Raw genomic sequence first — 57,671 nt, forward strand, 5'->3', positions numbered from 1 at the left:
CACGGTGGTCATCGGATTGCCGCTGGGCGTCTGGCTGTTCCTGACCGCGCGCGGCCAGTTGCACGCGAAGCCGAAGCAGTACGGTGTCCTCTCCTTCGCGGTGAACGTGCTCCGCTCCATCCCGTTCATCATCCTGATGATCCTGCTGATTCCCGTGACGCAGGCCATCACCGGCGTGAGCATCGGCATCCGCGGCGCCATCGTGCCGCTGGTGATCGGCGCGGCGCCCTTCTTCGCTCGCCTGGTGGAAACCGCGCTGCGCGAGGTCGACCGCGGTGTGATCGAGGCCAGCCAGGCCATGGGGGCCACCACGATGCAGATCGTCTCGCGGGTGCTGCTGCCCGAAGCACGCGCGGGGCTCATCGCCAGCACGACCGTCACCGCCGTGGCGCTGGTCGGTTATACCGCCATGGGCGGCATCGTCGGCGCCGGCGGACTCGGCGCCCTGGCCTATCAATACGGTTACAACGGCTATAAACCGGACTACATGCTGGTGACCGTGGCCTTGCTCGTGGTACTGGTGCAGGTGCTGCAATCGGTGGGCGACCGGCTGGTGACGCGCTATAGCAGACGCTGAACGAGCGTCCGCACGCCTTTGCATGCGGCGGTATGGACGTCTATGCTGTCGCACCGCAACATAGCAATGGACGCCCCATGAAGAAGTACCTGCTGCCCCTCGTCTCCGCCCTCGCCGTGCTCGCGGCGGGCTGTTCCGGCAGCCAGGACAGTGGCAAGCAGTCGAGCGCGGACGCGCCGCTCACGGTGGCGGCCACGCCCGTGCCGCACACGGAAATCCTCAAAGAGATCAAGCCCCTGCTGGCCAGGCAGGGAGTCAGGCTCGAGATCCGCGTGTTCACCGACTACGTGCAGCCCAACATGCAGGTCGCGCAGAAGCAGCTGGACGTGAACTTCTTCCAGACCGGCCCCTACCTCGACGCTTTCAACAAGGAGCGTGGCACCGCCCTGGTCAAGGTGGTGGGCGTCCACATCGAGCCGTTCGGGGCGTACTCGCGCAAGTACGCCACCATCGACCAGCTTCCGGACGGCGCCAGCGTCGCCGTTCCAAACGACCCGAGCAACGAAAGCCGCGCCCTGCTGCTGCTGGCGGAGCACGGCCTGATCACGCTCCGGAACCCGGACGACCGCCTGTCCACGTTGAAGGACATCACGGCGAACCCGAAGCACCTGAAGTTCCGCGAGCTGGAAGCCGCCATGCTGCCGCGCGTGCTAGGCGAGGTGGACCTCGCCCTCATCAACACCAACTACGCGCTGGCCGCGAAGCTGAACCCAGTGAAGGATGCGCTGCTGATCGAGAGCAAGGATTCGCCCTATGTGAATTTCCTGGTCGCGCGTCCGGACAACCAGAATGACCCGCGCGTGCAGAAGCTCGCCGCCGCGCTGACCTCGCCCGAGGTGAAGGCATTCATCGAAAAGACCTACGGCGGCGCGGTGCAGCCGGCGTTCTAAGCCCGGACTGGCAGGAGAAGCTGCGGGAGATCCTATGCTCTCCCACAAGTAGCCGGGCTTTGTGTGAGAGCCGCTTCCGCGGCTGTTGCATCAGCGAGTTCGTATGCGCTGGACCACGGCGTCGTAGAACGACTCCGGCACTACCGCCCGCACCGGCACCCGCCACCAGTTTGGCCGCGCGAAAGCGCGGCATTTCACCGCGTCCTTGTCGGTCATCAGCACCGGACAACCATCCGCGAAGACGAAGTCGTCGCGGGTAAAGGCATGATGGTCGGCGAAGGGGTGGCCATCCACGGCGATGCCCTGCGCTGCCAGGCTTTCGAAGAAGCGCGCCGGATTGCCGATGCCGGCGACCGCATGCGCGGGGCGCCCTGCGAAGTCGGACAACGGAGCGGTGAGCGACGGCTCATGCATGTTGACCGCCATCCCCCCTTCCAGCGTCATCGGCACTTCGCCGCTGGCGGGAGAGCCACCGTTGACGACGACGAAGTCGACCTCGGCCAGCCGGCTGGCCGGCTCGCGCAGTGGTCCCGCGGGAAGCAGGTGGCCGTTGCCCAGCCGCCGTTCGCCGTCGACGACGCAGATCTCCACGTCGCGCCCGAGCCGGTAATGCTGAAGGCCGTCGTCGGCCAGGATCAGGTCGCACCCCGCCTCGATGAGCAGCCGTGCCGCCTCCGGCCGCTCACGGCCGATGGCCACCCGGACACCGCTCTGGCGGATGAGGCTCGGCTCGTCGCCCACCCTGGCCGGATCGTCGTCACCGCTCAGCAGGTAGGGATCGCGTTCGCTCCCGCCGTAACCGCGGCTGACGACGCCGGGAACGAAACCCCGTTCGGCCATGGCCTTGGCCAGGGCGACGATCAGCGGCGTCTTGCCGGTACCGCCGACCGTGATGTTGCCGACGACCACCACCGGCACCGGCAGGCGCACCACGGTGGAGGGGTCGTCGCGAAAACGCCGCGCGCGGCGCGCCGCCACGTGGCCATAGAGCGACTCGAGGGGGCGCGTCCACCACGGCGGCGTGCCGCCGCCGTACCAACGCCGCTGCAACGAGGCGCCCAGGGCCATGGGGTTCAGTCCACCAGGTCCTGCTCGTGGAACTGCATGCGGTGCAGCGCCGCGTACTGCCCGCCCTTGTCCAGCAGTTCGCGGTGCGTGCCCAGCTCGATGATCCGGCCCTGCTCCATCACGGCGATCTGGTCGGCGTGTTCGATGGTGGACAGGCGGTGCGCGATCACCAGCGTGGTGCGGTCGCGCATCAACCGTGTCAGGGCATCCTGGATCAAGCGCTCCGACTCGGTGTCGAGGGCGCTGGTCGCCTCGTCCAGCACGAGGATGGGCGCGTTCTTCAGGATGGCGCGCGCGATGGCGAGACGCTGTCGCTGGCCACCGGACAACGAGTTGCCCCCCTGGCCGATCCGCGTGGCGAGGCCTTCGGGAAGCCGCTCGATGAATTCCATCGCATTCGCGGCCTGTGCCGCGGCCACGATGTCGGCTTCGGACGCACCGGACATTTCGCCATAGGCGATGTTCGCGGCGACGGTGTCGTCGAACAGCACCACGTTCTGTCCGACCCACGCGATCTGCTTGCGCAGCGATGCGAGCGTGTACTGCGAGTAATCGCGGCCGTCGATGAGGATGCGGCCTTCGGTCGGTTCGTAAAAACGCGGCAGCAGACTTACCAGGCTGGACTTGCCGCTGCCCGAACGCCCGACCAGGGCGGTGACCGTGCCGGGAGCGCAGACGAGGTCCACGCCGCGCAGCGCCGCATGGTTATTGCGCTCGTAAACCAGGCGGACGTTCTCGAAACGGATATCGCCCTTCGTCCGGACGAGGTCTTCCGTGCCGTGATCGACTTCCGGCGGCTCGTCGATGATCGCGAACAGGTCTTCCGCCGCGCTCACGCCCTTCTGCAGGTTCGACTGGATGCCCGCGAGGCGCTTGAGCGACGGCAGCATGCCGCCCATCGCGGTCAGCACCGCGGTGAACACGCCGGGCGTGATGGTCTCGATGACGCCGGGCCGCGTCCCCAGGAAGACCAGCACGGCGAGCGCGACCGCACCCACCGTCTGGATCGTGGCGCTGGACGCGGCGCTGGTCGCCGACACCTTGAGGTTCAACCGGCGCTGCCGATCGGCGATCTCGTGGAAGCGGTCGCCTTCGCGCCCCTGGCCGCCATAGATGCGCACCTCGCGATTGGCCGCGACGGCCTCCTCCACCGCGCTGGTGACGGTACCCATGTTGCCCTGGATGCGCTTGCTGATCTTGCGGTAGCGGCGGCTGATCACCGTGACGATCACCACGACGCAGGGCACCAGTACGAGCAGCGCCATCGCCAGGTAGGCGCTCTGGTAGAGCATGACTCCTAGCAACCCGACGACGGTCAGGCCCTCGGTCACGGCTACCTTGAGCGAATCCGACGAGGCGGCGGCGACCTGTTCGCTGGTGTAGGTGATACGCGAGATCTGCTGGCCCGAGGGTTCCTTCGCGAAGAAGGTGGACGGCAGCCGCAGGTACGCCGCGAACACGTCGGTACGGATGGCCTGCACGACGTTGCGGCCGACATAGGCGATGCCGTAATCGGTGCAATACGACGCGACACCGCGAACCGCGAAGATGCAGATGATCCAGATCGGCATCCAGAAGATCGTGTGCGGATCGCGCGCGATGAACAGGTTGTCGATCAGCGGCTGCAGCAGGTTGGTGAACAGCGACAGGCAGGCCGGATCGACGATCATGCCGACGATCGCGATGATGCCCGCCGTGCGGTACCGCTTCGTGTAACCGAGGAGCCGCTTATAGGTGCGCCAGGTGCGGACGTCCCAGACCTTTACTTTCTGTGTGCTCACTTGCCTGCCGCCGCCTCGGCCGGCGTCGTGGCGATCGAGAGCCGGGTGAACCCGAGCTGGCCCAGCGCATCCATGGCGCGCACCACGTTCTGGTGCGGCGTCATCGCGTCGGCGCGGATCACGACGATGCGGCCGCGGTCCGGACCGGCGACGCGTTCGATGGTGGACTTCAACGGTTCGATGCCCTCGCCGGGCACCTCATCGCTGCCGACCGCGTAGTGGCCGTCGCGGTCGACGACCAGGGTGAGCGCGTTGTCCGTGGCCTCGCGGGCCTCGCTGTCCGCCTTCGGCAGGTTCACCTTGAGGCGCGAGTGCTCGATGAAGGTCGTGCTGAGCACGAAGAACATCAGCAGGGTAAGCAGGACGTCGATCAGCGAGATCACGTTGATCTCGAAGTCGTCCTCACGACGGGAACCGATGCGCATGGGATCAACCGGCCTGGGTGGCGGCCGCTTCCGGGGCGGCAGTCCGGCGGCGCGCTACCGGACGCGGTGCCGACAGCTCGTCGAGCAGCGCCGTCGCTTCCTTTTCCATCTGCACCACGTAGCCGCCGACCTTGGAGCGGAAATAACGGTGCAGCACGTAGGCCGGAATGGAAACGACCAGGCCGAAGGCCGTGCAGATCAGGGCCTCGCCGATGCCGCCGGCCATCTTCGTCGGATCGCCGATGCCGCCGGCCATCACGTTGAGGAACATGCGGATCAGGCCGATCACCGTGCCGAGCAGGCCGAGCAGCGGGCCGATGAGGGCGATGGTGCCGAGGGTGTTGAGGTAACGCTCCATGCGGTGGACCACATGGCGGCCGGTGTCCTCGATGCGTTCCTTGATGATCTCGCGCGGACGGTCGCGCACGGCGAGCGCGCCGGCGAACAACTCGCCCAGCGGCGAGCCTTTCTCTAGGGCGGCGAGGTGGGCGGCGTCGAGTTTCGACGAGCGCGCCCATTCACGCACCTCGGCCCCCAGCCCCGGCGGCAGCACCGCCGCACGGCGCAAGGCCCAGAAGCGTTCCAGCACGATCGCCAGCGCCGCCAGCGAACAAATGAGGATCGGCAGCAACGCCCAGCCGCCAGCCAGAAGGATCTCGAGCACGTGAACCCCGAAGCTACGAAAAAGTCAGGCGGGCATCATAGCAGGGCCGGCCGCGGGGACTGAGGCCTCCTTGGCAATCCCGCCGGCGCGCTGTAGGAGCGCGCCTTGCGCGCGCTGAGCTTTTGAGGCCGTGAGCAACAGGGCCTGTTGCTCCCTCGCGAAAAGCTATCGCGCGCAGGGCGCGCTCCTACCTATCGAGCCAGGAGCTCCAGTTCCGCCACCGCCCCGGGGACGTCGGACTGGAGCACCAGCCGGTACTGCTTGTACGGCCCCGGCTGCTTAACCACGAAGGCGCGCGTCTGGCGGTGCCAGGGGAAGCGCTCGTCGCGCCGTTCGTCCAGCGTGGTCCAGTGCTTGCCGTCGGCGGAACCCAGCAAGGACCAACGCGACGGCGCCGGGCTGGTCGCACCGGAGGTGATGGTGTAGACCGCCACGCTGGCCGGCTGGTCCAGGCGATAGTCGACCTCGGTCTGCCCCTTGGGCAGGGCGAACTCGGTCGAGGAATCGTTGTCCGCCACGGCCGCAAGCTTCGCGTCGCGATGGCCGCCCAGGGTCGTGCCCTCGATACGGGTCACGTCGCGGAGGGGAGCCGGCTTCTGCCCTTCGGCCGTGATCGACGCCGGCAAGGCGTCCGCACCCGTACCCCACTTCGAGGGCTTGGCGCCCATGACGAAATCGAGCGTCGCTCCCTTCGCCAGCAGTTCGTGCGGCAGGGTCAACTTGTTCCACGGCTGGCCGTTCACCTTCAACGACTGCACATAGCGGTTCGTGTCGCTGACACCCGCTGCGCGGATGTCGATCTTCGCGCCGTTCTCCAGCGCGATGGTCATGTGCGGGAAGTGCGGCGCACCGATGACGTATTCCGGCGTGCCCATGCGCAGCGGATAGAAGCCCGCCGCGCCGAACAGCCACCACGCGGACATCTCGCCGTTGTCCTCGTCGCCCGGGTAGCCCTGGCCGATCTCGCTGCCCACGTAGAGGCGCGATACCGCGTCGCGCAGCTTGTCCTGCGTCTTCCACGGCTGGCCGGCTTCGTCATACATCCAGATGATATGGTGCGCAGGCTGGTTCGAATGGGCGTACTGGCCCATGCGCACGTCGCGCGCCTCGAGCATCTCGTGGATCACGTCGCCGTAGTCGCCGACTTCGAACTTGCCCGGTGCGGCGAACAAGGCGTCGAGCTTCGCCGCCAGCGCATCGCGGCCGCCGTACAACCCGGCCAGTCCGGCACCGTCCTGCGGCGCGTGGAACGCCATGCCCCAGGCATTCGTTTCGGTGTAATCGCCACCCCAGCGAATCGGGCTGAAGTCCTTCGCGGTCCAGCGCCACTTGCCGGCGGGGTCGCGGGCCACGAAGAAGCCCACCTCGGGTTCGAAGAGATTGGTGTAACCCAGGGCCCGGGAGCGATACCACACCGCGTCGTCGGCGTAGTTGCGATAACCGTCGCCGGCCACCGGCGCCTTCGCCAGCGCCGCGGCGAGGTTGCCGATGGCGAAATCGTTGATATAGCCGTCCATCGACCAGGACAGGCCCTCCGCCACCGTGTCGTCCGTATAGCCGTTGAACAGCGAGCGCTCGATACCCTTGCGACCGGCGCCCTTAACGTCGCTCACGCTGGAGGCGTTGCGGATCGCCGACTGGTAGAACGAGGCCACGTCGAAGTTCCGGACGCCCTTCAGCCACGCGTCGGAGAAGGCGACGTCGGAGCTCGTGCCCACCATCAGGTCGGCGTAGCCCGGGGAGGTCCAGCGGGCGATCCAGCCACCGTCGCGGTACTGCTGCACGAAGCCGTCGATCATCTGCCCCGCTTCCGTCGGCGTGAGGAGCACATAGGCCGGCCATGCCGTCCGGTACGTGTCCCAGAAGCCGTTGTTGACGTAGGGCTTGCCGTCCACGATGCGCGCCCCCGTATGTGTCGGCGTCGTCTCGCCCACGGCGGCGGAGAACGGGCTGGCATAGCGCCACACTGGCCGGTCCTTGCTGCCCGTGTTCTCGTACGCCTTGTTCGGATACAGGAACAGGCGGTAGAGATTGGAATAGAGGATGGTGCGTTCGTCGCGCGTGGCGCCTTCCACGGTGATGATGCCGAGGCGCTCGTCCCAGGCCTTGCGGGCCCGGTCGCGCACGCTGTCGAACGTGTCCGTCGCGGCGATTTCCTGGGCGAGGTTGGCCTTCGCCTGGTCCGTGCCGATGAGCGAGGTGGCGATGCGCATCGTTACCGTGCGGCTGCCCTTCTTCGACGTATCGAAGCCGAACCAGGCCGATGCGGCATCCCGCTTTTCGCCAGTGAGCCGGCCGCTTTCGGCGACCGGTTTGTCGAACTCGGCGTAGAAGTACAGGCGCGTGGCGCCCGTGGACAAGCGGCTCTTCACGTCCGACCAGCCCTGGATGGCGCGATGGGACGGGTCCAACGTGACCGATGCCTGATCGTTGAGGTTGTCGAATACCAGCTGCGAGCGCTTGTCCGTGAAGGTGAAGCGGAACATCGCCGCGTGGTCGGTGGGCGTGATTTCGGTGGTGATGCCGTTGTCGAAGCGGACGCTGTAGTAGTCCGGATGGGCCACCTCGGCATCATGGCCGAAGGCCAGCGCGCGCGTTTCGCGTTTCAGCGGCGGCGCACCCGACGCCACCTGGGCAGGCATCACCTGGAAGGTCTGCCGTTCGCCCATCCACGGGCTGGGCTCGTGCGACAGGCCGAATGCCTCGATGCGCGGCCGATTGTCGTCGCCGTTGCGCTCCTGGTACTGGTAGATCCAGTTCGAGCCCGCGTTCGTGGTCGGCGTCCAGAAATTGAAGCCGTGCGGCATCGCGACCGCGGGAAAATTGTTGCCGCGCGAGAAATTGGGGTTCGCGTTGGAACCGCGGCGCGTGTCGACGTAATCGGTGGGATGCGTGCTCGCGATGTCCTTCACCACGCCGATGCGCACGTCGTCCAGGTAGCCTTCGAAAGACTTGCCAGCCGGTGCGTCTGCGAGCAGTTCGATGGCGCGCACGCGGCGTCCCTTGGCGACGGCACCGAGGTCCACGCTCACGTAGTTCCACTGGTCCGGGTACAGCACCCGGCCTTCGCCCTGCCCCTTGGCCGTGGCAGGCACGCGGTGCTGGTCGCGCGCGCCGGTGGCGGACAGGCGCGAGCCGTCGTCGAACACGATGTCGACGCTCACATAGTTCGCGGGGTTGGTCAGGTCGTCCTTGTTCGACCGCGGGAAGACCAGCCAGGAAAGCGTCGTGCCGTCCGTCACGCTCAGGTCGGTCTCGAACAGTTTCGCGCTCGTCGCGCTGCCGGTGGCGGTACCCGCGTAGCGCAGCGAATGCGTACCGGTGAAACCGACGTTCGCCTTCGCCGTAAGCACGGCTTCCGGCGGCGGGCCGCCGACCACGCGCACGTCCAGGCCGCCGGCGGCACTGCCCGCGAGCAGCGGCGGGTCGCCTTGTTCGAACGAGCTATCGAAGCGCTGGGTGGCCGCGAAGGCCGCGCCAGTGACCAGGATGGACGACATCGCCAGAGCGAGTCCCGACCTTTTCCAAAGCAGCATCGATCCCACGCTCATCCCCCTCTTTGCGGAACAGGCATTTAAATCGTTCTAAATTGAAGATGTCAAATGTGCTGTAGGAGCGCGCCTGCGCGCGACATGTTTTCGCGGCAATCCGGAAGCTTGCGCGCCAGCTTGAGGGTTTGGTCTCAAAACATGTCGCGCGCAGGCGCGCTCCTACCAGGCAGGTTTGGCGCTTGACATGCAACCAAATGCTTGCGCATTATAAAGGCAAGTATTCACTTGCGTGTTAGCAATCATGCCCGATCGCCCGGACGACACCGACCTTCTCTTCAAGGCGCTGGCCGATCCCACCCGGCGCCGGCTGCTCGACCTGCTGCACGCCCACGACGGCCGCACGCTCAACGAGTTGTGCGAACACGTGGAGATGAGCCGGCAGGGCGTGACGCAGCACCTGGACCTGCTGGTCGCGGCGAACCTCGTCGCCACCATGCGGCGTGGCCGCGAAAAACTGCACTTCCTCAATCCCGTGCCCTTGCAGCAGATCTACGAGCGCTGGATAGCGAAGTTCGAAACGCCGCGCCTCAAGGCGCTGGACGAGCTCAAACGACGACTGGAGAACGACGATGGCTAGATCCACCTTTTTTTACGTGACCTATATCCGTAGCACCCCGGAGAAATTGTGGGCGGCGCTGACCGACGTGGAATTCATGCAGCAGTACTGGTTCGGCATGCGCTGCGAAAGCGAGTGGACACCGGGCTCGCCGTGGCGAATGGTGTCGCCGGAAGGCGTGGTGTACGACGCCGGCAGCATCGTCGAGTCCGAACCGCCGCGCCGCCTCGTCATTCGCTGGCAGCATCAGAACTCCGCGGAACTCAAGGCCGAGGGCGATTCCCTCTGTACCATGGAACTGGAACCGGTCGGAGGTTCGGTCAAACTCTCCATTACCCATACCATCGAGCGCGAACCGTCGAAACTCATCGAGGCCGTGTCAGGCGGTTGGCCCAAGATCATTTCCAACCTGAAGTCCCTCCTCGAGACCGGCGATATCGTGCTCGGCCAGCCCTACCCTGCGAAATCGTCCTGAGCTATTCGCGCCAATAGCGATCCGCCGGCCATCGCCACTGACGCGTGACGACGGGCGGCGCGTCGGCGGGGAAGTCGATGCGAATCGCGCCGCTGCGCCCGGTCAGGTAGACGTCCGCACCAAGTGCGGCATGCCGGTCGACGATGGATGGATGGGGATGGCCAAAGCGGTTCCGCCAGCCGGCCGACGCGACCGCAAGCGTCGGCCGCACGACAGCCAGCCATGCGGGGTCGGAGGAATAACGGCTGCCGTGATGGGCCATCGTGGTGACCGTAGGCAGGGGCGATGCCAGGTTGCCGGCTTCCATGCGCCGCTCCGCCCGGTTGCCGATGTCGCCGGTGAGCAGTAGCCGCCCACCGGCGCCTTCGATGGCCAGCACGCAGGAGCGGTCGTTGGATTTCGTTTTTCCGCCGCGCTCTTCCGGCACTTCGACGAAACGGAACGTCACGCCATCCCACGACCAGGACGTGCCGGGAACACATCGCGGCGCCGCGAAGGCCATGCGGCGGGGCTCGCCAGACAGCCGCAAGGCCTCCGGATAGCGCTTCGCCACAGGAGCGGCGCCGCCGGCATGGTCGTTGTCGCCGTGACTGATCACGAGCCGGTGGACGGGGCCGATGCCCAGCGCCGTGATCGCGGGCAGGACGATACCGGTGCCTGCATCGCTTCCGCCCGCATAGGCGGGACCCGTGTCGTACACCAGCGTATGCGAACGTGTGCGCACGAGCACGGCCAGCCCCTGCCCCACGTCGAGTACCCACGCGCGAAATGCTCCCGGCGGCGGTTCGTCGCGTGGTGGCAAAGCCATCGGCAGGAACAGCAGCACGCCATAGCCGCGCAAGGGGACGCCGCGCGGCGCGAAGAGCCACGCCGCGCCGGCGGTTGCAAGCAGCGTCGCCGCCAAGGTGCTTTCCATCGCGGCCAGACTCGCGAATGGCCATGTCGCCATGCCTTCCAGCAGGCGCCACAGGCGATCGAGTACCCACGCGGAAGGAACCAGGAACAGGTCCGCCAGGGCCGGCATGCGCAGCGTCGCGCAACCGAGCAGCGTCAGCGGTACCACCACGAAGCTCACCAGCGGCGCGGCAAGCAGGTTCGCGAAGAATCCCGCCAGCGATGCACCGCCGAAGAACCACAGGCACAGGGGCAGCAGCGCGATGCTCATCGCCGCCTGCGCACGCAGCAGTTCGCCCAGCCAGCCGCGCCAGCCGGCGGAACGTGGGGCAACGCACAGCATCAGGAAGCCGACACCGGCAAACGAGAGCCAGAAACCGGGAGACAGTACCGCCAGCGGATCGGCCACAAGGACCGCGAGCACCGCCATGGACAGCAGCGGTGCGCCGCTCGCCGTGCGCCTGCCGAGCGCAGCGAGCACCACCACGGCGATCATCAGCAGGCTGCGCACGGTCGGCAGGCCCATGCCGGCCAGCAGGCCGTACGTTCCCGCCACGCCGAGTCCCAGCACCGCTTGCGCGATCTGCCGTGGCAAAGTCAATGCCAGCCACGGAAGCAAGGCGTAGAGCAGCCGTGCGAGCGCGACACCGCCGCCAGCGGCGACACCGACGTGGAAGCCGGAGATCGCCATGAGATGGGAGACGCCCGTGGCCCGCGCCGTGTCCCAGTCGGCCGCGTCGAGGCCACGTGTGTCGCCCACGGCGAGTGCCTTGAGAATGCGTGCGTCGCGCTCGCCTAGGCGAGCTTCCAGTGCCTTTGCGATGCCGGCCCGCCATCCGTCGATACAGGCGGACGAGGACAGCTTCTCGTTGAGCGGCGCGTCGCGCACGTAACCCGTCGCCACGATGCCCCGCTGCAACGCACTGCGCTCGGCGTCCGCGGGTCCGGGATTGACCGCGCCGCGTGGCCGGCGCACGCGCACCGTAAGCCGCCAGCGCTCGCAAGGGCGCGGCGCCACGGCACTGCGATACCAGGTAAGCCGCATGCGCCCGCGCGGAACGCCATCGTCGCCGCGCCGTGCATCCGGCTCGAACATGAAAGACGTATCGGCGCCACTTCGCCGCGGCAGATCCACGATGCGCCCCGTGACGACGACCTCCGCCCCATGACGCGAGGCGGGCCACCGCGCCTCCATCGCGAGGGCGCCATGAACAGCCGCCAGGGCAGCGAACATCGCGGCGACGGCGAGCAGGCGGATACCCCCGCTTCGCACACGCCAGAGAACGGCCGCCGCGCCAACGCCTGCCGATGCGGACACGGTCCACGCAGGCAGCGATGCGAAACCTTGTACCGCCGTGCAACCGGCGACGGCGGCAATGGCGACGGAGACGAGCGAGAAGGTAACGCGCAAGAAGAACGCCGCACGCTTGACGATGGACTTCGCAGCCTAGCCGTTGACGCCCTTCATGCGGCCCGCGAGAGGGTGTGGGCACAGCGGCTGATATGCGCGGGTTCTTTACCGACGCCGCCCCGTAGGGAAGCCGGTTACGCGGGCGGCCAAACTGCGGCAAAAACTCTCCGAAAAATCTGATCAATTTTTCAGAATTCTTCCGTATTTTTTTGATGGCGTGGACCTCTACCCTTGCGCGCTCACTATTGTTAGCAGGGGAAATCATGCCGCCTCATCGCCTGTCGCGCTCGCGACACAGGACGCTTACGCTCGCCCTCAGCCTTGCAGTGGTCTCAGGCGCGGCTCGCGCGCAAACATCCGCTCCGGCTCCGTTCCCGGCGTTCGTCGACGGCCATCTCGTTCCCTCCCCCGCGGGCCCGGAGCATCACGACGCAGTCCAACTCGCCGCCGATGCCATAACGGCAGCCCATCGTTGGTGTGCCGAACACACGTCGCTTCTGGGCTGTACTTACGTTACCCACGCGATACGCGACATCCCTGGGCAAAGCGGCAAGCGAAGTGCGTATTCGGTGCTCGATATCACTCTTGAGGTTGAGAGTGCGTCGGGGTTGGACGAACGCATCATCAAGGGCGACATCGATATTGTCCGCAGTTGCCCGGTCGACGCCTTGCTGGTCACGGACGGCAGACTTCTTTTGAAGAATCGCGATCCGACGTCCAGCCAGCGCGCAGTCGCCTGTGTTTCGCCGGATGAGTTGCCCAAGCCCGATATGCTGGGCGTTCCGGACGAAAGCGGCGCGAACCAGTGCCCCATCGGCAACAGCCTGCTGGTGGGCAACCCGATCAATCCCCTGACCTTCAGCAAGATTGAGCGGGTGATCGATTATGCCGGGCCGGCCTCGTCGGGACTGATATTCGCGCGCACCTATCACAGCGGCGCGTTCCCGCTCGATGCATGGAAGGCGACCGTCGCCGCACGCTACCCCGCCGGCGCGCGCATCGGGGCCCGCTGGAGGCACAGCTACGACCGCGCTTTCGTTCGCCGCCCGCACTACGACGCCCACGGCAACGCGTATACCACCGCGCTGTACCTGGTCCATGAGGATGGCCGCGAAACCCGCTTCGTCAAGCGGGGAAGCTCCTTCGTTCCCGTCGAAGGCGAACGCGGCAGCTTGCGCGAGCATCCCGAGGGTGGATGGCTGTATACCTGGCCCGACCTCACCGAGGAACGTTACGACGACCGGGGCCGGCTGCGCTCGCGCACAGACGCCAACGGCAACAGGCTGACCCTGCACTACGATGAGATCACAGTGGGCGTCGGTTTCAAGGCAACGGTCCTGGTTCGTGTCAGCGACCGCCAGGGCCGCACGTTGCGCCTCAGCTACGACCGCCTCGGCCGTATCGAAACCGTAGACACGCCCGATGGGCGCCTCAATTACCGCTACAGCGGCGACGTGCTGGTGGGCCTGGACGCCGATCTGGTGAAGGTCGGTTATCCCGACGGGCACCACGTGCAATATCGCTACGACGAGCCGGGCATGGGCGGGACGCCGAACCATAAGCTCACGGGCATCATCGGGAAGGATGGGCAGCGCTTCGCCACCTTCCAGTACGACAGCAGTAACCGTGCCATCGGCTCGTCGCACGGTGCGGATACCGAGCGCACCAGCGTCGGCTCCTCTGGCTCGACCATCACGGTATCGCGCCCCGGCACCCATACCGAATATTGGACGACAACCTATGTAAACGGCGTTATCCGGCTAGGACAGCGTAAACAAGACGTCCGCCGGGAAGATGTCGCGCGTGACTTCGCCTACCTCGGCGGCGGTCTGGTCGCTCGCCAGACCGACTACCTGGGCGTGCCGACCACATACCGTTACGACCGCTCGCGCCAGTTGGAAATCGAGCGCACGGAGGCGGAAGGCACGCCCGTGGCCCGCACCGTCAAGACCACCTGGCATGCCACGTTCGACAAGCCTACGCGCATCGATCGCAGCACCGCATGGACCACCTTCGACTACGACGCCAAGGGCAATCTCATCGAACAGCGCGAGGGCGGTCTGGCCGACGCCAGCGGCACTTCGAACGATCCGTGGCCGGAGGAGCGCGTCACCCGCTATAGCTACGATGATGCCGGACGCCTGCTGACCGTCGACGGCCCCTTGAGCGGCACGGACGACACTATCCGTTACACCTATCGCGCGGCCGACGATGCCGGCTGCGCCACCGGCGGCCCCTGCGCCTGGCGCCAGGGTGACCTGCATACAGTGAACTATCCGTTTGGTCAGGTCCACACCGTGCTCTCCCACGATGCCGCTGGCCGCGTGTTGAGCAGTACCGATGCCAATGGCGTGCGCACCGAGCGCAGCTATGACGCCATGGGCCGTCTGCTGACCGTCACCCTGCGCGCCCGACGCGACGGCACGCCCTCCGCCGCGGACAGCGTGACCCGTGCCACCTACACGGCCAATGGCGAGCTTGACACCGTGACCGATCCCGACGGCGTCACCCTCGTCCACCGCTACAACGCCGCGCACCGCCTGATCGAACAGGTCGACGCGCTCGGCCGCGCATACCGGATCGAACGGAACGCCCAGGGGCTGATCGGCAGCGACCGCTTTCTTCGCGCCGACGGCACGGAGGATCTGGCGCGGGAAGTCACCTACGACAGCCGCGGGGTACCTGAGCGTGTCAAATACTCAGAGCCCGGCGTCGGCTACGAGCTCGTCTATTACGACGTCGACGCCAACGGGCGCCTGCTCCACCAGTACGGTGCACTCAAGAGTCCCATCCTGCGCCGCGATCCCCTCGGCCGGATCGACCACGTCACTGAGGGTTCCGGCAACGAAACCGCTGAAATCCGGCTCGCCTACGACGGCATCGATCGAGTGAAAACCGTGGTCGATCCGAAAGGCTTGTCCACCGCGTATCTGCGCAACGGCCTGGGCGACCTGCTCTGGCGGCGCAGCCCCGATACCGGCGACACGGCGTTCGAGCATGACCCCAACGGCCAACCCGTGCGCGAAACCCCGGCCGATGCCCGCACGGTCGAACGAGCCTACGACGCGGCCGGCCGTCTCGCGACGGTGACGTACAGCGACGACGCGAGAACCACCTTCGCGTATGACCAGCCCGACCCGGCCTGCACCGCCGGGGCAGACTTCGCCGTCGGCCGCTTGAGCACCGTCACCGACCGCGATGGCCGGACAAGCTTTTGCTACGACTTCGCCGGACGCGTCGTGCAGAAGATCCAGGTCACCCGGGGCGTCCTCCTGGAACTGCGCTATGCCTACACTCCGGCCGGCCGCCTGGCCGCGGTCACCTATCCCGACGGGCGTACGGTGACCTATACCCGCGATGCCGCGGGCCAGGTCACCGGGGTGAACACGCAAGCTCCGCTGTCCGCGGCACAACCGGTGATCGCCGCGGTACGCCACGACGCCCTTGGACGTGTCCTCGGCTGGACCGCCGGCACGCGGAACCTGACGCGGCGCTACAGCCCCCTCGGCAAGGTCAGCGGCGTCCAGGACCTTCTTCCCGGCGGCCTGAACCTGGCCATTGGCTACCTTTTGGGTGAGGTCGACACGATCACCAGCGGCCTGACCTACGGCGTGCTCGGCAACGACAAGGCCTCACGCATCGTCATGGCCAACTGGCTCGGTTTGCCTGCCGTGCTACATCAGTACAGTTATGACCGCACCGGCAATCGACTGACCTGGGACACCGGGGTGTTTCAGAAGCGGCACTTCGTCTATGCCGAAGACAGCCACCGGCTGCTCGTCGGCCACAACGTGCCACGCGACTACGACGCCAACGGCAACACCATCCGCATTGGCGAGCGCGAATTCGTCTACGACGCCAGCGGCCGGATGAGCCAGGCCAAGGTCAACGGCGTGGTCGAGATGAATTACGCGTACAACCCGTTCGGACAGCAGGTGGCAAAGTACATCGCGGGCCAGACGACGGTATCGCTACACGACGAGGCCGGCCACTGGCTCGGCGACTACGACGGCGCGGGACAACCGATCCGCCAGGTCGCCTGGCTCGACGACCTGCCCATCGCCGTCATCGATGGGGACGTGATCCGCGACATCCAGATCGATCACCTGGGTACGCCCCGCGTGATCATCGATCGCGCCTCGAACAAGCCGATCTGGACCTGGTCGATCGTCAGCGATCCGTTCGGCAGCGACGCGCCGAACGAAGACCCGGATGGAAACGGCAGCAAGTACCGCTTCGACATGCGCTTTCCGGGGCAGCGTTTCGATGCGGTGACCGGGCTCTACCAGAACGGCTGGCGCGATTACGATCCACGGAGCGGACGGTATGTGCAGAGTGATCCGATCGGGTTGGCCGGCGGCATCTCGACTTATGCGTATGTGAAGAACAATCCGTATGGGCGGATCGACCCGCGCGGACTGGATGGGATGATCGTCACCTTTCCCAACTATATGGTCGACACGGGATTTGGTTTCAAAGCGCCTTTGGGCCATTCCGGTGTCGTTGCTATCAATGACATGACTGGGGATGCACAGTATTTCGATATAGGCCGTTACGGTGGCGAGTACGGGGACGTGCGAGGCCCCTCTCCGGTCGGAAAAATCGCATTCGATGCAATGGGGAATCCGACACACGCGTCACTTGTAGCAGTGTTAGAAAAAGTATCGGGCGAATTTGGTCGAGGATACACGCCCGTGATGGCTGCATACAGTAAAAACGCAGACGCTCTCTCGATGTGGGCTTATGCCATGGAAAGGAAGGAAAACAGAGAACAGTATCCGTATACCGTCAACCCCTTCAGTAAGTACCCGATGAACTTCTGTCACAGCTTCGCCAAGGAAGTGTTTTCAGCAGGAATGAATGAATGAGGTACATTTTAACTGCAATTACCTATACGCTAATGGCATTATCAGCTGTCATGTTCGTGAAGAGTCTCGATCGCGCGCAGGAGGTAGACGATCTGAAGTCTCATATAGAACAGCAAAATCGCGCAATTGCATTCCTTCTATCGCTAAACAATGAAGCCATCTCCGCATGCGCCCTTAAAATAAACGCACTTGATCGATCAGCAAGCGCAAGCGGATACTCGTCGACCACATGGAAGGATGACTACGTATTCATTGGACCATTTCAAATCGAACGGCAGGGCGATTGCATCTCGACGATGAGGCTCATCGGGCTTCCCGGACACGCAGAAAATACTCAAATATGATTTTCATGAGGCGATGTAATCCATCGGCGGCGTTCCGATCCACGAGATACGATGCTTCCATCGCGGTCAGCACCCAATGAAGATCCCGCGGCAGCGGCAGCAAGTACGCCTCCACCGGCTCACCACTGTGACGTGGCGACCGTGTTCTGGGAGAACGGCTTGCGCGATTACGACCGCTAATCCGTAGTGCTACGAAACCGGCTGCGATCGCGACCTGTACCTGCCGGGCGCACTGCCGGCGCTGAGCGCGGCGTCACCGACGGCGCCGGGCGGTGGTCGCCGCCGCGGTTGCCGTCACCGCGCCAGCCACCAGGCGGGCGATTGCCGCCGCCCTGCCAGCCGCCCGGACGGTGGTCGCCGCGGTCCGGCCGGTTGCCGCCCGGCGAGCCGCCGGGGCGGTTGTCGCCTCGCCAGTTGCCGCCTCCGCGATGATCGTTGTCGCGGCCGTCATGCCAGCTGCCCCGCGGCGGCGGATGGCCGTGCCAGTCGCCGCCTCCGCGGCGGTAATAACGCCGGCCGTCGTAACCGTCGTACCAGACCGTGCCGACGCTCAGGCTCGAATAGCAGCAGGCCGGCCCATAGTCGTAATAGCGATACCCCGGCGAATACACCCCCGGCGATACCACCGTCTCTTCGCCGTAATAGGCGTCCGCACCCGTGCCGTTACGGACATAGCCGTAATCCGGGTCGTAATAGCATCCGGCGAGCGGCAGGCACACGGCCACCGCCAGGAGAAGCGAGTGCGCTCGACGCATGGGAGGATCTCCGTGGGGACGATTCAGACACTGCGCTCGCCCCATTGAACGGCCGCTAAAAAGAAAAGGCCGCGCGAGGCGGCCCTTTCCTTTCATTCAGCTTTCACGCTTAGCCCTTGCCCTTCTGCTGGTCGCCGCGCTCGTGCGCCATGTTCGGTTGGATGGCTTCGGGCGATGGGGCCTTCGGCGCGGGGTTGGTCCCGCTGCCTACCGCGTCAGGGGTGCCGGCGGCATGCTGCTCACCAGTCGGCCAGCTCGGTGGCTGACGGTCGCGTTCGCGCTTCGCATCCAGCAATGCCTGGATGTGCGCCACGGCTTCTTCCTGGGTGATGTGCTGGACCGGTGCGTCGTTGCCACCAGCGGTCGCTGCCGGCGCCGGCTTGGCCCTGGGTGCAGTCTTCTTCGCCGCCGGGCCCGGCTTCGGCTTTGCGGCGACGGGCGTGGCCGCCGGCTTCTTCGCCGGGGCGGCGCGTTTCATCGGCGCTGCCTTGGCGACCGGCTGCTTGCGCGCGGGCGTCTTCCGAGTGGCGACCTTTGCCGCAGGTGACTTCCGGGTGGCGGCCTCGGCGGCGGTCTTGCCTGGTGCGGTCTTGCGTGCGGGAGCCTTCTTCACGGCGGCGTTGCGAGCCGACGTCTTGCGCGCAGGGGCTTTCCGGGTCGCGCTTTTCCGCGTCGACGCCTTCTTGGCGACGCCGCGCTTCACGGTGGCCTTGCGCGCCGAGGCGCGCTTCGCGGTCGCCTTCTTCGCGCTCGCCTTGCGCACCGGCATCCGCGCCGTGGCCTTCTTCGCCGCGCCCTTCCGTGCGCCGCCCTTCTTTGCCGCGGCCTTCTTCGCGGCCGGACGGGTGGCGCTCTTGCGCGCTGTCTTCTTGGCGGGGGCTTTCTTCGCCGCCACCTTCTTCGTCGAAGCTTTCTTCGCGGCGGTCTTCTTCGCTGCCGTCTTGCGTGCCGCGGACTTCTTCGCGGCGGACTTTCGGGTCGTAGCCATGCGCTCATTCCTCCTGCGGTAGTAGCCGACGCGAACCGCCCCCCCAGGGGAAACTCGCGTGCATGCCGGACGACATCTAAGGTCGGTTTACGTTCCGGACGGATGCATGATGTAACAGCTGTCGTCCGAAGTCACATGAATCTCTCGGAACAGTCAGGTTGGCATCAGAAAAGTCGGGGTTGCGACAGCGACGCGATGAAGTTGAGCAGCACGCCGGGACGCAGTGCGATGGTAAAAAGCACGCCGTAGAGCGCGCCCCACAGGTGCGCGCTGTGGTTGACGTTGTCGCCGCCGCGCTTGTCCATGTAGATCGAATAGACGACGAAGAGGACGGCGTACAGGATCGCCGGCATCGGCACCACGATCAGGTAGATCTTCGCCCAGGGCGCCAGCAGGATGAAGGCGAAAAGGATCGCCGAGACCGCGCCCGACGCGCCCAGGCTGCGGTAACCCGCGTTGCGCCGGTTGGCGAGGTACGAGGGCAGGATCGAGAACACCAGCGCGCCGATGTAGAAGGTGAGGAAGCCCAGCGGGCCCATGGCGGCGGTGAAGAACTGTTCCATGATCCGGCCGGCGAAATACAGCGAGATCATGTTGAAGAACAGGTGTCCGCCATCGGCATGCACCAGCCCGTAGGTGACCAGCCGGTAGTACTCGCGGCTGCGACTGAGGGCCGGCGGCCAGAGGATCAGGTCGTCCAGCAGGCGGTGGTTGCGGAATGCGACGATCGAGACCACACAGGTGGCGAGGATGATGAGCAGCGTGATCATGCCTGGAAACAACGTCCTTAACGCGTCGAGCCAGCGCGCATCTTGGCGGTATCCCGGGGCATTGTCGAATGCCACCGGTCCACCGCGCGGCTATCATGTCGCCTCCCCCGTTCCCGGTTCCATCGATGTCCCCCATCCGTTTCAAGCAGCTCGACGTCTTCGCCGCCCGTCACGGCGGTGGCAATCCCCTGGGCGTCGTGGTCGACGCCGCCGGCTGGTCGGATGCGCGCATGCAGCGTTTCGCCCATTGGACCAACCTGGTCGAAACCACGTTCCTGATGCCGCCCCGGGCCGAAGGCGCGGGCTATCTGGCCCGCATCTTCACGCCCACCAAGGAAATCCCCTTCGCCGGACACCCGACCATCGGCAGCGCCCATGCCGCCCTCGACGCCGGCATCGTCGAGCCCGACGACTCAGGCATCGTGTGGCAGGAATGCGGCGCAGGCGTGCTGCCGATCCGCGTGGAAGGCAGCGGCCAGGCGCGCGAGCTGTTCGTGCAGGCACCGAAGGCGCGCATCGTCGGCGACGCCTCGTGCGGCGGCGAGACCCTGTCCGCGGTCCTGTATGGCGTGAAGCGCGGCGTACTCCCGCCGGCGTGCGTGGAGGGCGGGCGCCGCTGGTGGATCGCTGAGTTCGCCGACGAGGCCGAACTGCGCGGCTGGCGTCCCGACCATGCCGCCATCCGCGCGCTCGCGCTGGCCACCGACACGCTTGGCCTGTGCGTGTTCGCGCGCTCTGCCGAAGGGCTGGCCGTGCGTGCCTTTCCCGCCGGCGTCGGCATTGTCGAAGACCCGGCTTCCGGAGCGGCCAACGGCCTGATCGCCGCCTACGTGGCGGAGCGCGACGGCGGCGGCGCCCTGGCCAAGGGCTACGTCGTCAGCCAGGGCCGCGAAGTGGGCCACGACGCGCGCATCATCATCCGCATCGACGGTGCCGCCGTATGGGTCGGCGGGCGCACGAACACCATCATCGACGGATCGGTGGACTGGCAGGATCTCTGAACATGCGGATCTGGGTCGATGCCGATGCCTGCCCCAATGTCATCAAGGACATCCTGTTCCGCGCCGCGGAGCGCGAGCAGGTCGAGGTGACCCTGGTGGCGAACCAGTGGATCCGTACGCCCGCCTCGCGCTTCGTCCGCTCCATCCAGGTGCCCGGCGGTTTCGACGTGGCAGACGACGAGATCGTCCGCCGTGTGGAAGCGGGCGACCTGGTGGTGACCCAGGACATCCCGCTCGCTTCGTTCGCCATCGAAAAAGGCGCCCTCGCCCTGCATCCGCGCGGCGAGATGTTCACCAAAGACACCATCGCGGCGCGCCTGTCCATGCGCAACTTCATGGAAGAACTGCGCGGCGCCGGCGTCGATACCGGCGGCCCCGCGGCGATGCACCCGCGCGACCGCCAGGCTTTCGCGAACAAGCTTGACAAATGGCTCGCCCGGCGCCGGGCATCTCATCCAGGCCCTGGGTAAGAGACCTCACCGCAGCTCGTCCAGGCGCTGGCTAAAGGAACTGGCCGCCAATACGCCCGGTTTTTTCGTCAATGCAGGCCGTCGCAGATCTGGTGCACGGTCTCCGCCGAAAAATGCAGTTCCTTCAAGGCTTCCTTGAGCGACTCGCGCGAGTTCACCTCGCTCTCCACCTGCTCCCCGACGCTGCTCGGGGATACGTGCACGAAGGTTTTCCCATCCTGGTAGGCAATCCCTTCGTCATGGACATTCTGCTTCGTGAGCACCTTGAACGTCCCGTCGCCCGATTCCCTCACCGTGATCGAGCGCCCTTCATGCTGCCCTTCGTACACCGTTTTCCAGCTTGCCGTCATAGCGTCCACCCTCGTGTCGCACACAGCGTGCAGGCCCGATTCTGACGAATTCCGGGGGTAGCGATTGTGAAGGCAAGGGGTGTGTAGGAGCGCGCCCTGCGCGCGACAGCCTTTCGCGAGGAGCAACAGGACCTGTTGCCAAGACGCCAAAAGCTGTCGCGCGCAAGGCGCGCTCCTACCCCAGCCTTGCCCGTCGGGCTGCCACCTTCGCCAGTGCCGACCAGTCCAGGTCGCCTTCGTCCGCCGCCAGGGCCTCCAGGAGGGTGTCGTGCAGCACGCTGGCGAAGGGCATCGGCACCCGCTCCGCTTCCGCGGCGGACCGGGCGAGACCGATGTCCTTGAAGCCCAGGCTCATCTTGAAACCGGCGGGCGAATAGTTCTCCTCCGCAATGAGGCCGCCGTAGGTCTTGAACACCGGCGAGGCGAACAGCGAGCCCGACATCACCTCGAGGAAATCCTTCGCCGGAACGCCGTGCGCGCGGGTGAGCGCCGAGGCTTCCGCCATGCTCTCGATCGCTGCGCCGATCAGGAAGTTGCCGCCGATCTTGACGATGTTGGCCCGTACCGGGTCCTCGCCCATGGGCCAGACCTTCGCCGCCAGCGGTTCTAGCAAGGGCAGCACCCTGGCCACCGCCGCGGCCTTCCCCGCAACCACGATGTTGAGATCGCCTGAAGCCGCCACGGCAGGGCGGCCGAAGACGGGAGCGGCCACATAGCCCACGCCGCGCTGCTCGTGCGCCTCGGCCAGTTCGCGCGCGAGAGCCACCGAAATCGTCGCGTGGTTCACGTGCACGGCGCCCTTCGGCAAGGCGTCGAGCACGCCGCTTTCGAGGATAACGTCGCGCACGGCCGCGTCGTTCGCCAGCATGCTGTGCAGCACCTCGGCGTTCGCAGCGGCCGCAATGGCGCTCCCGGCGACCTGCGTGCCCTGCTCCGCCAGCGGCCGAGCCGCCTCCGGCGAACGGTTCCACACCGTCACCGCATGCCCGGCCCTGGCCAGGTTGGCGGCCATGCCGGCACCCATGGCACCGAGGCCGATGAAACCGATCCGTACGCTACCCATCGCTCACTCCGTATCAGACGGCCAGGCCGGCGGCGTGGCCGGAGGCCCAGGCCCATTGGAAGTTGTAGCCACCGAGGTGGCCGGTCACGTCGAGCACTTCGCCCACGAAATAGAGACCGTGCTGGCGGCGCGACATCATCGTGGACGACGACACCTCGTCGGTGTCGACGCCGCCGAGGGTGACCTCGGCGGTGCGATAGCCTTCGGTGCCGCTCGCCACCACCGGCCAGTCGGATAACTGTGCACCGATCGCGTTCAACTCCGCGTCACGGAACTGGCGCATCGGCTTGTTCGGCAGCCAGACCTCACACAGACGTTCCGCGAGACGGCGCGGCAAGAGGCCGGAAAGCACGGTCTTCAGTTCCGCGGCCGGGCGCTCGCTGCGGCCTTCGCGCAGCGCCTCGCCGGCGTCGCGGCCGGGCAGCAGGTCGATACGCAGGTCGGCCCCCGGCTCCCAGTAAGACGAAATCTGCAGGATGGCAGGCCCACTGAGTCCGCGATGAGTGAAAAGCATGGCGTCGCGGAAGGCGCTGCCATCGACCCTCGCTTCCACCGGCAGGGCCACGCCCGCGAGGCCTTCGAAGCGCTCCTGGTGCTTCCCGCTGAGGGTCAGGGGCACGAGGCCCGCACGCACCGGCAGCACGGCATGTCCGAACTGCTCGGCCACGGTGTAACCGAAGCCGGTGGCGCCCAGGCTGGGAATCGAGAGACCGCCGGTAGCCACCACCAGCGAGGCCGCGCGAACATGCCCCAGCGGCGTGTCGCAGGAAAAGCCACCGGCCGCGGCACGCAGGTGCGAAACCGCGCAGCCGGTTTCCACGCGAACCCCCACGGCCGCGCATTCGTCCAGCAGCATGCGCACGATCTGCTTCGACGATTCGTCGCAGAACAGCTGGCCGGGAGCCTTTTCGTGCCATGCGATGCGGTGGCGGTCGACCATGGCGATGAAGTCCCAGGGCGTATAGCGCGCCAGCGCGGATTTGCAGAAGTGCGGGTTGGCGGAGAGGAAGTTCGCCGGCGTGGTGCCGGTGTTGGTGAAATTGCAGCGCCCACCGCCGGACATCAGTATCTTCTTGCCGGCCCGGTTGGCGTGGTCGAGGACGAGTACGCGGCGCCCGCGGCCGCCCGCGACGATGGCCGTCATCAGCCCCGCCGCGCCGGCCCCGATCACGAGGACGTCGTATTCCATGGTCCTTTCCACCCGCAAACCCACATGATACCTGCGCACGACAAGTTCCGGCCGGTCGATGCCCGCGCCGACCTCTCCGGACGGGTGTAGGAGCGCGCCTGCGCGCGACATGTTTTCGCGCCTGTCCCCAAGGCTGGCGCGCCAGCTCCAGGGCACGGCCTCAAAACATGTCGCGCGCAGGGCGCGCTCCTACACTCGCTGTCGCGTAAACTTGTCGGCGCTCCCCTTCGAAAGGACCCCGACCATGCCCTCCTTCGACATCGTCTCGGAAGTCGACACGCACGAACTCACCAACGCCGTGGACCAGGCCAACCGCGAGGTCAGCACGCGCTTCGACCTGCGCGGTACCTCGGCGAAGTACGAACTCGAGGAAAACGTCATCACCCAGAAGGCGGACAACGAGTTCCAGCTGAAGCAGATGCTCGACATCCTTCGCGGCCGTCTCTCCGCCCGCGGCATCGACGTGCGCGCCATGGACGAGGGCAAGGTCGAGACGAACCTCGCCGAAGCGCGGCAGAAGATCACCATCAAGCAGGGCATCGAGCAGCCGGTGGCGAAGAAGATCGTCGCGAAGATCAAGGAGGCCAAGCTGAAGGTGGAGGCCCAGATCAACGGCGAGAAGGTCCGCGTCACCGGGAAGAAGCGCGACGACCTGCAGACGGCGATGGCGATGCTGCGCAAGGCGGACATCGAGGTACCGCTGCAGTTCGAAAACTTCCGCGATTGACGCTGGAAAATTTCCGTGCCAATCCTCGAAATTGCACGCTGAATGTAGGAGCGCGCCTTGCGCGCGACAGGTTTTGAGGCCGTGAGCCACTGGCCCTGTTGCTCCTCGCGAAAACCTGTCGCGCGCAAGGCGCGCTCCTACAATGACGCGATACGGCTGCGGTTGCGGCCTTCGTTCTTCGCTTCGTACAGCGCGTCGTCCGCCCGGCCCAGCAGGGAGTTGAGCGATTCCGGCGCGCGCCACATGGCCACGCCGGCGCTCACCGTGATGCGGATCCGGTAGTCGCCGTGCACGATGACCATTGCGCCGAGGGCGTGGCGCACGCGCTCGGTGATATCCAGGGCATGCTCGGCGAGCGCACCGGGCAGGCAGAGGATGAATTCCTCGCCGCCGAAGCGGCCGGCCAGGTCGTCCGCGCGGCACATGGAGGAGATCACCCGCATCGTCTCGCGGATCACGGTGTCGCCCGCTAGGTGGCCGTAGGTGTCGTTCACCGACTTGAAGTCGTCGATGTCGATGAGCACGACGCTGAAGGGGATGCCGTCGGCCGCGGCACCCTGGCGGACCCGCTCGGCCTGCTCGAGGAAACGGCGGCGGTTGAGCGAGCCGGTGAGCTCGTCCGTTCCGGCTAGGTGGTCCAGGCGCTCGTTGGCCGCCTTGAGGTCGCGCGTGCGCGCGTCCACCTGGGCCTGCAGCAGCTGGGCGCGGCGGCGCAGGTATAGCGTGCGCAGGTACACGAGGCCGAAGAATGCCGCCACACCGAGGGCGATGCCGAGCAGCAGCGTCCAGGGGCTCTCGTACCAGCGCGGCGTCACGACCACGCGCACCGAAGTCTCCACGGTATGCGCGTCCAGGCCGCGCATGGTGGCGCGCAGGCGAAGCGTGTAGGTGCCGCTGGGGAGGTTGGTGTAGATCGCGCTGGGCGGGATGCCGCGAGGTACCTCGTTCCACGCGGCATCCGTGCCGTCCATTCGGTACGCGTAATGGGTTTCCATCGGCGCGCGGAAGTCGAGCAGTGCGAAATCGAGGCGCAGGTTGCGGCCATTGCCGGAAAGCGCCACTTCGCCGTCATCGCCTGGAATTGCTCGCAGCGGCAGCGGCCGATCGTTAACGGACACCTGGGTGACGGCGAGGCGTGCAGGACCGGCTGCCGGAGCCACCCAATATGGGCGTACCACGGTCAGGCCGCCCAGGCCGCCGAACATCAGTTCGCCACCGGGTGCCTCCGCGGCCGCGCGGTGGATGTAGCTGGGAATCCGCAGCCCGTCGCGGATGCCGAGGTCGGCCACGCGGTGGGTTGCCGTGTCTACCATGGCCACGCCGTTGGCCATCGACGCCCAGACGCGATCGTTGCGGTCGATCAGCAAGGCGTTGATCTTCGTGTTGGACAGACCCTCGCGCGCGCCGACCAGGCCGAAGCGGAACGGACCGCGCGGCTTGAAGTCGTCGATGTACGCGATGCCGCCAAAGGTGCCGAGCCAGAGGCGGCCATGCGAGTCGAAGGCCATCGAGCCGGTGTAATCCTGCGGCAGGCTGTCCGGATTGGCCGGGTCGTGGAACAGGTTCACGAACCCGGGCTCGCCGTCATAGGAGATGCTGATGCCGCTGATCGTGGCGTACCACCAGGCGCCCGGCATGCGCACGATGTAGCGCACCTGGTCGCCCGCGAGGCTTTTCGGATCGTCCTCGTCGTGGCGCATCTGGGTAAGCTCGCCATGGACGGTGTCGTAGCGGAACAGGCCGTCGTAGCCCCCGATGAGAATGTCGTCGCCCTCCCGGCGCATCGACAGGATCAGCCGCCCGTCCAGGCTCGGGATCATCGAACTCTTCAGTTCGAAGGTGTCCGGATCGATGCGCGAGATGCCCTGGGCACCGGCCCATATGGAACCGTCGGGTGCGACCACGAAGGCCTGCACGTCGCGGTCGGCCTGTTCGCCGCCGAGCTGCAGGTGGCGCATCGTGCCTTTGCCAAGGTCGAGTACGTCGATACGGCCCATGCCCAGGCCAAGCCAGATGCGTCCCCGCGGGTCGACGAAGATCGAATGCACGTTGGCGTTCGAGAGCGTGTGGGTCTCCAGCGGCGACGGCAGCACCGAGAACGCCTTGCGGCCATGCGGGTCGTAATGCCCGGCGCCGACTTCGGTGGCGACCCAGATGTTGCCGGCCGTGTCCTGGTAGAGGTCGCGTGTGATGTCGCCGGGCAGCGAGGACGGCATCGCCGCGTCATGCGACAGCGTGCGTACGCGGCCCGTGCCGAAGTCGTAGGCGACCACGCCCGCGCCATCCGTCGCTGCCCACAGCTCGCCCTGCGGCGTCTCGAGGAAGGCGCGCATCGTGCGGCGGCGGGCCATGCTGTTCTTACCGGAAAAGCCAGCCACGCCGTGGCCCTGCCCCTTGGCGTCGATGTACACGGCACCGGATTGGCCCGTGCCCACCCAGAGCCGGCCCTTGCTGTCCTCCAGGAGGGCCCAGACCTGATCGCGGAGGATTTCGTCCACGGCGGGGTCGCTCGAACGCACCCGCTGGAAATGGCCGCCGGGCTTGCGCACGAAGAGGCCGTTGTCCACCCCCGCCCAGACGTTGCCGGCCTTGTCCTCGGCCACCACGAAAGTGCGCGGCAGCATTTCCCTGGCATCGAGAGGCCCCTGCGATTCGTGCGTGATCTTTCCGCTGGCCAGGTCGAGCCTGTCTACGCCACGCTCGGTGGCGATCCAGAAGACCCCCCGTTCGTGGGAACGGGTAATGGCGAAGATCTTGCCGTCGGAGGTGCCGCCCGGTCCCGTCGGGTAGACGTGGAAGCGCATGGTCTCCGGATCGAAGCGGACCAGCCCGCCTGCGTTGGTGCCGATCAGGAGCCCGCCGTCATCGAGGGGCACCAGCGCGCGCACGTAGGAGTCGGGTAGTACGGCGCCGGCGTAGGAGTCCGGCTCCTGCCCGAACACCTGCATGCGGTAGCCGTCATAGCGGACGAGGCCACCGAAGGTGCCGATCCAGATGAGGCCGCGCGTGTCTTGCACGATGGCCGTGGTGGTCGAATGCGGCAGACCGTCGGCCACGCCGACGGTGTCGAACCACGTCGACTCGTAGACGGCCCACGGGTCCACCGGGGCGGCGGGGGCCGTCTGGGCGGCGGCCAGCGGCGTGAACACGCAGCACAACCATCCCGCGAGGGCGAACAAACGTGCTCGGAGGCGCGGGAAACGAGCGGGCCGCGGCTGGCGGTCAGCCTGCATGTGCCGGTGTCGGGGTGAGGTACCGAACGAACGCGTCGGCGCTCATCGGGCGGGCAAAGAAATACCCCTGGCCGATGTCGCAGCCAAGGTCGCGCAGCCAGTCGGCCTGCGCTTCCGTCTCGACGCCCTCGGCGATCGTGCGCATGTTGAGCTTCTTCGCCAGCCCGACGATGGCTTCCGTGATCTCGCGATCGGCGAGGTTCGAGCTGCTGCCGCGGACGAAGGACTGGTCGATCTTGATAGTGCCCACCGGCAGCTCGCGCAGGTGGCTGAGGTTCCAGTAACCCGCGCCGAAGTCGTCGATGAGCAGGTCGAACCCGTGCGAGCGCAGCTTCACCAGCTGGCGCATGGTTTCTTCGGGCTGGCGCATCGCGGTGGACTCGGTGAGCTCGAAGCGGATCCGCATCGGATCGACGCCGTAGGAGCGCACCGCGCGGTGCAGCGTATCGACGAAGGCCGGGCGGCTGAGCTCGTGCATGGACAGGTTGATCGCGACGTAGTCGACCACCGTGCCCGACGCGTCCCAGGCCTGCAACTGGTTCAGCACGGCGCGCAGCACGTATTCGCCCAACGCGTGGATGAGGCCGGAACGCTCGGCGATCGCCACGAAGACCGATGGCGGCACGTCGCCCCGGGCGGGGTGCGGCCAGCGCGCCAGGGCTTCCACACCGGCGAGCGTACCGTCGCGCAGGTTGCGTTTGGGCTGGTATTCCACGGTGAGCTGGCCGGCCTGCAGGGCCTCGCGTAGCTCCACGGTGAGGGCCAGGCGCTCGCGCGCCTGCTCGAGCATGCCTTCCTCGTAGAAACGGAAATCGGCCTTGCCGGTTTCCTTCACCGCGTACATGGCGGCGTCCGCGTTGCGCAGGAGCGTTCCCGCCACCAGGCCATCCTGCGGCGCCACGGCCACGCCAATGCTCGGACTCACCGCGACGAACTGGCCGGCCACGTTCACCGGTTTGGAAACGAGGTCGAGCACCTTGCGGCAGACGCGGACCAGGTTCTCCATGCCGCCGTAAGCCTGCACGATCACCACGAATTCGTCGCCGCCGAAGCGCGACACCGTGTCGCGTTCGCGCACGCTGCTGCGCAGCGACGAGGCGACCGCGCGGAGGAAGGTGTCGCCCGCCTCGTGCCCGAGGGTGTCGTTGATCGACTTGAAGCCGTCGAGGTCGATGAACATCACCGCGAGCGCCACCTGAGGCTCGGCCAGCGCCTTTTCGAGTTCACGCATCAGGTAGGCGCGGTTCGGCAGGCCGGTGAGCGTGTCGTGGTAGGCGTGGAAGGCCAGCGCGCGGCTGGCCTGCTCGCGGGGATCCTCGAGCTTCGCGTGGAGGTGGCGGCGCTGGCGTACCAGCCAGGCGATGACGGCGGCCGCGAGCGCGCAGACGACGACGAGCGCCAGCATCCAGCCCAACCCGGCGCCGACGGTGCCGACGGTGGCGCAACCGGCCACGTCGCCCGGTCCGAGAACGGACCAGTGCGCGCACTTCGACACGGCGAGGTGCATGCCGCTCTCGACGCTGCGATGTGTCAGCACTCCACGCTCCGGCCCGGCTTCCGGGACACGTCGCCGGCCGGCATGAAGGTCAGCCGGCCCGCGGATTCAACGAAATGTCCGAGGACGGCGCCGCGGTTCCCGGAAAAAGCCCGGGCGCGGCGCCACTTGTCCCCTGGATTATCGGCCACACTGCCCCCGGCTTTAGCCCTACGCGCCGATCATTCCGGCGTCGGGCGAAAAACGCAATGATCAGTTGGCCGAGAGGTACTTGTCGAACCAGCCCAGGGCACGGGCCAGCACGTCGCGGCGGTTGGCTTCGCCGGCGAAACCGTGGCCCTCGCCCGGGTACACCACCAGCGAGGTGGGCACGCCCTGCGCGCGCAGCGCGTGCCAGAACTCAAACGATTGCGGCGCCGGGCATTCGGCATCGCGCTCGCCCACCACGATCAGGGTCGGGGTCTTCACCTGCTTGATGAAGTTGATCGCCGAGCTCTTCGCGTACACCGAAGGGTCGTCGTACACGGAGGCGCCGAAGAACGGCTTCATCCACTGGTCGATCAGGTTCTGGCCGTAGTAGCTCTGCCAGTTGGAGATGCCCGCCCCCGCCACCGCGGCGCGGAAACGTCCGGTCTGGGTCACGCCGAACATGGTCATGAAGCCGCCGTAGCTCCAGCCGGTGAGGCCCAGGCGCTTGTCGTCCACCGGATGGTTCTTCTCGATGGCATCCACGCCGGCCAGCACGTCGCGCATGTCGCCGTAACCGAAGTCCTTGCGGTTGGCCTGCACGAAGGCTTCGCCCTGGCCGTAGCTGCCGCGCGGATTGGGCATGAAGACGAAATAGCCGAGGGCCGAGAGCGGCGCGCCGCCATAGCCGACGCTGGGCCAGCGCGGCGCCACCATGGATGCCGGGCCGCCGTGGATCGACACGATCATGCCGTAGCGCTTGGACGCGTCGTAGTTCGCCGGATAGAGCAGCCAGCCCTGGACGTCATGGCCTTCGTTCTTCCACGAAATCGATTCGGCCTTGCCCCAGGACGGCTTCAGTCCTGCATTGAACGACGTGACGGTCTTCGGCATCGAGCTTCCGTCCAGGCTCGCGACCTGGACCTCGGGGGCCTTGTCGAACGAACTTGCCGTAAACGCGGCGGTGCGCGCGTCGGCGCTCAGCGAAACCGACATCGACAGCCGGCCGTCGCCGATGCTCATCGGCGTTTCGAACAGCGTGGTGGCCTTGGAGCCGCCCTCGCCCAGCTCGTAGCTCGACACCCGGCTGGCGCCGGCGGCGTGTTCGCCCACCAGCAGGCGGCCGGGGCCTGTCCAGGCCAGCCAGGCCGGCGTCGTGTGGATGCCGGGCGTGACGTCCACCGGCTCCGCACCGCCGGCGGAGGACACCGTCCAGATGTCGCCACCATTGGAGCCCTGGTCGCTCATCAGGCCGCCGACGAAGGCGATCTGCGCACCGTCGGGCGAGAAGCGCGGCACGGCCATCTGGAGGTCTTTCAGGGGCCCCGAAAGCTTTACCGTGTCGACCAGCAGCACGGCTTTCGCACCGGCGCTGGCGGGTTGCGCATAAAGCTTCGCGACCCACCAGTTGTTGTCGCCAGGCGGTTCGGCGGCGACATAGGCGATGCGGTCGCCGTTGGGGGAGAAGGAGAACTCGTAGACATGGAGCCCGGCGGGCGTGAGCGTGCGCACCTCGCCACCGGCGGCATCGACGGTCGCGACCTGCTGTACCTCGATGCCTTCGACCCCGATTTCGCCGAGCTGCGGCTTGGCCGCCGCGGTGGCGCTGGCGCGGCGGGTGGCGTTCGGCACGTAGAGGAAACCGAGGGCCTTGCCGTCCGGCCGCCACTCGAGGCCATGGACGTAACCCTTGAGATGGGTGATTCGCTTCGCCGGTGCCTTGCCCGCGATATCCACGACGTTGATGTCGTTCTGCCTGCCCTCTTCCACGCCCGGGCCCTTGCCCGCGCAGTCGGAGAGGAAGGCGAGGTGGCGGGAGTCAGGCGCCCAGATGGCTTCGGTTTCGCTGCAGCCCTTGGCGGCGGTGACGCGGTGGGCATGGCTCCCGTCCGCGTCGGCCACCTGGAGTACGGGCTTTCCGTCGGTCTTGACCGTCCATGCGAGGTGTTTCGCATCCGGCGAGAGGGCGACCGACCCGATCGAGCGCACCTTGCCGAGGCCCTCGAGGATCGCCGCGATCCGCGGATCTTCCGCGGTCTTGGCAGGGTTGTCGGCATAAGCTGCGCCCGCGCAGGCGAGCGCAACGGCGGCGGCGATCCACTTCGTACGCATGGGTGGCCCTAGCTGTGTGTGAAGCGCGAAAGCTAACACGACTATGAACACCGCGTAACCGGTGAAGCAGTCTCACGCGAGGAGGTGGCCGTACTCCGGGTTCCGCTCGAACCACAGCCGCGCGTAAGAACATGCGGGACGCACCCTCCATCCCTGGGACTCGGCCACCTGCACGGCGAAACGGGTGAGGAGGTTCGCGATGCCCCGGCCGCCCACGGGTTCAGGCACGCCGGTATGCGTGATGGTCATGACCTTGCCGTCGAGCTGGTAATCCACCTCGCAGTGGTAACCATCCACCACGACCGAAAATTCCTGCTTCTTGCTGTCGTGGATGATCTCTAGGGGTTTGGCGACGTCGCCCATGACTGCTCTCCGAAGGGGTGGACGAAGCATGCGCGTTTTCAGTCCTTTCTGGGAAGCATGGAGGCGTAAACTGCCCGCGCGCCCAAGAACGAAGGACAACGACCAACGTGCTGATCATCCATGAACACGGACAACAGGGTGGGCCGGTCCAGTGGACCCCCGGCATGGGCAAGCCCTCGGCACCCATCTGGATCGACCTCCTCGATCCCGACGAGAAGGAGCGTCAATGCGCGGCGGAGATATCCGACCTGCGCGTCCCCGAGCGCGGCGACATCGTGAGCCTGGCCCTGTCCAGCCGGATCAGGACCGACGACGACGCGATGTACCTGTCGATCCCCTACTTCGCCGATACCGGGAACAACCACGCGGCGCCGGTCGGCATCGTGGTGACCAACCACGTGCTGATGACCCTGCGCTTCGAGGCATCGCCGGCCTTCGATCTGGCCAGCGAGAGTTGCAACACCCACCGCTGGGATTCGAGCGCGGACGTCCTGGCAACGCTCATCGAGGCGATCGTTAACCTGGCCGCGAAACGCATGGAAGATGTTTCCGCCGACCTGAAAAAGCTGTCCGACCGCATCTTCACGCCGACCCGGGTCGGCACTCCCGCGCTGCGCAACTGCATGCTCGAAGTGGGCCGCCTGGAAGGCGAGCAGGCGCGCAACCGCTCGTCGATGCTGGGCGTGCAGCGCATCGTGTCCTTCCTGCGCGCCAAGAAGCCCGAATGGATGTCCGAGGAAGTGGAGCTGCGGCTGCGCGTGGTCGATCACGACCTGCGGACGCTGGACGAATTCGACGACCAGGTGACCAACAAGCTGCAGTTCCTGCTGGACGCCAGCCTGGGCTTCATCAGCACCGACCAGAACCACGTCATGAAGGTGCTCACGGTCACATCGGTGGCGACCATTCCGCCGGTCATCCTTGCCGGTGTGTGGGGAATGAACTTCAAGAGGATGCCCGAACTGGACTGGACCTTCGGCTATCCCATGGCTATCGCGGCCATCCTCGCCAGCATCCTGCTGCCCGTGCTGTTCTTCAAATGGAGGGGCTGGCTCGAAGGGGATTGAACCTGCGCCTAGGTCTCGTCGGGGGTTTTGGGAAGCACCGGCCCGTTCGCCGGCGTGCGGTGCGATATGTAGCGTCGTCCGCCCGCCCTTCCGTCCGGCCGCACCCGGAACGCAAGGCTGATCCGCGGGCCGACGGTCGCGCGCGTCTTCGGGATGCCGTGGTCGTAATGGAACTGGGTCACATAGCTCATCGTGAGGAGGCTGCCCGGTTCCATGTCGATGTCGAACGCGCGCTTCGGCGGTTCCCTTTCGCGCAGCGACATCTTCCGCGTGGCTCCGAGCGACAGCAGCGCGATGGGCGCGCCTTCCGCCAGTTCCTCGAGATGGTCGTTATGCGGCGCGACACTGTCGCGGCCATCGCGGTAGAGGTTCAGTCCCACCGAGGTGAAAGGCACGCCCGTATGCGCGATGACTTCCCGGCCCGCCTCGCCCAGCACCGGTGGCAGGTCGGGATCGTCGAGCGCGTAATGCTGAACCAGCCGCGGCACATCCACCTGACGGCCGTACATCGCACGGCGCTGGGCTTCCCATGGCACGTCGGCGAGCAGGCTCGCGAACCACGCGCCGGCCTTGTCCGGCGCGATCAGCCCTGGCTCGTACGCGAACCGCCCGTGCTCGTCATCGACAATCACGAGCGGTTCCGCCGCGAAAAGGCCGCTTTGCGACATAGGTTCCTTACTTGACCACGCCGCAGGCGATGCGCGCTCCGCCGCCACCCAGAGCCTCGGGCTGGTCGGAATAGTTGTCGCCGCCGGCATGGATCATCAGGGCGTGGCCCTCGAGGGTGGCCAGCTTCTTCAGCCGCGGCGCGGTGACCGCCGTGGTATCGGTGCCGTCGGCGCCCACGGTGAGCTTCGGCAGGTCGCCTTCGTGGCCCGCGGCATCGGGGCCTTTATGCATGCCGGTGTGCGCCGGATCGTAATGGCCGCCGGCAGCGAGCGCGGCGCCCTTCTTGCCGTCCTTCTCGCCCGGCGCGCAGCTCGGCTTCTCGTGCAGGTGGAAGCCGTGCTCGCCCGGCGGCAGGCCCTTGAGGTCAGGCGTGAAGACGAGGCCTTGGGCACTCTCGGTCACCACGATCTTACCGACCGGGGCGCCTTCGCCGCTCGCCGTGACGAGCGTCATCGGGACGGTCACGCTCTTCTCGGCGGCCTGTGCGGCAGCGCAAACGAACAGTCCAGCCATGGCGACGGCAATACGATTCATGGTGCACTCCTTGGTTCCAGGGTAAAGCCCGATATTACTCCGGGGGCCGGGAGGAAGACGCGCGCCGTGTCCTCGATCGACAACAGGCGCCATTCGCCGGAAGGCAGGCCATCGAGCGTGAGGCCGCCCAGGGCCACGCGCTCCAGCGTCTCCACGTGGTTGCCTACGGCCGCGAACATGCGGCGCACCTGGTGGTAGCGGCCCTCGGTAAGGGTGAGGCGCGCATGGCGCGGACCCAGCACCTCCAGCGCGGCCGGCTCCAGCGGATCGGTTTCCCCTTCCAGCATCAGCGTGCCGGCGGCAAAGACGGCGGCCTCGTCGCCGCGCAGGTCGGAAGCCAGCGTGGCTTCGTACACCTTCGCCACCGAGGCCTTCGGCGAAATGATCCGGTGCAACAACTGCCCATCGTCGGTAAAGAGCAGCAGGCCCGATGTATCGCGATCGAGCCGGCCCACGGTGGACAGGACGGGATTGCGCAGCGAGAACCGCGGCGGCAGCAGGTCGTAGACGAGGCGACCGACGTCCTTGCGCGAACAGGTGTATCCCGTGGGCTTGTTGAGCATGAGCAGCATGCCCTGCGGGGGATCAAGCGGCTCCCCGTCGAAACGTACGTCGGCGTGCTCGACCTTGTCGTCGGCATACAGCACTTCACCGGATGCATCCGTGACCAGGCCTTCGCGGAACATCGCCGCGACCTGCTTGCGGCTGCCATAGCCGAGGTTGGCCAGCAGGCGTACGAGTTTCATCGGCGGGGCTCCCTGGCTTCGATCACTTTGAAACCGTCGCGCTCGACGACGGTTCGCACGCTGGCGAAACATGCGTCGAGCGTGGCTTCATATGCGAGATGACGGTTGGCGACCATCCAGAAACTGCCATGGGGGGCCAGCCCCTTTGCCGCGGCCAAGATGAACGCGCGGCCCAGCGAGGGGTCGTCGGCGCGGCCCTGGTGGAACGGCGGATTCGACACGATGGCGTCGTAGCCGGTGTCGATGCCATGGGTGACGTCGTGCCAGCGCACGGACGTGCCGATCTCACGGCCGGCATGGCTCATCGCTTCGGCGAGGTTCCGCCGCGCGGGCTCCAATGCGCGGGCTTCCGCCTCGTAAAGGTCCACGCCCGTCACCCCGGCACACCGCGCGATGGCCTCGCAGGCGAAGTAGCCGAAGCCCGCGCCGAGGTCGGCCACGCGGCCTGACAGGGTGGGCGGCAAGACGCTCGCGAGCAGGGCCGATGCGGTATCGACGCGGTCCCAGGCGAACAGGCCGCGCCGGGTCGTGAAGCGTCCGTCAGCCGTAGGCAACGGTTCGTCCAGGGCAAGCCATGCCGCGAGCAAGGAAGCATCCGGCGTGGCGCCCGGCCGCGTCCAGAAGACGCGGCATTTATGCTTCGAGAGACAGGCGACGCCACCGGCGAGCTGCGCGAGGTCGGCCTCGGCCGTCTTCGCGCCTTCCGCGTTGGGAACGCTCGCGATCACGACGCCGGCCTCGTCGACAAGGCTCATCGCCTGCGCGAACAAGGCACGCGACTCTTCGCGCTGGCGCGTCGGGAGCAGCATCACCACGCGAAAGCGCCCTCCTTCCGGAACCTCCGGCGTTACGGCAAAGCCGGAGCGCGCGAGGGCATCCGCCGCAGGCTTGAACGATTGCTGCAGAGTCCAGCCCGGGCGGCGCTGTTCGCGCAGGGCGAAGCCGTCGCGCGCGCGCAGGATGAGCAGGCTACCGTCCACGGGCAGCGTCAGGTCGCCCGTGGCAAAGGGCACGAACAACGTATCGAGGGCGGCGTCGGAAGCGGAACCGGCGGACAATGCGAGGACCTCGGGAAACAGGGGCCGGAAATTGTAGCCGACTGGTCCCGCAACCCTCACACCCGTCATTCCTGCGAAGGCAGGATCCAGCGTCTCGACTGCACGGGCTGCGGCGATGAGGCGCTGGATTCCTGCCTTCGCAGGAATGACATGGATCGTCAGCTGCTGCAGGAAAGCATCGAACATCCCACGCGTTCTCGCGCCCAGTCCGGGCGGCGGCCGGCCAGATGGTCCCTGCCCGGCTGTTCGTCGTACGGCTGTCGCAACGTATCGAGCAGTTCATGAATGCCCGCCTCGTCGCCCTGCTCCGCCCGGTCGATCGCCTGCTGGGCAAGGTAGTTGCGCAGCACGTAGCGCGGATTGCTCGCGTGCATCAGGGCGAGCCGCTCCTCTTCGGGAGACTCGTCGGCGCGTATCCGCTCGACGTAACGCTGCAACCAGGCCTGCAACGACTCCCCGACGGCAACACGCCCGGCTTCCGCGTAGAACGCGGCACCCACACTGCCGATCTGCGGTGCTGCGAGATCCAGCATGGCGAGATCGCGGAAGAAGATCGTCATGTCCATGCCGCCGGCCAGCAGCAGGCCGCGCAGATCGGCGACGAGGTCCTCGTCGCCGGGCCGCGTCCGGGCCAGACCCAGCTTTGCCGCGGAGAACGCCGCATCCGTCGCCTCGAAGGTCTCCACGTAGCGATCCAGCCCCGCCTGCAGCGGCGCCACACCATCGAACAGGGGCGACAGTGCCTGCGCCAGCCTCTGCAAGTTCCAGTAGCCCACCTGCGGCTGCTGGCCGAAGCGATAGCGGCGGTGCGCACGGTCGGTGGTATTCGGCGTCCAGTCCGGATCGAAGTCGTCGATCCAACCATAGGGGCCATAGTCGATGGTGAGCCCGAGGATCGACATGTTGTCGGTATTCATCACGCCATGCACGAAGCCGACCCGCATCCATTGGGCCATGAGCACGGCCGTGCGTTCGCACACCTCGGCGAAAAAGGCCGCGTAGCCCTCTTCTGTCGAAAGCCCGCCGAGCTGGGGGAAGTGCGTGGCGATGGTGAAGTCCACGAGCCGGCGCAGCAGGTCGATGTCTCCGCGCGACGACGGAAGCTCGTAGGAACCGAAGCGCAGGAAAGAAGGGGCCACGCGGCAGACGATGGCCCCGGGCTCGGGCGCCGGGTGGCCGTCGTACATGACGTCGCGCACGACGCTCTCGCCCGTGGCGACGAGCGAGAGCGCACGCGTCGTTGGCACGCCGAGATGGTGCATGGCCTCGCTGCACAGGAACTCGCGGATCGACGAGCGCAGCACGGCCCGGCCGTCGGCGCCACGGGAGTAAGGCGTTCGGCCGGCGCCTTTCAGCTGGATTTCCTGCCGGCCATGGCGGGCCGTGAGGACCTCGCCCAGCCCGATGGCCCGGCCGTCGCCGAGCTGGCCCGCCCAGTGACCGAACTGGTGGCCTCCATAGGCCATGGCATAACCGCTCATGCCCGGCCAGCGCGCGTTGCCGGAGAAGACCTCGGCGAAGTCCGGCGCGCTCGGGTCGATGCCCAGCATCTCGGCTACTTCGGCGGACACCGCGACGGTCCGGGGCGCCGGCACCGGCGTCGGATCCACCCAGGAGAATGCCGCGCCCGCTACCTGCCGTGGCACGTTCGAGGCCTCGGGATCGGCCGGGAGTTCACGGACGAAGGCGTTGTCGAAACGAAGGTCGGTCATGCTCCCGATATCCGGGCGGCGGCCGGCACATGCAAGGTTGGCCCTCAACTCGTGCACACTAGCGCCCCGCCCTTCCCGTCCCGGAACCCATGCGCCTCCTCCCCACCCTCGCCCTGCTCGCGATTCCGGCCCTCCCCGCCGGAGCCGAGTCGATGGCCGTGCCGCGCAGCGACAAGACACTGGTGGAGATCATCAATACGACCATGGGGACGCTGCCCAACGCCATGGACGCCTTGTCGGACAAGCTGCCCGGCGGTCTGCACCCGACAGCCGACGCCCCGCCGCAGATCGTGCGCAGCATGCCTTTCATCACCCGCGACGGCTTCCGGGTGACGGCCTTCGAGGCGCGCGGCATGAACGAGGGTGGCGACGTACCCATGGTTCGCTTCACCTCCATCCAGCTCGAGCAACGCCCTTGCTTCCAGCGGTCCGGACTCGACGAAGCCTTCCATGCCCCGTCTTCCGAAACCGCTCTTCCCGCCGCGCCTTCGATGCTGCCCAACCGCTACCTGGTGATGCAGATGCCCTGGGGACGGCTTTCGTTCGGCACCTCGCAGGAGAGCGGCGGCTGCGTCATCGCGATCGTCGGCGACGCCACGGGCGGCCTTCCCGGCCTGCGCATGCCATTGCCCTTCCCACAACCCACCACCGTCCCGGGCATGCCCGACCTGCGCCGCACATGGCCGATGCCGGTCGGTGCCTATCCCGCGGAATAACCACTAGCGCGCACCTGCGATCGGGCGGAGCGACTCGAACTTGCGCTCATACTCGTTTGTAACGTCCTTGGCTTCCTCGCCGCTGCGGATGACGCGCGGCGTGATCAGCACGATCAGTTCGGTGCGATTGCGGCTGCGCAGCGTCGAGCCAAAAATCCGGCCCACGACCGGGAGCCGGTTGAGCCCCGGAATGCCTGTATCGGTCACTCCCTCCTGCTGCTGGATCAAGCCCCCCAGCAGCACGGTCTGCCCGCTCTGCACCGCCACCTGGGTGGCGACTTCGCGCTGCTGGATCGGGAAGTTGCCCGTGGTCGTGTCTTTCTGTCCCGGCGCGCTCACGACCTGATCGATGTTGAGGTAGACCAGACCGCCCGGATTCACGCGCGGACGCACGTTCAGGATCACGCCGGTGTCCTTGTATTCCACCTGGCCGATCATGTTGTCCGTATTCGCGTTGATATTCACGAAGGTCTGCTGGATGGGAATCTGGTCACCGACCTGGATGTGGGCCTTCTGGTTATTCAGAACCACCAGCGAGGGGGCCGACAAGGTCTTCGTGTTGCCGCTGGTTTCCATGGCGTGCAACGCGACGGAAAGATTGTTGTTGACGAAAGAATAGAAGAACGTGTCGCCTGACTTGAGGCTGTTGCCGCCGTCACCCAGCGCCCATTGCTGCTTGTTGCCTGGCTGGCCGACGGAACCGTCCGTGCCGCCGACCAGTCCTTCCAGGTACCACTGCACGCCGAACTGGAATTGTCCGGTCAGCGCCACCTCGAGGATGCGCGTCTCGATCTGCACCTGCAGCGGCACCGCGTCGAGGCGCTTTATCGCCTGTTCGATCTCCAGCCACTGCGACGGCCGGCAGCGCACCATCAGCTGGTTGTTCCCATCGACCGACGTGATGCGCACGCCGCTTTCGGTGGTGACGGCAGCGTGGCGGTTGTTGCCGCTGCCATTGTCCTCACTGGTGCTGTCGCCGAAGCCTCCACCGACGAGGCCGCCCGACGTGCCCGTGCCATTCGTGCCGTTGAATCCCGTGGAAGTGGAAAGGCCGGAGGATGTGCCGAGCGAAGACGAAGACGTGGACGATGCACTGTTTCCGAAGGCTCCCGTGGTGCTGCCGAGGCCGGAGCCGTTACGGTTGCCGAGGTCGCTGTCGCCGCCACCCAGCGTGCCGGAGCTCAGGCCGGGGCCCACACGGCCCCCGTTGTCGCCCGAACGGCCGCCGCCGGAGCCACCGCCGTAGATGTCCGAGAGATACTGGGCCAGATCCGAAGCCTGCACATTGCGCACGTCATACACGTAAAGCTCGGGCTCGTTGCCGCCGCCATGGTCGATCTTTTCGATCCAGTTGCGCACCTCGCCGAGATAGTCGGCATTGGGACTGATCACGACGAGCGAGTTGGTCCGCTCGATGGGAATGAACCGGAGCATGCCGGCCATCGGTGTATTGCCTTTCTCCCCGAACAGCGAGTCGAGTTTCGGTGTGAGGTCCTTCACTTCGGCACGCTGCAGGCTGAAGACGCCGACCGACATGCCGCGCAGCCAGTCCACGTCGAAGGTCTTCACCGTGCGCTCGTAGTTATCGAGTTCGCTCGGCGTGCCCGCCATCACCAGCACGTTGCGCGTCGGATCGGCCAGCAAGGTCGCGTCCGGCCGCGCGAACGGCTTGATCAGCTTCTGCATCTCGGTGGCCGAGATGAAGCGCAATGGGAACAGGCGCGCCTGCAGCCCGCCCGGGGGCGCCGCGGCGCCGATGCTCGGCACCAGGTTGCCCGCCACCGCGTCCTTGGCCGGCATCACCACGTAACGCCCGTTGGTCTGGACCAGCGCATTGCCCGTCCACGACAGCAGCGTCTCCAGAATCGGCAGCGCCTGCTCGCTGGTCACCGGCTGCGAGGTGGAGAAGGACACGTTGCCCTGCACGCCCGGCACGATCGAGTAGTTCTCGTGCAGCAGATCGCCCAGGATCGCCTTGACCACCGATTCGACCGGCTGGTTCTCGAAATTGAAGGTCACCGTGCCCGCCCCCGCCGCCACCGGCTTGGGCTTGGCCAGGCCCACGGGCTTGACGAACTCGCCCGTGCCCGTGGTGATGTCCGGCGCCGCCACCGGCGGCACCGGCGGATTGGTATCCCCGATCGCCAGCGGCTTGGGCACCGGCTCCTCCGTCCCGGCCAGGGCCTCGCGCTGCAGCGATCCGTCGTCGCGAGGCTGCGGCAGCGTCGTGCAGCCGGCAAGCGCGACCACCATGGCGGCGATGCCGATCGTAAGAATGCGTGTCATGCAACAACCGTCATGGTCTACGAAGACCTGCGAGAGTGGCGGGTGCGTGTTGCGGCGCCGTGACGTTAGCTTGCGGGGCTATCCCGCCAGCGCAGCACGGTGTAGAGCGTCTCGTTTGGGACACGCTCCGGCCCAGCGAACGGGAACTGCACCGTCGCCTCCACCGTGGCATGGCCTCCATGTCCGTCGTCCGCGCTCGCGCGGAATGTCATCGTATTGCCCGGCAACGCGCTGCCAAGCACGATCCCGCCCGGCAGGTTCGTGAGCGGCGTGCCGGGAGGAACGCTGTCGCGGATACGAATGATTTCGCGGGCCTTGGACAGGTCGAGACCGCGTATGGCAGCCATGGCGAGCACGGGCGCGAAGTCAGGCTGTGGAGCCGCCTGTCCGGACCAGATCGTGATCGCGGGCTCGAGCCTGCTGTACAGGTCGGCATCCATGCCGGGCAAACCCTGAAGTTCCTCGATGGCGACGAACGGCGCGTACCTGGCAGAAGGGCTTTTGACGCTGGCCGCAAGTATTGCGACCGGCGACGCTCCGTCGTCCGCCACAGCGCTAAGCGCGGGGCCACGCCATTCCAGCACGTGGCGGGTCAGCTCATCTGCCCGGTCGACAGCACAGCCTGCCGCGACGAACAGCGCCTTCAGCGTGCCCGGGTCGGCACTGTTGATATCGACCTTGCCTGTTTCGTCGAGCATGTCCACGGCTACATGCACGCGATCGAAGTCGAACGCCAGGGATCTGCGGTCGCCCGGCAGCTTGCCCTCTGCCGGCGGCATGCCTCCTATCTCGGCCAACAAGGCTTGCCGGCGGCGGGCCTGGACCACGACGATGGCCTTCATGATCCCCGCCTCGGCGGCATAGCGCGCACGCTGCTGGCCGAGCGTGAAGCGCGTCTGCAGCGCTTCGACGCGCGCGATGCCGGCGAATCCACCCACGAGGATGGCGAGCAAGGTGCATGCCCAGAGGACGACCAGCAACGCGATGCCTCGTTGCGCCCGCTTCATCGCACGAAGTCCGGCAAGCGGCGGGCAGCACCGCGTACGTTTACCGCATCGGGATCCTGGCGTGGCGCCACGATCAGCGGCGGCCATGCATCGCCGCCCTCTTCCGGCACCACCGTGATCTCAATGGAACCCGGAAGCACCATCGGATCGGGCCACTGGTCCAGCCATGCCGGCGAACCGCGCTGCGCATAGCGCACACGTATCGAGTTCACGTGGGTCAGGAGGACATCCTGTACACCGGCGACCATCGTCGCCTGGCTGCCGGGCAACGGCGAAAGGTGGGCCTCGAGTGCCCGGCCGTCCTCCCCTTCATCGCCCAACTTTACTTCGATGACCTGGGGACCCAGTTTTCCAAGATACCCTGGTAACGCGGCGACAAAGCGGATATGCGAGCCGTCGCCTTCGAAAACGACGGGCTTGCTTTCGTCGAGCATCTTCCACGGCAACGCCGTCGCCGACGACAGCTCGCGGCGCAGGAATTCGCGCCCGGCACGCACCTCATCCATACGCGCGATGACCGATGAGCCGTGGCCGACGCTTAATGTGGTGGAGCGCACTCCCGAATAGACGCCGAGCAGCAGAATCGCCAGTAACGCCAGAGCGGCCAGTACCTCCATCAGGCTGAAGCCGCGCATGACGCTCATGGACCGGCTACCGACGTCGTCGATATGGGTTTGGGCTCGTCCTGTACCCGTAACGTCACGAAGTGCGCACTGCGCGCTGCACTTCCGTCGCGCCAGGTGATGTCGAGATCGATGCGATAGACGTGCAGGTCCGGTGCCTGTACTGGGAACGGATCCTGTGGCGAGATGACGGTCCGCCATTGATGACGCGTGTCGTATGCGCCTGTCTGCGTTCCCTCGCGGAGCGGTTCGCGCCGGCCCATGGCGTCCATCGTCGAATCGGCCAGCATCGCGATGCGGTTCAGTTCCCGCGCGTGCCTCGTCAGCTCCGTGGCAGCACCTGCCACATGCATCACGGCGCCGAATGCCAGCGCCAGAAGGAGGATCGCCGCGATGGTCTCGAGCAGGCTGAAGCCTGCCGCTGAGTGCCTTCGAATGTTCCTTGGTGGGGCCATGATGCGAGGCTTTCAGCTCATTGTTGCAATCTGGAGTCGGCTACCCCAGAAAAAGGGAGCGGGCTCATGCCCGCTCCCTTTCCATCCGTCCTGGACGGAACGCGTTACTTAGTTGACGCAGCCGCCGATCTTCGCCTGGATGCCGGTGGCATCGTCCAGCGTGGCGTTGCTCAGCCAGGCATAGCCCGTGGTGATGCGACCGATCTTGGTCACCGACGAGCGCGTCGTCTTGTTGTACGGCGCGTAGAGCAGGCCTTCGACGGCCGAAGCGCGCGAACCGTTACCCTGCGCGTTGGCGAGCAGGTAGGTCACCGCGAGGATCGGGTAACCCGTCGACGGGTCGGCGTAGTCGTTCGGGTTCACCACGGCGATGCACTGGCTCGTGGTCGACAGCGGGGTCAGGATCGGACGGCCGCTGAGGGTCGCGCCGTTCTGGCCGGCCACCGTGGTGCTGTCCGAGATGGCAACGTCATAGGTGAGGTTCACCGGCACGGCCGCCGTGCCGAAGCCGGTGGACGGATTGACGACGAGGTTGCTGTGCGCGTTGCGCACCGACGCGAAGCGAGCCGGAGCGGTGACGCCATTGGCGGCTTCGGCGTAGCCGATCGTGCCGTCGTTGGCGTTGACGGCGGCGGTGACGCCCGCATTGCCGTTGGCGGGGATCGAATTCACGAAGGTGTACGCAGCCGCACCGGTGGCGAAGCTCTGGTTCGTCTTGAAGTCGACGGCGGCAGGCACGCCAGCCGTGGTGTTCGACGGGCAGACGGCCGACAGGTGGTTCAGGAACGAGAACGACGTGCCGCTGCCATCGCTGCGGAAGACGACCTTGATCGGGCCGCTGACGCCCGCCGGAACCGCACCGGCAGCCGAGAGAGTGCTCCAATCCGTGATCTTGCCGGAGAAGATGCCGCAGATCTGGCCTTCGGTCAGCGTCGCCGAGGTGACCGCGGGAGCGCTACCCTGCGCGTCCTTACGGAAAACGATGGCGATCGCGCCGGAGATCGACGGCAGCTGCACCGGCTGGGTGCCGGCGCCATGACCGGTCACATAGTTGCTGAACTCCGACACCGACAGCGGCGCGTCCGAACCCGCGAAATCGGCCTGGGTCAGACCGCTGCCACCGAAGCCCAGCGGGGCCGGCGGGGTGGTGCCGCACGCCAGATTCACCTGGAAGTTCGTCGGGTCGTTGCCGGCGAGGATCTTCTTGCCGGCGCCGCTGCCCGTCGGGCAGTAGGTGCTCGTGTTGCTGCTGGCGGTGTTGTAGACGGCGAGCAGCGAGCCAGCCGACGGCGTGATCGGCGAACCGGAAGCGCTACCCGTGTAACCGATGGCCGGCAGGGTGGCGCCGCCACCGACGAGCGCGGTCGCGCTGGCGGCAGAAGCGAGGCACAGAAGGACTGCGCCCGCAATGAACTTCATGCTGGTGTTTCCCATCGAAATGTCGCAACGCATGGTGTTACCCCTTTGCATAGAAGCCCCCCGAGTGGAGGCCTTGCAAGGGTCGCCCATTGTCGTTACCCCATCATGCCACTCCGGTGTCCGCGATTATGATGAGTTGATGATTTCGGCAAACCAGGAGCGGACTTGCGTCACGTTTGCGCGGAGCTTTCATATTCATTGTCATGAACCGGAATGAGGCGACGCTCACATCCGGCGAAGCCCCTTCCTTTCCGCTTCCGTCAGCTGCCCCTTCGCGTCGCCGCGACCAAGGACCTGCACCGGTGATTTGTCATCGTAGCCGGTGGCCGGCGACACGCTCGACGTGTCATCGCCGTCGCGCAGGACACGTACGGAGATCTCGGACGGAAGCTTGTCGCGAGCGTCCGACTGTTGCTTGCGCGCCACGTCCTCGGCCGCCTGCGACGCGGCGGTAGCCGCGGCGCTGGCCGCATTCAATGCACCGATGTTGACCGCCGCCGTCACGGGCACGCCGATCGACTCGCCCTTGACCTGGATGTTGTCGGCATTGGCGACGCGCGCCGCCGCAATGACGAGATTGCCGGAAACCCGGATACCCGCGTCACCCGCATCCACCGTGCCGCGCGGTGCGATGAGATAGGCATTACCTGCCCTTGCACCCTCGACCGTCTGAAGCGTCGCGATTCCTGCGCCGCTCACCTGGCCCCGCGCATCGACACGGCACCATACGTCGAAATCACAGAGGAAGGTCGGCGGCGGTACCTCGCTGTTGGTCTTGGCGCCCTGACCGGCGTTGATGTCACCGTTGGAACTCCAGATCGTGACGTCGCCACCCTGTTCGGTGAATATCCGGCTCTGGGCCAGCAACAGACTGCGGTCGGTGAAGACGTTGACGTTGCCTGCTTCGAGGGTCAGCAGGCCCATGGAATTGGGACCGCCCGTTACCCTGCCCTGGCTGTCGACGAACTGCGCCGGTGCGGAAGTGCTGCCGATCAGCGCCTGTCCGCCCGGGCCCAGCAAGGTCACATCGCCGCCCTGCTGGGTCTGGATCGTCGAGCTGCGGATGTCGAGGTCACCGGTGTCCACCGTTGCAGCCGCACCGTTGAGGCCACCTTGCCCCGTACCGTTCGACGTATAACCCAGACTACTCGGGAACAGGCTGCCCAGGGCCGCGTAACCCCGGGCGTACTGTCCCGCATAAGGGCTCGACGCATCGTTGTAATCCGTGCCGACTTGCGCCAGTAGCTTGAAGAGCTCCTTCTCCGCGAACAGGCGCTGCACGATCTCAGGCTCATTGGCGAAGAGATCGCGAGCCTGCTGCTCCGTGAGCGAGACCGTCGTGTCGTCGACCACGTGGCCGGTGGCCGTGGCGTTGCCCGCGATGCGGCGCTGCATGAAGTCGACGAGGTCCGGCAGCAAACTGGGCAGGCCATCGGTGCCTTCAAGATAGTGTGCAAGGAAGGCGGCGGTGTCCACACCGGGTCCGACGCCGAAGTTCACCAGCACTTCGGCGCTTTCATGCGGCAGGAAGGGGTTATACAAGTTGCCAACGGCATCGATACCGGTCGGGTATGCGTTGCCACCCGAGGACAACGACGAGACGTCCGCCTGGCTGACGAAGGGACCGATATCGCGGCCCGCGTCCACCACTAAGGTACCCGGACCGCCCAAGAGAAGCGAGGGCGCGAGGGTGTACGACCAGCTATTAGGCACAGCGGAGTTGGCGCCGAATGGCGTGTCGTATATGTCGCGACCGGCCGAGACGCGCGTGATGTCGGCACGACGCGTGTGTTGCCCGATGAGCGACAGGTTGGCGACGTCGCGGCCTGCTCGTATGTCGGCCTGTTTCGAAGGAGCCAGCGTAAGGAGGTTGAAATAGAAGCCACCGGACCCGGCGAAGCCGTTCGTGATATCTCCGCTTACGGCGTAAACACGCACGGGTGTCGTATCGTCGGCGTGCAAGGCTTCGGGTTCATGCTCATCGCCTGACGTCAGCCCCAACCGATGGTCGTCGCGCACCCCAATGGGTTGGAGCGGCGACGGCATATCGCCCGGTGACGAATCGATCAATCCAAAGCTCTGTCCGTTCGAATCAAACGTCGTCCGCGCGAGGTGGATGTCGGCCGACGCGAGAAGGGTCAGGTTTCCCGTGGCGGACGGAAACAACTCGCCATTGGTACGGATATCCACGCTGCCGCTCAGCGCCTGGAGAGCGAAGCTCGAAGGCAGGTACGGACCCACGATGCCACTGGTACCCAGCAGCGGACTCGGTGCGAAAAGAGCGCCTGGCGAGAAAAGGCTGCCGAAAACGACGTCGCCGCTGGCCGAAGTCGCCGAGAACGACGACATCGTCGAGTAGCCCTGGCTGTCCGAATGGCCCGCGGGGAACAGCGATTCAATGTTTGCGGACCGGTAGTACGAGGGATCGTATACACCGCCGATATCCGTGCCCTGGCGAGAGTTGACGGTGAACCGGGCATCCTGCAGCGCGAACAGGGTGGACACCGGCGTCGTCACTTCCGTTCCGTCGAATGCCGCGCCCATGTCGAAGCTCGCAAGGGAAGGCGATGCGCCAATAGCCCCATCCGCGCGCACATCCGCCGTGCCCCTGGCCACGAAGTAAGTACCGCTCAGGATGTCGCCGCCCGCATGCACGGAGAGGTCGCCGCCGCCCACGGTGGTGATCGATTTGCCGTCCGGATTCTTGTACCAGGTAGTGGGAAGCGACACGGAGAGCTCGCTGACATCGCCACCGGCATCCACGTCGACGTTGCCGCCGACGCTCATTACACCCTGGTGGAAATTGGCGAAGTCGATGGACGAACGAGAGCCGTCGGCGGCGTTTCCGACCTGCATCCACTGCCACCAGTATTGCGCCACCGAAGTACCCGGCTCCGATTTCGTCTGCGAGCCATCGTCATCCAGCACATTCTGGATACTTGCGATATCGCCGCCGGCACGGAGGTGAACATCTCCAGCCTGATCGGGGTTGACCAATCCGTTGACCAGCATGTCGGGCTGCGTTTGGCCCACCTGCCCTGCGATTTCGGACGGCCTCACGACGCTGACGTCCGTATCCGCCGTCGTGCCTGCCGCCGGCGTACCCGCGGTGTATATCGTGGCCGGCGACGCGGTATCCAGCCACTGGATATCGCCGGAAGAAGCTATGTCGATGTCACCGGTACCCGTGCGGATGGTCGTCGGCATGAATACGGTCTTTCCGGAGAAGGGACCGTTCGGTGTCACGATGCTCGGGTCGGATACCGTGTCTTTGACCTCGAAGTGTCCATCCAGCCGGACATTTCCCGTCGAGGCCACCGACGTGGCCAGCGGATCGAGACCGTTGACGTCGGCGCCCGCTGCGAAGCGATACGACGTGCTCGGCCCACCAAGCAAGGTGGCCGAGGCCAGCGACGTGGCGTTGCCGAGCGTAGGCATGTTGGACGGTGAATTATCTGGCGCCGGCTTGCCGAAAGCGACGGCAGGAGGAGCCGAATTGTCCGCGTTCTCACGAGGAGCGAACGGCGCATAGAACAGCTGCGGCGTGTTTGTCGCAGGATCGGTGACGGTAAAGGCGACGGTCGTGAAGTAATTGAGGTGCCCGGCGAGGTACGTCGCATAGTCCTGAGACCATGTGCCGTAATCGGCAGCGACTGGGAGAAGCAGCGGCGAGGGCGTTTCATTCGTCCGAAGGCCGAATCCGAAGTTGCCTTGCAACCAGGCCAGGTAGTTGTCGGCGTAGTTCGAATAGTTCGCGAACGCGGTCGGCTGCGGTGCCTGAAGGGACGTTGGATTGTAACTGAGGAAGCCCGTGGTGCTGTTCGTCTGAATGAAGAAGGAGGACCACAAGGGATTGTCGGCGTCGCCGAACTCGCCGAGGTAGGCCTGATAATTTGCGTAGTACTGATCCGTCTGCTTGACCGCTGGTGCAATCAACGGCTGGTAATACGGATCCTTGCTGATGTCAGCCGTGCCACCGCCCGGCGTCATCCCATTTGCGGGGTCGCCGCTGGCCAGGTTGATCGATCCGTTCCAGGCGTGGTTGGCGTCGAGGTACGCCTGGGCCTTCTGGTATGCCGTGAGTGCAGCGGTGTACAGGGGGTTCGCAGGATTCGATTCTTTCGGCGCGAACGGCGCATAGAACAACTGCGGGATGTTCGATGCGGGGTCCGTGACCGTGAATGCAACCGTGGTGAAGTAATTGATGTGGTTGCCGATGTACGTGGCATAGTCCTGTGACCAGGCGCTATAGTCGCTTGCCACGGGCAGAAGCAGCGGTGACGGTGTTTCATTCGTCCGCATGCCGAAACCGAAATTACTCTGCAGCCAGGTCATGTAGTCGGCGGCATAAGTCGCATAGTCAGCGTAGGCTCCCGGCTGCGGGGCGACCAGCGACGTCGGGTTGTGGACCAGGAAACCCGTGGTGCTGTTCGTCTGGACGAAGAAGGACGACCACAAGAGGTTATCTGCGTCGCCGAACTCGCCGATGTACTGCTGGTAATTCGCATAGTAATCGTCGACCTGCCCCTTCGAGGGGGCCGTCAACGGCTGGTAGTACGGATCCTTGCTGATGTCAGCCACACCGCCGCCGGGCGTCATGCCGTTCGCCGGATCGCCGTCGGCGAGGTTGATCGTCCCATTCCAGGCGTCGTTGTTGGCGTCGAGATAATCGAGCGACTTCTGATAGCCGGCCAGTGCCGCTTCATAACGCGGGTCTTCGGGCGCCCCGGGAGCCGGAGGGTCGTTGAGGCCGGCACCATCATTCCGTTGATAGAAGCCGTCGGTAATGCTCGCGTCGAGGTCGAGGTTCCCTGCCGCGCGTACGGTCAGGATCGGTGCTTCACCGTTATAGCGGTAAGCCAGCTGCGGCTTTCCGTCGTTACCCGTAACACCCGCGCCGAGGTTCCAGTTGGTAACTACCTTGATGTCGCCACCGTTGGCACCATCGGCCGGATTGCGCAGTTCGATACCCGGACGCACGTGGACATTGGCGATCCCGTCGAAGCGATTGCCGAAGGTAAAGCCGGGCCGCTCCACGAAACCCATCAACGTACCGGGACCGTGCGTGGGATCGCCGTCGCGATAGCCGTAGAAGCCCGCGTGATCGATATTGATCGCGTCCGGCGTGAAGTAATATTTGTCGAGATAGTCCACCTGCTGGGCGGCATCGGCCGGCGGCGGCAATGCGTTACCCTTCCCGTCGACCCAGCTGCCCGGCACCATCGTCACGCCGTCACTGGCGAACCAGCCTGCCGGATCGATGACGCCATCGAAACGCTGCTGGTTGCTGGTGCCGTCCTTCGTGCTCCACACGGCAAACGGCTCGATGGTGACGTCGCGAGCGCCTTTGATCGACGCCGGATCGTCGATCGCTACCGGCACGTCCCCATCCACGAGCAGTGGCGCGCGAATGCTCAGCTTGCCCCCGGCAAAAGCCGTATCCGAACCACCCGAGACGTCGATCCGGGCGCCGGCGCCCACGTGGACGTACCCGGCATCCGTGCGCTCGACCTCCTCATAGCCGTAGGTCGGATCGGTCATGCCGTTGCCCGTACCCGTCGTGCCCAGCAGTACGTCGCCACCGCGCTGCTCCGGCGTAGTGACATGAGCATCCAGCCTGCCATCGATATCGACACCCCGGCGAGCCCACACCTCGATATGGCTGCCCGCCGGCGAGCTTGCATCCACGGTGCCGTCGATGCGCGCCTTGCCGCCGTTGGCGTACAGATAAACCTTCTGCGATTTGAGGGTCGTACTGCCGGATAGCAACAGGTCGCCCTGCCCGCTGGTGACATCCACCAGGCCCGTCGATCCGCTCGCCGCGACAAGCCCGGCCAGCGAATCGAGGTCGAGAGCACCGCCGGTGCCGATGGTGAAATAGCCTCCTCGATAGCCGTCTGCCGCGTGGCCGTCGTACGTGCCACCGAGTGCGAGCGCGCCGCCGGCAACGGCCTTGAAGGAACCGGCGTCGCCGGCTCCCATGGCACCGCCGTAGCGGACGGAGGCGCCATCGTCGATGGCGATATCGCCGGTGGCACTCAGCGCCAGGCTACCGCCCGGCGCGTACGCCGCCGTGTCGAAGAACTGGCGAGTCACGCCGCCGACATCGAGCGAGGTGCCCGCGTCCACATGGATGCCGCCCTGGATGGCGTCGAGGGTAAGGCCACCCGCCGCCGCCTTGAGATTCATGCTGTCGTCGATGCTGGCCGCGCGCAGGGTGAGTGAGCCACCCAGGCCATCGCGCGAAAGCGCCGTCCCCTCGAGGCCGTGCAGATTCATCGCGCCCTTGGTGGCCAGGGTCGAGGCCGAGCCGCCGTCGGCGACGAATACCGGCGCCGACAGGTCCACGGAGGCCGCGCCAAAGTCCATGCCGCCCTGCGCCACCGCGACGATGCCGGAAGTCGCTGAGCCGTCGAAGGCGCCGAAGCCGCGCAACGTTGTCGCGCCCTGGCCAAAGTCGATCTCGTTCGCATCGACGCTGAGGGTACCGTCGCCTGCCAGCGCATTACCCGTCGCAGCGCCCAGCAGGTTCGCGAAGCCGATCGTGCCGGCGTGCAGGCTTACATCATGGCCATCGCCGGTGATCCCTCCCGCGCTCAACACCAGGCTATTGTCGACGGCGACGTCCTGCGCACCGAGGAAATCGATGTTTCCGCGGCTACGCAACGTGACCGAATCGGAACCGCGCCACTGCGCCAGGGTCGCGGCGCCAATGGCCAGGCCATCCGTCGGTGCAATCGTATCCGTGCCGACGAAGGCGATGCGATTGGCTGTGGCGTCAATGTTCTTGCCGGACAGCAGCGCATTGTCGTCCACGCGCACGCGGCCGGTGGCATCCAGCGAAAGAGCGTTGCCGCCCGCGACCGTCGCACCGGCACCGATTGTCAGCGTGCCACCTGGAGAACTTGGATCCAGGCCCAGGCGGGAGACAGGTGCCGCGCCGTTCTGCGAGACGCGCAATAGTGCGCCATCGCCGTCGATCGCCGATACCGGCGTTCCGCTGGCATCGTTACCGGCCTTACGTCCGAACACTACGGGCTGGCTGGCGACCGGGTTGCCGTCACCCCGCGCGGCGAGAACGCTGCCGCTCTCGAGGATGATGCCGTCGCCGGCGGCACCGGCCACGAGCAGGATCTCCTGCCCGGCCAGGGGGTGCGCGGCATCGTTGGACAGCAAAATTGAATTGGCGGTCACGTCGACGTGATCGCCGTCGGTGTCGCTGCGGCGCGTGCCGCCAAGGAGCAGGCTACCCGCGCCCAGTGTGGTGAGTCCGTCCGCCGAGATGCCCAGATAGCCGTCGCGCGCGGTCTCTTCCGCGCCAAGGATCTGGATGGCCTGGCCAGCGATGTCCACCTGCGAGGTGCGCCCTCCCTTGTCGGGCGTGGCGTCCAGCGTGGCACCGAGGTCCAGCTGGTGCCCGGCTCCGATCTGCAGCCGCCCGGCGTCCGCCGCCAGGGCCGGCGCCACCTGGCCCTTCTTGGCGGCCGCGGCATTGAAGAAGCTATCTGCGTCGGTCAGGCGGTATTGCGAGTACTGCTGCCAGGTGTCCGCCGACTGCACCACGAAGGTGGTCGTGCGCGCATCGTGCGCGCCCGTGAACGCATCGCCATAGTAACCACCCACGGCATAGCCGCCGTCCGCAAATGCCGCGGCACGGCCGACGACGGCATCGCGAGACCCCGTCTGATAGATGCGCAACGCGCCAGGCAGCGTGGCGTACTGCGCGGGCAACAGCGTGTAGTAACCGGCGTCCAGGCCCGGCACACCGGAGAGATACACCTGGCGACCGGCACCGGGTTGGATCACACCGTTGGCATCCATCGCCATGTCGGTCGCCGCTACGGCACTCTGATGACCCGGGAGGATCGCGTAGACCGTCGCGCCGTTCGGCGCCGTCGCGAGCAGGTCGCGCGTACCGCCAGTGCCGGGTACGAATTCCGAGGCCTGCAGGTGTCCACCGCCGTCGAGGTCGACGGTCGCGCCCGCATCGAGCGCCACGGTATCTCCCTGCACTTCGATCTGCTTGGCAGGCGGTGTACCGACGATGGGAGCGGATGTGCCGGAACGCAGGAGGTAGCGCCAGTCCACGCCGTCCACGGTGTTGCCATAGGGAACGGTAAGACCGTCAAGCGACACGGAGGTGACGCTGCCGGGCGCCAAATGAACGCTCTTCGTGGCTGCCAGGGCAGGCAGACTGGCTGGGAGGCCGAAATCGATGACGGCCGACGCCGGATCGCTCGTGCCCAGCACGATGCTGCCCGACGGCACGCGGATCGTGCCCTGCTGTTCGATGTGATCGGCGCTGACGAGGAGCGCGCCACCGGCAGACAATGGCGCGGTCGATGCCTTGCCGGACGGAAGGAAGGTAACGGTCGTTTCGCGCGTGTTGCCTTCCGCATCGGGCAGACCCGATGCATTCGCATCGATGGCGAAGCGATACGCACTGGTGGGATACACCTGCCCGGCAGAGAAAACGAGGTCGCCGGTGGAGAACAGCATGCCCGGCTGGACCTTGGAACCATCCAACGAAGCCAACGACGACGGTAGCGTGAAGCGCAGGTCGTCGCTTGCGTTGAATTGGGCCTGACGCCAGCCTTGCAGGTTGACCATGCCTCCCATGTCGACGGTGGCGGCATGGATATCGAGGATGCCGTCGCCCGCCGCCGCCGTGACGGGAGCAGCCGCCATGCCGGTTATTTGCACATAAGGCGCGTTGATGCTCACATGGCCCGCGCCCTCCAGGAAGCCTTTCGGGAGATCGATGCTTGCGGCATTCCCCGGCAGTGCCTCGATGATGGGAGCATTGATCACGACCTCGCGGGCGAGATCAAGGTTCACATCCCCGGCAAAAGCAACCGAGTCACTGCCCAACTGCAAGCCAGCCACGCCCGATCCCTTGAGGACGTCGGCTGCAAACGTCAGCGTGCCGTCTGCGCCAAAGGTGCCGCCATCGCTCGCATCGCTCGCGGCAAACGCTGGTTTGCCAGCGTACGACTGGCGCACGAGAATGCCCTTCGCGGTTACCTTGGCGAAGGGGTCAGACGTAGTGAGCGAGGCTATCTGCAGGGAGCCTCCGTCCGCCCATGCCGAGCCACCGTGGGCATCAAGTGTCGCGCCGACATAAAGGCCAGCCGAAGCACCGAACATGATGCTGCCGGCATCGCTCCAGACCGCCGTGGGTTCCGCGTCCACCGTGACGCCATTGAGCCGGTGGGACGCGCTCGGAAGATCAAAGGTAGACGCCGCACCGGAGACATCGATGCGAGCGCCGTCGTCGGCGATCAGGAAGGTCTCGTCGGAGCCCGTCAACGCCACGGAACCGCCCGCCAGGACATCGCCCAGGCGCGGGACTGTCCGGCCAGCCGGGCCGTTGGCTGGTGCTACGTGACTATTCAGCAACGCAACGCCGCTGGCATCGAGCACGGCACCATCATCGACCCGTACGCGCGAGGTCAGCCCCGTATCCGCCACGGCCGGAAGCGCCGTGAGGTTGATGGTACCGCCGTGCGCTGTCAGACGGCCGCCTACTTCCACGCTGTGCCAAGCGGAGATATCGATCAGGCCTTGCGCATCCACATCCACGGTGGCGTCGTTGCCGACGGTGGCCGTGCCGGATACGTTCGGCACGTCGCGAGGACCACTGGTCGGGTCACCTACCACAATCGCCCAATTGAGATAGTCACCTGCCCGTATCGTTATGCCTGGCGCCTGGTCCGCAGATGCGCCTCGCGTCGCCCATCGTTGCCAATCGTCCAGAAAGCCGACGCCCGTCACCCCGGGCGTCGCGTACAGATCGGCATCGCTACCAACACCGCGTAGCGCATCGAGATCGGCCAGCATATTTGCTGGGCGCACCAATACGTGCGCGCCGTCCGCGACGGTCGCATCGGTCACCGAATCGAGGTTGTAACGACTGAAGCCCTGCCCGCTGAAAAACTCGGGAGACAGCCACAGACCGTTCGCGAGCGACATGTTCGATGGATCGCCACCCACTTGAATCTGCGCGGCACGCAGCGTCAATGCGCCGCCGCCGGAAAATCCCCAGCTGCGAATCGTGCCGTCCAAGCCAATCCGCCCACTGCCGAAGGAAGCCGGCGGAGTACCGATAGGGTCCCAGGCTGAGGAACCGGGTTTCTGGAGATAGGTTTGTATCGAGAGATTGCCACCCCGCCCAGCCGGTACGCCGTCATTGAGGCTGACGTCTCCACGCGTATTCACGTAGCCACCGCCCGAGACGTCGACCACGCTCCCCTGCTGCAGGAAAATCGAACCCGTACCGTCGCTGTTCCTCCCGCTGACCGCCTGGATCGTGGCAAGCGTCACGTTGCCGCCATTGATCCACCGATCGCCCCTGGCTTGATCGGCGTGCAATCCAGTGTCATTCACCCATTGGCCGCGTGCGCTAAGCAGCGCGCCATCGTGAAGGGTGATGTCCGCGTCCTGGACCGATGCAGTCAACGCTTGACCCGGCGCCTGGGTGGGAGCGCCCGTCGTGATCGAGATGTTCCCTGCAGGTGCCTCGATGCTGCCATAGATGTCCACGCGCGAACCGGCGATCGACACACTTCCACCCGGTTGCAACGCGAGGTGGGTCCCGGCGGTCTCCTCGACGGCGGAAGTCGCCGTCAGATCGACCGTGCTGAAGCCGGCCTTACCCAATGTGTCCGCACTGACGACCATCCATGGCGCGTCCAGACTTGCCGCCACATCGACGTCGCTCCAAAGCGTATCGCGATTGAAACCCGGCAAGAGCGACTCGAGCGTACGCGACACCTGCTGTATCCGAAGGCCGCCCCTGCCTCCGAGGCCACCGCCGGGGTTGACCATATCGAAGGCAAACGTGCCGCCATCCGGCTGAGTGCCGTCGCCCTTCTGCCGTGTTCCTGGCGTTGCCTCGGCCGAGATATCGCCGTCAAGCACCAGAGCCGTATTCGCATGCACCGTCATCGTGCCGGCATCCGCGCCCTTGACGAAGCCTTCCTGGTAACGGCGGGTGCCACCCATGACGGGTGAGTTATAGGTTTCGCTCACACCCCAGCGACTATGCGTGCTGGTGTATTGGCCAGCGAATCCAACGTAGGCGACGTCAGGATTGGCGGACTCGATGTTATAGATGCGCCCGTCCGCCCCAAGAAGGTTCGGCGTGCTGATCCATCCCGACTGGTAGGCGAGATAACCACCATCCAATGCCATGTGCGAGCCCGTGCGCGCTATGACCTGGTTGCCATCCAGCGCGATGGACCCTCCGTGCGTCAGCATCTGGTCGATGTCGCGCGGAACGTTCTGCACGTAGCCCGCCGCGTTGAGGATGGGGCTGCCGATCCAGTTCAGGCCGTCCGCTCGTATACCCGACACCGAGCTGTCCAGCATGATGTTCTTTTGCGTATAGAGGAAGCTGTTGCGCAGAAGCGGCGAATCGGCAAGCTCGTTCTGGCCGATGCGAGGGATACTGACGAGCAGCGCCGACATGGGCAGTTCCACATCCGCGAGGCCAGAAACATCGATGGTGGCTCCCCCATCGATGTAAATCCTGCCTTCGTTGGGCTGCGGAGATTGTCCGCCCCGGGCCAGGGCCTGCAGCGAAACCTTGCCACCCGGCACCTCGATCAGCGAACCGCCGTCGAGCGTAACTCTCGATCCGGACACCGTAACGCTACCCGGCACGAAGACCTTGTCGGCCTCCGGTGTGGAGGTCGTCGTCGTCCCGTCTTTCTCGGGTAATACAGCCGTGACCGAGCCCGCACCAAACTCGACCGGTCCGAGGCCCAGGCCTGCGACGCCTTGAATGTTGATGCTGCCGGGCCGAGCGATACTGGTGGATGTCACGACCACGCCATCCTGTGCGATCTGGGGACCCACGATGGTGATCGACCCACGACGCGCCTGGATCAGGCCGGTGTTCCCAATGCTGTCCGAGGGACCGCTCGCCACGATGCCACTGGGCGTGAGCGCAAGGCCGTTGGCCGAATTTGCACCGTCGAGCTCCCGGGCCGACGCAAGGAGCACCTGACCATCGTCCGCCACGATCGCGCCATGGTTGGCGACTTTGGGTGCCGCCAGAAGTACGAAACCGTCGCTGCCTGCGGTAAGCGACGCGCCCTTCTCCACGACCACACCGGTGCCGTCGGCCGTGGACGTATCGGCCAGAAGCACCGGCAGGGTGAGGCGCTGGCCGATGCCCGAATTGAGGAACGTATCGTTACTCGTCTTCAGATCCTTCGAGAACAGATACATCGAGCTCGCCATCAGCGAGTGTGTGTCCACCTGCGCACCCTGCCCGAAAATGACCCCATTCCGGTTCAACAGATAAACCGTACCCTCGGCCTTCATCTTGCCAAGGATCTGACTCGGACTAGCCGACGGATCGTTCACCCGGTTCAACGCAATCCAATCGTTCCCGCCACCCGTGAGGTTGCCGCCCGACTGGTTGAAATACAGCGTTGTATCGCGTCCGACATTGAAGCTATCCCAAGTCAGGATCGCCTTCTTGGCAGTCTGCTTCACCTCCACCGTATGCTTGCCACCCGCCACCGTATCGGTAGGCGCATTGGCGTTCTGCCACAACGACGGATCCGCGGCGATGCCGGCGGCCGGCTTCAGGCCGCCTTCGACGAGACCGTCGGGCACCTTGGACACCAGCTGCGCCGCGGCGGCCTGCGCGTCCTTCTGCTGCTGCATCTGCGCCGCGAGCGCGGCGGCGGCGTTGTTGAGGTTCTGGATGGAATTCTGGACGCGCTGCTGCAGGAGCGCGCTGCCCGGGGTGAAGCTGACGTTGTTGCCGTTGTTGGCAGCGGCGGACGGCGCCGAAGGCGGACGTGCGCCCGGCTGCTTCGTCGCGAACCATGCCTGGCTGAAGGCGGGCGGCGTCGTGCCGGCGTGCGCCATGCCGGTGCCGAACAAGGCCATGGCGATGAACTGGCACATGGCCCGGCGGTGCAGGGTCGGCCGGGGCTTGACGGGAGCCGGGCGGCGGATGTCGTTGGGGGTCTTGGTACGCACGATCATGACTGACCTCGGAAAGCAGAATGCGGCGTCGTTGCGCCGCGGTGTCGGTTGGCGGCGGTCACGGTGCGTTCCCGCCCGCGAAGTCACCGGTCATCGTCGCCACTTCATCGTTCAATTCGGGCAGCGCGGCGAGCTCCCTGAGCTCCTCCTCGCTGAGTTCGCGCAGCA

Annotated in this window: 38 protein-coding genes (1 of these 38 running past the window's edge); 10 read left to right on the top strand and 28 right to left on the bottom strand. The window is 66.1% G+C overall.

Annotation, left to right across the window (positions count from 1 at the left end; genetic code table 11):
- Both ACR9ZH_RS08790 and ACR9ZH_RS08795 read left to right on the top strand, forming a co-directional pair.
- On the top strand, positions 1–577 hold a 577-nt coding region (locus ACR9ZH_RS08790; protein WP_481290380.1), incomplete at its 5' end, for a methionine ABC transporter permease.
- 77 nt (positions 578–654) lie between these two features.
- Positions 655–1,467 (top strand): MetQ/NlpA family ABC transporter substrate-binding protein, encoded by an 813-nt coding sequence (locus ACR9ZH_RS08795; RefSeq protein WP_481290381.1) that lies wholly within the window; start codon positions 655–657, stop codon positions 1,465–1,467.
- 90 nt (positions 1,468–1,557) lie between these two features.
- Here the strand turns inward: ACR9ZH_RS08795 and lpxK are convergent, their stop codons facing one another.
- The 5 genes from lpxK to ACR9ZH_RS08820 all read right to left on the bottom strand — a co-directional run bounded on the left by lpxK (position 1,558) and on the right by ACR9ZH_RS08820 (position 8,956).
- On the bottom strand, positions 1,558–2,535 hold the full coding sequence (gene lpxK, locus ACR9ZH_RS08800) for a tetraacyldisaccharide 4'-kinase (protein WP_481290382.1): 978 nt from the start codon (positions 2,533–2,535) through the stop codon (positions 1,558–1,560).
- Between the two features lie 5 nt (positions 2,536–2,540).
- Complete coding sequence (gene msbA / locus ACR9ZH_RS08805) at positions 2,541–4,316, bottom strand: lipid A export permease/ATP-binding protein MsbA (protein WP_481290383.1); 1,776 nt, start codon at positions 4,314–4,316, stop codon at positions 2,541–2,543.
- Complete coding sequence (locus tag ACR9ZH_RS08810; RefSeq protein ID WP_481290384.1) at positions 4,313–4,741, bottom strand: ExbD/TolR family protein; 429 nt, start codon at positions 4,739–4,741, stop codon at positions 4,313–4,315. The genes msbA and ACR9ZH_RS08810 overlap by 4 nt, the downstream gene beginning before the upstream one ends.
- Before the next feature lie 4 nt (positions 4,742–4,745).
- Positions 4,746–5,405, bottom strand: a complete 660-nt coding sequence (locus ACR9ZH_RS08815) for a MotA/TolQ/ExbB proton channel family protein (protein WP_481290385.1) — start codon at positions 5,403–5,405, stop codon at positions 4,746–4,748.
- Between the two features lie 191 nt (positions 5,406–5,596).
- On the bottom strand, positions 5,597–8,956 hold the full coding sequence (locus ACR9ZH_RS08820) for a GH92 family glycosyl hydrolase (RefSeq protein WP_481290386.1): 3,360 nt from the start codon (positions 8,954–8,956) through the stop codon (positions 5,597–5,599).
- 241 nt (positions 8,957–9,197) lie between these two features.
- Between ACR9ZH_RS08820 and ACR9ZH_RS08825 the strand changes: the two genes are divergently transcribed.
- Positions 9,198–9,533 carry an ArsR/SmtB family transcription factor gene (locus tag ACR9ZH_RS08825; protein WP_481290387.1) on the top strand — a complete coding sequence of 112 codons (336 nt, stop codon included), beginning with the start codon at positions 9,198–9,200 and terminating at the stop codon, positions 9,531–9,533.
- Complete coding sequence (locus ACR9ZH_RS08830; RefSeq protein WP_481290388.1) at positions 9,526–9,987, top strand: SRPBCC family protein; 462 nt, start codon at positions 9,526–9,528, stop codon at positions 9,985–9,987. The genes ACR9ZH_RS08825 and ACR9ZH_RS08830 overlap by 8 nt, the downstream gene beginning before the upstream one ends.
- 1 nt (position 9,988) lies before the next feature.
- On the opposite strand, the gene ACR9ZH_RS08835 is transcribed toward ACR9ZH_RS08830, so the two are convergent.
- A complete protein-coding gene (locus tag ACR9ZH_RS08835) occupies positions 9,989–12,292 on the bottom strand; it encodes a DNA internalization-related competence protein ComEC/Rec2 (RefSeq protein ID WP_481290389.1) in 2,304 nt (767 codons plus the stop codon).
- Between the two features lie 263 nt (positions 12,293–12,555).
- Between ACR9ZH_RS08835 and ACR9ZH_RS08840 the strand changes: the two genes are divergently transcribed.
- Positions 12,556–17,160 carry an RHS repeat-associated core domain-containing protein gene (locus ACR9ZH_RS08840; RefSeq protein ID WP_481290390.1) on the top strand — a complete coding sequence of 1,535 codons (4,605 nt, stop codon included), beginning with the start codon at positions 12,556–12,558 and terminating at the stop codon, positions 17,158–17,160.
- Between the two features lie 520 nt (positions 17,161–17,680).
- Here ACR9ZH_RS08840 and ACR9ZH_RS08845 read toward each other — a convergent pair.
- From ACR9ZH_RS08845 to ACR9ZH_RS08855, 3 genes are all read right to left on the bottom strand, one after another.
- Positions 17,681–18,259, bottom strand: coding sequence for a hypothetical protein (locus ACR9ZH_RS08845; RefSeq protein ID WP_481290391.1), 579 nt, complete (start codon positions 18,257–18,259; stop codon positions 17,681–17,683).
- A 109-nt stretch (positions 18,260–18,368) separates the two neighbouring features.
- Positions 18,369–19,247 carry a histone H1-like repetitive region-containing protein gene (locus tag ACR9ZH_RS08850; protein ID WP_481290392.1) on the bottom strand — a complete coding sequence of 293 codons (879 nt, stop codon included), beginning with the start codon at positions 19,245–19,247 and terminating at the stop codon, positions 18,369–18,371.
- A gap of 164 nt (positions 19,248–19,411) precedes the next feature.
- Complete coding sequence (locus ACR9ZH_RS08855; RefSeq protein WP_481290393.1) at positions 19,412–20,017, bottom strand: rhomboid family intramembrane serine protease; 606 nt, start codon at positions 20,015–20,017, stop codon at positions 19,412–19,414.
- Between the two features lie 125 nt (positions 20,018–20,142).
- Between ACR9ZH_RS08855 and ACR9ZH_RS08860 the strand changes: the two genes are divergently transcribed.
- Positions 20,143–21,018 (top strand): PhzF family phenazine biosynthesis protein, encoded by an 876-nt coding sequence (locus ACR9ZH_RS08860; RefSeq protein ID WP_481290394.1) that lies wholly within the window; start codon positions 20,143–20,145, stop codon positions 21,016–21,018.
- Positions 21,019–21,020: 2 nt separating this feature from the next.
- On the top strand, positions 21,021–21,488 hold the full coding sequence (locus ACR9ZH_RS08865) for a YaiI/YqxD family protein (protein ID WP_481290395.1): 468 nt from the start codon (positions 21,021–21,023) through the stop codon (positions 21,486–21,488).
- Between the two features lie 68 nt (positions 21,489–21,556).
- On the opposite strand, the gene ACR9ZH_RS08870 is transcribed toward ACR9ZH_RS08865, so the two are convergent.
- The 3 genes from ACR9ZH_RS08870 to ACR9ZH_RS08880 form a co-directional block, all read right to left on the bottom strand.
- Positions 21,557–21,838, bottom strand: a complete 282-nt coding sequence (locus ACR9ZH_RS08870) for a hypothetical protein (RefSeq protein WP_481290396.1) — start codon at positions 21,836–21,838, stop codon at positions 21,557–21,559.
- 175 nt (positions 21,839–22,013) lie between these two features.
- Positions 22,014–22,901, bottom strand: a complete 888-nt coding sequence (locus ACR9ZH_RS08875) for an NAD(P)-dependent oxidoreductase (RefSeq protein WP_481290397.1) — start codon at positions 22,899–22,901, stop codon at positions 22,014–22,016.
- Positions 22,902–22,914: 13 nt separating this feature from the next.
- The gene (locus tag ACR9ZH_RS08880) at positions 22,915–24,090 is read right to left on the bottom strand and encodes a BaiN/RdsA family NAD(P)/FAD-dependent oxidoreductase (protein WP_481290398.1); all 1,176 of its coding nucleotides are present in this window, start codon (positions 24,088–24,090) and stop codon (positions 22,915–22,917) included.
- A 244-nt stretch (positions 24,091–24,334) separates the two neighbouring features.
- On the opposite strand from ACR9ZH_RS08880, the gene ACR9ZH_RS08885 reads away from it, so the two are divergent.
- Complete coding sequence (locus ACR9ZH_RS08885) at positions 24,335–24,817, top strand: YajQ family cyclic di-GMP-binding protein (protein WP_481290399.1); 483 nt, start codon at positions 24,335–24,337, stop codon at positions 24,815–24,817.
- A gap of 137 nt (positions 24,818–24,954) precedes the next feature.
- Here ACR9ZH_RS08885 and ACR9ZH_RS08890 read toward each other — a convergent pair whose 3' ends face one another.
- The 4 genes from ACR9ZH_RS08890 to ACR9ZH_RS08905 all read right to left on the bottom strand — a co-directional run bounded on the left by ACR9ZH_RS08890 (position 24,955) and on the right by ACR9ZH_RS08905 (position 32,206).
- The gene (locus ACR9ZH_RS08890) at positions 24,955–27,966 is read right to left on the bottom strand and encodes a diguanylate cyclase (protein ID WP_481290400.1); all 3,012 of its coding nucleotides are present in this window, start codon (positions 27,964–27,966) and stop codon (positions 24,955–24,957) included.
- A gap of 73 nt (positions 27,967–28,039) precedes the next feature.
- Entirely contained in the window at positions 28,040–29,587 is a 1,548-nt protein-coding gene (locus ACR9ZH_RS08895; RefSeq protein WP_481290401.1) for a putative bifunctional diguanylate cyclase/phosphodiesterase, read from the bottom strand.
- A gap of 210 nt (positions 29,588–29,797) precedes the next feature.
- Positions 29,798–31,843, bottom strand: coding sequence for a S9 family peptidase (locus ACR9ZH_RS08900; protein ID WP_481290402.1), 2,046 nt, complete (start codon positions 31,841–31,843; stop codon positions 29,798–29,800).
- A gap of 72 nt (positions 31,844–31,915) precedes the next feature.
- Positions 31,916–32,206 carry a GNAT family N-acetyltransferase gene (locus ACR9ZH_RS08905; protein WP_481290403.1) on the bottom strand — a complete coding sequence of 97 codons (291 nt, stop codon included), beginning with the start codon at positions 32,204–32,206 and terminating at the stop codon, positions 31,916–31,918.
- A 107-nt stretch (positions 32,207–32,313) separates the two neighbouring features.
- Here ACR9ZH_RS08905 and ACR9ZH_RS08910 point away from each other — a divergent pair, with 107 nt between their 5' ends.
- Entirely contained in the window at positions 32,314–33,273 is a 960-nt protein-coding gene (locus tag ACR9ZH_RS08910; protein WP_481290404.1) for a CorA family divalent cation transporter, read from the top strand.
- 8 nt (positions 33,274–33,281) lie between these two features.
- On the opposite strand, the gene ACR9ZH_RS08915 is transcribed toward ACR9ZH_RS08910, so the two are convergent.
- Genes ACR9ZH_RS08915 through ACR9ZH_RS08935 form a run of 5 tightly spaced genes read right to left on the bottom strand, consistent with a single transcriptional unit; the run spans position 33,282 to position 37,992 of the window.
- The gene (locus ACR9ZH_RS08915; protein ID WP_481290405.1) at positions 33,282–33,905 is read right to left on the bottom strand and encodes an alpha-ketoglutarate-dependent dioxygenase AlkB family protein; all 624 of its coding nucleotides are present in this window, start codon (positions 33,903–33,905) and stop codon (positions 33,282–33,284) included.
- A gap of 43 nt (positions 33,906–33,948) precedes the next feature.
- The gene (sodC, locus tag ACR9ZH_RS08920) at positions 33,949–34,476 is read right to left on the bottom strand and encodes a superoxide dismutase [Cu-Zn] SodC (protein WP_481290406.1); all 528 of its coding nucleotides are present in this window, start codon (positions 34,474–34,476) and stop codon (positions 33,949–33,951) included.
- Positions 34,473–35,222, bottom strand: coding sequence for a pseudouridine synthase (locus ACR9ZH_RS08925; RefSeq protein ID WP_481290407.1), 750 nt, complete (start codon positions 35,220–35,222; stop codon positions 34,473–34,475). The genes sodC and ACR9ZH_RS08925 overlap by 4 nt, the downstream gene beginning before the upstream one ends.
- Entirely contained in the window at positions 35,219–36,466 is a 1,248-nt protein-coding gene (locus tag ACR9ZH_RS08930; protein ID WP_481290408.1) for a class I SAM-dependent methyltransferase, read from the bottom strand. Before ACR9ZH_RS08930 ends, ACR9ZH_RS08925 begins: the two co-directional genes overlap by 4 nt.
- Positions 36,439–37,992 carry a protein adenylyltransferase SelO gene (locus ACR9ZH_RS08935; protein ID WP_481290409.1) on the bottom strand — a complete coding sequence of 518 codons (1,554 nt, stop codon included), beginning with the start codon at positions 37,990–37,992 and terminating at the stop codon, positions 36,439–36,441. Before ACR9ZH_RS08935 ends, ACR9ZH_RS08930 begins: the two co-directional genes overlap by 28 nt.
- 89 nt (positions 37,993–38,081) lie before the next feature.
- On the opposite strand from ACR9ZH_RS08935, the gene ACR9ZH_RS08940 reads away from it, so the two are divergent.
- Positions 38,082–38,708, top strand: coding sequence for a hypothetical protein (locus ACR9ZH_RS08940; protein WP_481290410.1), 627 nt, complete (start codon positions 38,082–38,084; stop codon positions 38,706–38,708).
- A 3-nt stretch (positions 38,709–38,711) separates the two neighbouring features.
- On the opposite strand, the gene gspD is transcribed toward ACR9ZH_RS08940, so the two are convergent.
- From gspD to ACR9ZH_RS08975, 7 genes are all read right to left on the bottom strand, one after another.
- On the bottom strand, positions 38,712–40,994 hold the full coding sequence (gspD, locus tag ACR9ZH_RS08945; RefSeq protein ID WP_481290411.1) for a type II secretion system secretin GspD: 2,283 nt from the start codon (positions 40,992–40,994) through the stop codon (positions 38,712–38,714).
- Positions 40,995–41,059: 65 nt separating this feature from the next.
- Positions 41,060–42,001, bottom strand: a complete 942-nt coding sequence (locus ACR9ZH_RS08950) for a type II secretion system minor pseudopilin (protein WP_481290412.1) — start codon at positions 41,999–42,001, stop codon at positions 41,060–41,062.
- The gene (locus ACR9ZH_RS08955; protein WP_481290413.1) at positions 41,998–42,645 is read right to left on the bottom strand and encodes a type II secretion system protein GspJ; all 648 of its coding nucleotides are present in this window, start codon (positions 42,643–42,645) and stop codon (positions 41,998–42,000) included. The genes ACR9ZH_RS08950 and ACR9ZH_RS08955 overlap by 4 nt, the downstream gene beginning before the upstream one ends.
- Positions 42,642–43,079 (bottom strand): hypothetical protein, encoded by a 438-nt coding sequence (locus ACR9ZH_RS08960; RefSeq protein WP_481290414.1) that lies wholly within the window; start codon positions 43,077–43,079, stop codon positions 42,642–42,644. The genes ACR9ZH_RS08955 and ACR9ZH_RS08960 overlap by 4 nt, the downstream gene beginning before the upstream one ends.
- Before the next feature lie 108 nt (positions 43,080–43,187).
- On the bottom strand, positions 43,188–44,498 hold the full coding sequence (locus ACR9ZH_RS08965; RefSeq protein ID WP_481290415.1) for a substrate-binding domain-containing protein: 1,311 nt from the start codon (positions 44,496–44,498) through the stop codon (positions 43,188–43,190).
- 225 nt (positions 44,499–44,723) lie between these two features.
- Positions 44,724–57,503, bottom strand: coding sequence for a filamentous haemagglutinin family protein (locus tag ACR9ZH_RS08970; protein ID WP_481290416.1), 12,780 nt, complete (start codon positions 57,501–57,503; stop codon positions 44,724–44,726).
- A gap of 58 nt (positions 57,504–57,561) precedes the next feature.
- Positions 57,562–57,671, bottom strand: the 3' portion of a protein-coding gene (locus ACR9ZH_RS08975) for a hypothetical protein (protein WP_481290417.1). 403 nt of this gene lie beyond the right edge of the window; 110 of the gene's 513 nt are visible here — the last part of the coding sequence; its start codon lies off the right edge, out of view — the gene reads right to left on this strand; its stop codon occupies positions 57,562–57,564.

The organism is Luteibacter sp. SVR4-7G, from assembly GCF_056755555.1.

Bases quoted from the DNA above. Each gene is read 5' to 3' on its own strand.
- ACR9ZH_RS08795 (WP_481290381.1), top strand. From the start codon at position 655: ATGAAGAAGTACCTGCTGCCCCTCGTCTCCGCCCTCGCCGTGCTCGCG.
- lpxK (WP_481290382.1), bottom strand. From the start codon at position 2,535: ATGGCCCTGGGCGCCTCGTTGCAGCGGCGTTGGTACGGCGGCGGCACG.
- ACR9ZH_RS08810 (WP_481290384.1), bottom strand. From the start codon at position 4,741: ATGCGCATCGGTTCCCGTCGTGAGGACGACTTCGAGATCAACGTGATC.
- ACR9ZH_RS08820 (WP_481290386.1), bottom strand. From the start codon at position 8,956: ATGAGCGTGGGATCGATGCTGCTTTGGAAAAGGTCGGGACTCGCTCTG.
- ACR9ZH_RS08825 (WP_481290387.1), top strand. From the start codon at position 9,198: ATGCCCGATCGCCCGGACGACACCGACCTTCTCTTCAAGGCGCTGGCC.
- ACR9ZH_RS08830 (WP_481290388.1), top strand. From the start codon at position 9,526: ATGGCTAGATCCACCTTTTTTTACGTGACCTATATCCGTAGCACCCCG.
- ACR9ZH_RS08840 (WP_481290390.1), top strand. From the start codon at position 12,556: ATGCCGCCTCATCGCCTGTCGCGCTCGCGACACAGGACGCTTACGCTC.
- ACR9ZH_RS08845 (WP_481290391.1), bottom strand. From the start codon at position 18,259: ATGCGTCGAGCGCACTCGCTTCTCCTGGCGGTGGCCGTGTGCCTGCCG.
- ACR9ZH_RS08850 (WP_481290392.1), bottom strand. From the start codon at position 19,247: ATGGCTACGACCCGAAAGTCCGCCGCGAAGAAGTCCGCGGCACGCAAG.
- ACR9ZH_RS08855 (WP_481290393.1), bottom strand. From the start codon at position 20,017: ATGATCACGCTGCTCATCATCCTCGCCACCTGTGTGGTCTCGATCGTC.
- ACR9ZH_RS08860 (WP_481290394.1), top strand. From the start codon at position 20,143: ATGTCCCCCATCCGTTTCAAGCAGCTCGACGTCTTCGCCGCCCGTCAC.
- ACR9ZH_RS08865 (WP_481290395.1), top strand. From the start codon at position 21,021: ATGCGGATCTGGGTCGATGCCGATGCCTGCCCCAATGTCATCAAGGAC.
- ACR9ZH_RS08870 (WP_481290396.1), bottom strand. From the start codon at position 21,838: ATGACGGCAAGCTGGAAAACGGTGTACGAAGGGCAGCATGAAGGGCGC.
- ACR9ZH_RS08875 (WP_481290397.1), bottom strand. From the start codon at position 22,901: ATGGGTAGCGTACGGATCGGTTTCATCGGCCTCGGTGCCATGGGTGCC.
- ACR9ZH_RS08880 (WP_481290398.1), bottom strand. From the start codon at position 24,090: ATGGAATACGACGTCCTCGTGATCGGGGCCGGCGCGGCGGGGCTGATG.
- ACR9ZH_RS08885 (WP_481290399.1), top strand. From the start codon at position 24,335: ATGCCCTCCTTCGACATCGTCTCGGAAGTCGACACGCACGAACTCACC.
- ACR9ZH_RS08900 (WP_481290402.1), bottom strand. From the start codon at position 31,843: ATGCGTACGAAGTGGATCGCCGCCGCCGTTGCGCTCGCCTGCGCGGGC.
- ACR9ZH_RS08905 (WP_481290403.1), bottom strand. From the start codon at position 32,206: ATGGGCGACGTCGCCAAACCCCTAGAGATCATCCACGACAGCAAGAAG.
- sodC (WP_481290406.1), bottom strand. From the start codon at position 34,476: ATGAATCGTATTGCCGTCGCCATGGCTGGACTGTTCGTTTGCGCTGCC.
- ACR9ZH_RS08925 (WP_481290407.1), bottom strand. From the start codon at position 35,222: ATGAAACTCGTACGCCTGCTGGCCAACCTCGGCTATGGCAGCCGCAAG.
- ACR9ZH_RS08930 (WP_481290408.1), bottom strand. From the start codon at position 36,466: ATGTTCGATGCTTTCCTGCAGCAGCTGACGATCCATGTCATTCCTGCG.
- ACR9ZH_RS08935 (WP_481290409.1), bottom strand. From the start codon at position 37,992: ATGACCGACCTTCGTTTCGACAACGCCTTCGTCCGTGAACTCCCGGCC.
- ACR9ZH_RS08940 (WP_481290410.1), top strand. From the start codon at position 38,082: ATGCGCCTCCTCCCCACCCTCGCCCTGCTCGCGATTCCGGCCCTCCCC.
- gspD (WP_481290411.1), bottom strand. From the start codon at position 40,994: ATGACACGCATTCTTACGATCGGCATCGCCGCCATGGTGGTCGCGCTT.
- ACR9ZH_RS08950 (WP_481290412.1), bottom strand. From the start codon at position 42,001: ATGAAGCGGGCGCAACGAGGCATCGCGTTGCTGGTCGTCCTCTGGGCA.
- ACR9ZH_RS08955 (WP_481290413.1), bottom strand. From the start codon at position 42,645: ATGAGCGTCATGCGCGGCTTCAGCCTGATGGAGGTACTGGCCGCTCTG.
- ACR9ZH_RS08960 (WP_481290414.1), bottom strand. From the start codon at position 43,079: ATGGCCCCACCAAGGAACATTCGAAGGCACTCAGCGGCAGGCTTCAGC.
- ACR9ZH_RS08965 (WP_481290415.1), bottom strand. From the start codon at position 44,498: ATGAAGTTCATTGCGGGCGCAGTCCTTCTGTGCCTCGCTTCTGCCGCC.
- ACR9ZH_RS08970 (WP_481290416.1), bottom strand. From the start codon at position 57,503: ATGATCGTGCGTACCAAGACCCCCAACGACATCCGCCGCCCGGCTCCC.